This is a genomic window from Pasteurella oralis (assembly GCF_002850605.1).
GTDB classification, from domain to species: Bacteria; Pseudomonadota; Gammaproteobacteria; order Enterobacterales; family Pasteurellaceae; genus Pasteurella; species Pasteurella oralis.
In genome coordinates this window covers 115,343-173,013 of sequence record NZ_NXGB01000005.1, presented here as the reverse complement: position 1 = coordinate 173,013, position 57,671 = coordinate 115,343, and the positions used below count along the sequence as shown (strand labels likewise).

Annotated in this window: 48 protein-coding genes, 1 tRNA gene and 1 riboswitch (2 of these 50 running past the window's edge); of the genes, 22 read left to right on the top strand and 27 right to left on the bottom strand. The window is 36.8% G+C overall.

The genetic code is table 11. The features are described 5' to 3' along the window. The 3 genes in view from erpA to mrcB are tightly spaced (at most 27 nt apart) and all read left to right on the top strand, a layout consistent with a single transcriptional unit that may run on beyond the window. Positions 1-198, top strand: partial view of an iron-sulfur cluster insertion protein ErpA gene (gene erpA / locus C0975_RS08075; RefSeq protein ID WP_101775885.1) — the 3' portion only. The gene continues 144 nt to the left of window position 1, outside the view; the window shows 198 of its 342 coding nt (coding positions 145-342); its start codon lies off the left edge, out of view; its stop codon occupies positions 196-198. Between the two features lies 1 nt (position 199). Further along, the gene (locus C0975_RS08070; RefSeq protein ID WP_101775884.1) at positions 200-556 is read left to right on the top strand and encodes a YacL family protein; all 357 of its coding nucleotides are present in this window, start codon (positions 200-202) and stop codon (positions 554-556) included. A gap of 27 nt (positions 557-583) precedes the next feature. Beyond that, positions 584-2,914, top strand: coding sequence for a penicillin-binding protein 1B (gene mrcB / locus C0975_RS08065; RefSeq protein WP_101775883.1), 2,331 nt, complete (start codon positions 584-586; stop codon positions 2,912-2,914). 61 nt (positions 2,915-2,975) lie between these two features. On the opposite strand, the gene C0975_RS08060 is transcribed toward mrcB, so the two are convergent. Both C0975_RS08060 and pepE read right to left on the bottom strand, forming a co-directional pair. Next, positions 2,976-3,866: a Dyp-type peroxidase gene (locus tag C0975_RS08060; RefSeq protein ID WP_101775882.1), complete on the bottom strand. Its 891-nt coding sequence runs from the start codon at positions 3,864-3,866 to the stop codon at positions 2,976-2,978. 98 nt (positions 3,867-3,964) lie between these two features. Beyond that, positions 3,965-4,669 carry a dipeptidase PepE gene (gene pepE, locus C0975_RS08055; protein ID WP_101775881.1) on the bottom strand — a complete coding sequence of 235 codons (705 nt, stop codon included), beginning with the start codon at positions 4,667-4,669 and terminating at the stop codon, positions 3,965-3,967. A 287-nt stretch (positions 4,670-4,956) separates the two neighbouring features. On the opposite strand from pepE, the gene C0975_RS08050 reads away from it, so the two are divergent. From C0975_RS08050 to C0975_RS08010, 9 genes are all read left to right on the top strand, one after another. After that, positions 4,957-6,846, top strand: a complete 1,890-nt coding sequence (locus C0975_RS08050; RefSeq protein ID WP_425440171.1) for an FTR1 family iron permease — start codon at positions 4,957-4,959, stop codon at positions 6,844-6,846. 40 nt (positions 6,847-6,886) lie between these two features. Beyond that, positions 6,887-7,408: an iron transporter gene (locus tag C0975_RS08045; RefSeq protein WP_101775879.1), complete on the top strand. Its 522-nt coding sequence runs from the start codon at positions 6,887-6,889 to the stop codon at positions 7,406-7,408. A 151-nt stretch (positions 7,409-7,559) separates the two neighbouring features. Next, positions 7,560-8,957: a Fe-S-containing protein gene (locus tag C0975_RS08040; RefSeq protein ID WP_101775878.1), complete on the top strand. Its 1,398-nt coding sequence runs from the start codon at positions 7,560-7,562 to the stop codon at positions 8,955-8,957. Beyond that, positions 8,957-10,279 carry an ABC transporter permease gene (locus C0975_RS08035; protein ID WP_101775877.1) on the top strand — a complete coding sequence of 441 codons (1,323 nt, stop codon included), beginning with the start codon at positions 8,957-8,959 and terminating at the stop codon, positions 10,277-10,279. The genes C0975_RS08040 and C0975_RS08035 overlap by 1 nt, the downstream gene beginning before the upstream one ends. Beyond that, entirely contained in the window at positions 10,266-11,405 is a 1,140-nt protein-coding gene (locus tag C0975_RS08030; protein WP_101775876.1) for an ABC transporter permease, read from the top strand. Before C0975_RS08035 ends, C0975_RS08030 begins: the two co-directional genes overlap by 14 nt. Positions 11,406-11,493: 88 nt before the next feature. Continuing rightward, positions 11,494-12,165, top strand: a complete 672-nt coding sequence (locus tag C0975_RS08025; RefSeq protein ID WP_101775875.1) for an ABC transporter ATP-binding protein — start codon at positions 11,494-11,496, stop codon at positions 12,163-12,165. Further along, positions 12,155-12,655, top strand: coding sequence for a TlpA family protein disulfide reductase (locus C0975_RS08020; protein ID WP_101775874.1), 501 nt, complete (start codon positions 12,155-12,157; stop codon positions 12,653-12,655). Before C0975_RS08025 ends, C0975_RS08020 begins: the two co-directional genes overlap by 11 nt. Before the next feature lie 3 nt (positions 12,656-12,658). Further along, positions 12,659-12,961, top strand: coding sequence for a c-type cytochrome (locus C0975_RS08015; protein WP_101775873.1), 303 nt, complete (start codon positions 12,659-12,661; stop codon positions 12,959-12,961). Positions 12,962-13,021: 60 nt separating this feature from the next. After that, positions 13,022-13,411, top strand: a complete 390-nt coding sequence (locus C0975_RS08010) for a pyrimidine dimer DNA glycosylase/endonuclease V (protein WP_101775872.1) — start codon at positions 13,022-13,024, stop codon at positions 13,409-13,411. Here C0975_RS08010 and C0975_RS08005 read toward each other — a convergent pair. Continuing rightward, complete coding sequence (locus C0975_RS08005) at positions 13,401-13,652, bottom strand: YcgL domain-containing protein (protein ID WP_101775871.1); 252 nt, start codon at positions 13,650-13,652, stop codon at positions 13,401-13,403. The two genes, C0975_RS08010 and C0975_RS08005, sit on opposite strands and share 11 nt — an antisense overlap. Before the next feature lie 92 nt (positions 13,653-13,744). Between C0975_RS08005 and minC the strand changes: the two genes are divergently transcribed. Beyond that, positions 13,745-14,413 (top strand): septum site-determining protein MinC, encoded by a 669-nt coding sequence (gene minC / locus C0975_RS08000; protein ID WP_101775870.1) that lies wholly within the window; start codon positions 13,745-13,747, stop codon positions 14,411-14,413. Positions 14,414-14,467: 54 nt separating this feature from the next. Here the strand turns inward: minC and C0975_RS07995 are convergent, their stop codons facing one another. From C0975_RS07995 to rlmE, 6 genes are all read right to left on the bottom strand, one after another. Beyond that, positions 14,468-15,154, bottom strand: a complete 687-nt coding sequence (locus tag C0975_RS07995; RefSeq protein ID WP_101775869.1) for a hypothetical protein — start codon at positions 15,152-15,154, stop codon at positions 14,468-14,470. 306 nt (positions 15,155-15,460) lie between these two features. After that, a complete protein-coding gene (gene sixA, locus C0975_RS07990) occupies positions 15,461-15,919 on the bottom strand; it encodes a phosphohistidine phosphatase SixA (protein WP_101775868.1) in 459 nt (152 codons plus the stop codon). Between the two features lie 67 nt (positions 15,920-15,986). Continuing rightward, complete coding sequence (gene glmM / locus C0975_RS07985) at positions 15,987-17,321, bottom strand: phosphoglucosamine mutase (protein WP_101775867.1); 1,335 nt, start codon at positions 17,319-17,321, stop codon at positions 15,987-15,989. 17 nt (positions 17,322-17,338) lie between these two features. Continuing rightward, complete coding sequence (gene folP, locus C0975_RS07980; protein ID WP_101775866.1) at positions 17,339-18,166, bottom strand: dihydropteroate synthase; 828 nt, start codon at positions 18,164-18,166, stop codon at positions 17,339-17,341. A 139-nt stretch (positions 18,167-18,305) separates the two neighbouring features. After that, on the bottom strand, positions 18,306-20,216 hold the full coding sequence (gene ftsH, locus C0975_RS07975) for an ATP-dependent zinc metalloprotease FtsH (RefSeq protein ID WP_101775865.1): 1,911 nt from the start codon (positions 20,214-20,216) through the stop codon (positions 18,306-18,308). Between the two features lie 134 nt (positions 20,217-20,350). Next, positions 20,351-20,980: a 23S rRNA (uridine(2552)-2'-O)-methyltransferase RlmE gene (gene rlmE, locus C0975_RS07970; RefSeq protein WP_101775864.1), complete on the bottom strand. Its 630-nt coding sequence runs from the start codon at positions 20,978-20,980 to the stop codon at positions 20,351-20,353. A gap of 415 nt (positions 20,981-21,395) precedes the next feature. Between rlmE and C0975_RS07965 the strand changes: the two genes are divergently transcribed. Continuing rightward, entirely contained in the window at positions 21,396-23,234 is a 1,839-nt protein-coding gene (locus C0975_RS07965) for a glycine betaine ABC transporter substrate-binding protein (protein WP_101775863.1), read from the top strand. A gap of 18 nt (positions 23,235-23,252) precedes the next feature. After that, positions 23,253-24,074, top strand: coding sequence for a betaine/proline/choline family ABC transporter ATP-binding protein (locus C0975_RS07960; RefSeq protein WP_101775862.1), 822 nt, complete (start codon positions 23,253-23,255; stop codon positions 24,072-24,074). A gap of 251 nt (positions 24,075-24,325) precedes the next feature. Here the strand turns inward: C0975_RS07960 and C0975_RS07955 are convergent, their stop codons facing one another. From C0975_RS07955 to uvrB, 3 genes are all read right to left on the bottom strand, one after another. After that, entirely contained in the window at positions 24,326-26,077 is a 1,752-nt protein-coding gene (locus C0975_RS07955; RefSeq protein WP_101775861.1) for a TadE/TadG family type IV pilus assembly protein, read from the bottom strand. 719 nt (positions 26,078-26,796) lie between these two features. Next, entirely contained in the window at positions 26,797-27,576 is a 780-nt protein-coding gene (locus tag C0975_RS07950; RefSeq protein ID WP_101775860.1) for a hypothetical protein, read from the bottom strand. 15 nt (positions 27,577-27,591) lie between these two features. Beyond that, a complete protein-coding gene (gene uvrB, locus C0975_RS07945) occupies positions 27,592-29,625 on the bottom strand; it encodes an excinuclease ABC subunit UvrB (protein WP_101775859.1) in 2,034 nt (677 codons plus the stop codon). A gap of 397 nt (positions 29,626-30,022) precedes the next feature. Here uvrB and C0975_RS07940 point away from each other — a divergent pair. Both C0975_RS07940 and C0975_RS07935 read left to right on the top strand, forming a co-directional pair. Continuing rightward, positions 30,023-30,098: transfer RNA gene (locus C0975_RS07940), tRNA-Asn, on the top strand. 183 nt (positions 30,099-30,281) lie between these two features. Next, complete coding sequence (locus tag C0975_RS07935; RefSeq protein ID WP_101775858.1) at positions 30,282-31,247, top strand: calcium/sodium antiporter; 966 nt, start codon at positions 30,282-30,284, stop codon at positions 31,245-31,247. A 135-nt stretch (positions 31,248-31,382) separates the two neighbouring features. On the opposite strand, the gene zevB is transcribed toward C0975_RS07935, so the two are convergent. Next, positions 31,383-32,393 carry a zinc transporter permease subunit ZevB gene (gene zevB / locus C0975_RS07930; RefSeq protein ID WP_101775857.1) on the bottom strand — a complete coding sequence of 337 codons (1,011 nt, stop codon included), beginning with the start codon at positions 32,391-32,393 and terminating at the stop codon, positions 31,383-31,385. Continuing rightward, entirely contained in the window at positions 32,384-33,025 is a 642-nt protein-coding gene (zevA, locus tag C0975_RS07925; protein WP_101775856.1) for a zinc transporter binding subunit ZevA, read from the bottom strand. Before zevA ends, zevB begins: the two co-directional genes overlap by 10 nt. A gap of 379 nt (positions 33,026-33,404) precedes the next feature. On the opposite strand from zevA, the gene ettA reads away from it, so the two are divergent. After that, on the top strand, positions 33,405-35,075 hold the full coding sequence (ettA, locus tag C0975_RS07920; protein ID WP_101775855.1) for an energy-dependent translational throttle protein EttA: 1,671 nt from the start codon (positions 33,405-33,407) through the stop codon (positions 35,073-35,075). Between the two features lie 51 nt (positions 35,076-35,126). Here ettA and C0975_RS07915 read toward each other — a convergent pair whose 3' ends face one another. The 4 genes from C0975_RS07915 to C0975_RS07900 all read right to left on the bottom strand — a co-directional run bounded on the left by C0975_RS07915 (position 35,127) and on the right by C0975_RS07900 (position 37,497). Continuing rightward, on the bottom strand, positions 35,127-35,351 hold the full coding sequence (locus tag C0975_RS07915; RefSeq protein ID WP_101775854.1) for a YgjV family protein: 225 nt from the start codon (positions 35,349-35,351) through the stop codon (positions 35,127-35,129). Between the two features lie 159 nt (positions 35,352-35,510). Then, positions 35,511-35,840, bottom strand: a complete 330-nt coding sequence (locus tag C0975_RS07910; RefSeq protein WP_101775853.1) for a branched-chain amino acid transporter permease — start codon at positions 35,838-35,840, stop codon at positions 35,511-35,513. Positions 35,841-35,842: 2 nt separating this feature from the next. Then, a complete protein-coding gene (gene azlC / locus C0975_RS07905) occupies positions 35,843-36,565 on the bottom strand; it encodes an azaleucine resistance protein AzlC (protein WP_101775852.1) in 723 nt (240 codons plus the stop codon). A 5-nt stretch (positions 36,566-36,570) separates the two neighbouring features. Further along, positions 36,571-37,497, bottom strand: a complete 927-nt coding sequence (locus C0975_RS07900; RefSeq protein ID WP_101775851.1) for a LysR family transcriptional regulator — start codon at positions 37,495-37,497, stop codon at positions 36,571-36,573. 823 nt (positions 37,498-38,320) lie between these two features. Here C0975_RS07900 and metE point away from each other — a divergent pair. Both metE and C0975_RS07885 read left to right on the top strand, forming a co-directional pair. Next, entirely contained in the window at positions 38,321-40,594 is a 2,274-nt protein-coding gene (gene metE / locus C0975_RS07890) for a 5-methyltetrahydropteroyltriglutamate--homocysteine S-methyltransferase (protein WP_101775850.1), read from the top strand. A 148-nt stretch (positions 40,595-40,742) separates the two neighbouring features. Next, the gene (locus C0975_RS07885) at positions 40,743-41,780 is read left to right on the top strand and encodes a metal-dependent hydrolase (RefSeq protein WP_101775849.1); all 1,038 of its coding nucleotides are present in this window, start codon (positions 40,743-40,745) and stop codon (positions 41,778-41,780) included. Positions 41,781-41,917: 137 nt separating this feature from the next. On the opposite strand, the gene C0975_RS07880 is transcribed toward C0975_RS07885, so the two are convergent. Next, positions 41,918-44,950 (bottom strand): YadA-like family protein, encoded by a 3,033-nt coding sequence (locus C0975_RS07880; protein ID WP_101775848.1) that lies wholly within the window; start codon positions 44,948-44,950, stop codon positions 41,918-41,920. A 181-nt stretch (positions 44,951-45,131) separates the two neighbouring features. Next, complete coding sequence (locus C0975_RS07875; RefSeq protein ID WP_101775847.1) at positions 45,132-45,341, bottom strand: helix-turn-helix domain-containing protein; 210 nt, start codon at positions 45,339-45,341, stop codon at positions 45,132-45,134. Between the two features lie 196 nt (positions 45,342-45,537). Here C0975_RS07875 and C0975_RS07870 point away from each other — a divergent pair, with 196 nt between their 5' ends. Continuing rightward, positions 45,538-46,245, top strand: a complete 708-nt coding sequence (locus C0975_RS07870) for a helix-turn-helix domain-containing protein (protein ID WP_101775846.1) — start codon at positions 45,538-45,540, stop codon at positions 46,243-46,245. Positions 46,246-46,559: 314 nt separating this feature from the next. Here the strand turns inward: C0975_RS07870 and pgi are convergent, their stop codons facing one another. Then, entirely contained in the window at positions 46,560-48,209 is a 1,650-nt protein-coding gene (gene pgi, locus C0975_RS07865; RefSeq protein ID WP_101775845.1) for a glucose-6-phosphate isomerase, read from the bottom strand. 212 nt (positions 48,210-48,421) lie between these two features. Beyond that, a riboswitch (TPP riboswitch) is annotated at positions 48,422-48,516 on the top strand. Positions 48,517-48,635: 119 nt separating this feature from the next. Between pgi and C0975_RS11620 the strand changes: the two genes are divergently transcribed. Beyond that, complete coding sequence (locus tag C0975_RS11620) at positions 48,636-49,622, top strand: phosphomethylpyrimidine synthase ThiC (RefSeq protein WP_245853331.1); 987 nt, start codon at positions 48,636-48,638, stop codon at positions 49,620-49,622. A gap of 251 nt (positions 49,623-49,873) precedes the next feature. On the opposite strand, the gene C0975_RS07855 is transcribed toward C0975_RS11620, so the two are convergent. The 6 genes from C0975_RS07855 to uvrD form a co-directional block, all read right to left on the bottom strand. Next, on the bottom strand, positions 49,874-52,117 hold the full coding sequence (locus tag C0975_RS07855; RefSeq protein WP_101775844.1) for a DEAD/DEAH box helicase family protein: 2,244 nt from the start codon (positions 52,115-52,117) through the stop codon (positions 49,874-49,876). Continuing rightward, positions 52,118-53,479 carry a site-specific DNA-methyltransferase gene (locus C0975_RS07850; RefSeq protein WP_245853335.1) on the bottom strand — a complete coding sequence of 454 codons (1,362 nt, stop codon included), beginning with the start codon at positions 53,477-53,479 and terminating at the stop codon, positions 52,118-52,120. A gap of 19 nt (positions 53,480-53,498) precedes the next feature. Beyond that, positions 53,499-53,816, bottom strand: coding sequence for a methyltransferase (locus C0975_RS11615; protein ID WP_245853329.1), 318 nt, complete (start codon positions 53,814-53,816; stop codon positions 53,499-53,501). Positions 53,817-54,001: 185 nt separating this feature from the next. Continuing rightward, complete coding sequence (gene alr, locus C0975_RS07845) at positions 54,002-55,078, bottom strand: alanine racemase (RefSeq protein ID WP_174674050.1); 1,077 nt, start codon at positions 55,076-55,078, stop codon at positions 54,002-54,004. Positions 55,079-55,083: 5 nt separating this feature from the next. Then, entirely contained in the window at positions 55,084-56,487 is a 1,404-nt protein-coding gene (locus C0975_RS07840; protein WP_101775842.1) for a replicative DNA helicase, read from the bottom strand. 193 nt (positions 56,488-56,680) lie between these two features. Beyond that, a protein-coding gene (gene uvrD / locus C0975_RS07835; protein ID WP_101775841.1) for a DNA helicase II crosses the window boundary here: on the bottom strand, positions 56,681-57,671 show its end. Its footprint extends 1,190 nt past the window's final position; 991 of the gene's 2,181 nt are visible here — the last part of the coding sequence; its start codon lies off the right edge, out of view — the gene reads right to left on this strand; the stop codon is at positions 56,681-56,683.

The window sequence follows — 57,671 nt, the reverse complement described above, 5'->3', positions numbered from 1 at the left end:
ACTTTTGACGAAAAAGTCAACGAAGGAGATCTTACTATTGAGAAATCGGGTGTACAGTTAGTTATTGATCCAATGAGTCTACAATATCTTATTGGTGGTACTGTAGATTATACCGAAGGTTTAGAAGGATCGCGCTTTATCGTCAATAATCCCAATGCGTCCACAACCTGTGGCTGCGGTTCATCATTCAGTATTTAATATGGACTTTCAATTTACTTCTCAATTAGGCACCATTGTGGTTCAGTGTTCTATGGGACACGAAGCCGTTGCTAACTGGTTTAATAGTGAAGTGCGGTCAAATTCGGATAAAATTCAGTGCGCACTTCATCAAATCCAAACGCTCAAGCCGCAACAAGAACTCACTTTAATCGGTCACGAATATACGCTGTTTATTAATCAACAAGAAATCATGGTACGTGCCAATAATTTAGCTGTTGATAGCGATCAGCCTCTTGAAGATGACTTCCATTATTATGATGAAGAAAGTATTGCTTTTTGTGGCACTGATGATTTTATTCATTTCTTACAATCTTATTTAGATTTTATTCAGCAATAATTCATCGCCTCAACTCGAGAATGTCCTATGTCAAAAGCGAAAAAAACGAAACTAACACAAAGAAAACCTTGGTGTATTTTTTTCATTAAAGTCGCCTTCACTTTGACTTGCCTGCTGACCTTCTATGCGGTGTATTTGGACTGGCAGATTAGGACGAAAATGAATGGGCAAATTTGGCGACTTCCGGCAGAAGTATATAGTCGAATTGAAAGTATTCGTCTTGAAGATAACCTGGCATTTGAGCAAGTAAAACAACTATTATTAGATAATGAATACCGCCAAACTAAGCTCATTGCCGCACCTGGCGATTTTAAAATTGAAGACAATACTATTGTTTTATTACGCCGAGCTTTTCCCTTCCCAGTACAACCAGAGGCACAACGTGTTTTCCGTTTACGCTTTCAAAATGGACAATTAAATGTCATTGAAGATTTAATTAACCAGCGTACTATTTCAGAATTTCGTCTAGCCCCTAAATTGATTGCGATGTTGCAATCAGATAAAGAAGAACGTCTTGCTATTGCGCTACAAAATTATCCACGCTTACTCATTGACGCATTATTATTAACTGAAGATCGCCGCTTTTACCAGCATGAAGGCATTAGTTTGCTTGGCATCGCACGTGCGACAATTACCAATATCCAAGCAGGGCATACGGTACAAGGTGGTAGTACCTTAACACAACAGCTCGTCAAAAATCTTTTTCTGAGTAATGAACGCACCTTAACACGTAAAATCAATGAAGCCTTAATGGCGGTTATTCTTGATTGGCGTTATGACAAAAATCGGATTTTAGAAACTTATCTGAATGAAATTTATTTAGGGCAAAGTGGTGATACACAAATCCATGGTTTTGAGTTAGCCAGTCATTTTTACTTTGGACGCTCAACACGCGAAATTAGTCTTGACCAAATTGCTTTATTAGTCGGTATGGTAAAAGGGCCTTCTTTATATAATCCATGGCGTAATCCTAAAAATGCTTTAGAGCGTCGCAATGTGGTTTTGCGTTTGTTATTAGATCATAAAGTGATCGGCGAAGAACTTTACCAAATGCTAGTTCAGCGCCCATTAGGAGTGCAAGAACGCGGGCAAATAACACGTAAATACCCTGCCTTTATGCAAACACTGCAAGCAGAACTACGCGAGCAATTAGGTGAAAGTAAAGCCAGTAATTTATTAGGGGCACGTATTTTTTCGACTTTAGATAGCAAACAACAGACTCATGCTGAAAATGCCGTTGTCAGTGCGACTTCTACTTTGCAAGCGAAGCATAAAAATCCACATTTACAGGCAGCAATGGTTATTGCAGATTATCGTTTAGGTGAAGTCCGTGCATTAGTTGGTGGCTTACAAACACAATATGCGGGTTTTAACCGCGCATTAAGTGCTAAACGTCAAATTGGTTCATTAGTTAAACCTTCTATTTATTTAACCGCACTTGCACAACCAGATCGTTTTCGACTAAATACACCAATTCAAAATCAACCAATCACGATTAATATTAAAGGTAGCCCACCTTGGCAGCCGCGTAATTATGATCGCAAATATAGTGGCTCAGTCATGTTGATGGATGCTCTTGCTCGTTCATTAAATATTCCAACTGTGAATATTGGTATGCAAGTTGGTTTAACTAATGTTATTGAAACACAACAAAAAATGGGCTGGGATAAAATAAAAATTCCTAAAGTACCATCAACTTTATTAGGTGCTTATGCTATCTCACCTTATGAAGTCACACATTTATACCAAGTCATTGCGAACCAAGGGCAAAAAATCCCATTAGCGACTATTGATAGTATTACTGATCAACAAGGTAACTTATTATATCAACGTCGTTTAGAACCAGAACAAGTGGTCTCTGCAGAAGCCGCCTACCAAACATTATATGCCATGCAGCAAACCGTTGAACGTGGCACAGCACGTAGCTTACAAAATCAATTTGCTCATTTACATTTAGCGGGAAAAACCGGCACAACAAATGATGCAAGAGATACTTGGTTTGTAGGTATTGATGGTACACACGTCACTACGGTTTGGTTAGGGCGTGATGATAATGCAGAAACCAAACTGACAGGTGCTTCTGGTGCGTTACAAATCTATCGTGACTATGTACAACGTAACGTCACTCTCCCTCTTAGCTTAGCGCCATTAACAACAATCAAATGGGTCGGCATTAATGAACATGGGGGTTGGGATTGTACAAGCCCACGTAAAATTCCAGTGTGGATAAATAAGGAGCAATCTTTCTGTCAATCTACTGAGTCCGCACCACGTCAACCTAGTGTTTGGGATGTTCTCAGCCCTGAACATAATTCATTGGATCAGTTAGCGCCAGTAGAAGAAGCCACTGCAAACTAATACAAAAAGTGCGGTCAAAATTTTTAAAATTTCGACCGCACTTATGGTTATAATAGGTGAATTATAAATTTTTCAACTTATCTAAAGAAGGCGCAAAATAGTAACTGCCAGTCACTGCTTTCGTAAAACCTAACAAGCGATCGGTTTTACCATCTTTCTCACCAAACATATTCAATAATTGCTGTTCAATATTATATAAAGTGGCGCAATAGGCAATAAAGAACAAGCCATGTTTACCACTCGCTGTACCATAAGGTAAACTTTGACGTAAAATTTTCAGTCCCACGCCATTTTCTTTTAAATCGGTACGACCTACATGGGAAGTATCTAATTTATCTTCTAATTCAACACTATCTGGTTTAGTACGACCAATTACCGTTTCTTGTTTTGCTGTCGTTAACTTTTCCCATTTAGTTAAATTATGTTCATAACGCTGGGTAAATACATAGCTTCCACCTATATCATCCCCCTGCGCAATTAACGCTACTTCAGCACGTTTAGCATCTTGCGGATTTTCAGTACCATCAACAAAACCGGTAAAATCACGTTCTTCAATCCAACGAAAACCATGAATTTCCTGTTCAACATGAATAGCACCACCAAAAGCTGCTATCGCCGCTTGTGCAACAGAAAAGTTAACATCAGGACGTAATGACTGAATATGGACTAATAGATCATATTGTGTCGCTGGCGCAGAAGCATCACCCTTACCTAAAGTAACAAAAGGCTTTAATTCTTTTGCACTCTTTTCACCCGCTAATTGTTTCCAAACTTTATCGCCAAAAGCAACCACTGCACCTAATCTGGCATCAGGAAATTGTTGCTGTAATTGCACAAGTCTGTCGCAGAACTGGCGACTTGCCTCAGAGATCACAGATAAATCAGTGATATTCGCTTCTAAATAAATTGCTGCTTTACAATGTTCTAATAATACGCCACTTTGAGCTGTCATGTTGTTCTCTCTCTATAAAATCTAAAAAGCGACTTAGATTATAAGCGGTTATGATCTTTTCACCAAACAAAGTTAAACAAAAGATCACAAAATATCGACTAATAACGGATAGTCTCGCCACTAGGAATCGTTTCTAACTGCATATTTTCACTAAATAACAAAATATCATGCATGCCTAAAGTAGTCGCCGTATCCCCCTGTATAGATAACGCGGTTCCTTCTGGTAAGGCATACACTTTTGCGTTTGGATTAACAAGCAAAAACTCTGCGAGTCTTTCTTCACGACTCTCTCCGTTATGCCCTTGTGGCTTACCAGAAATAAAATGTGGATTTAATTGATGTGGAAATAAATTTAAAGCATGGAATGATGGAGGATAAGTAATCGGCATATCATTAGTCGTCATAATAGAATAACCAGCCACATTAGCACCTGCACTCCAACCAAAATAAGGTGTGCCTGATTCAACTTTAGCGCGAATGAGATCAATTAATTGATGTTCATACATGCCGTTTAACAAACAAAATGTATTCCCACCTCCAATTGCAATCACATCTGCTTGCTCAATGATATCCGCATGTCTTACTGCTCGATGCACAGACACAATATTTACTTTCAATTCAGCTAATGCCTTTTGAACTTTCGCCTCGTATTCGTCATAAGATTGGCGCACACCAGCATAAGGAATAAAAGCCACCATTTTACCTTGATAATCAGCTAAAAACCGTGTTAACCAAGGAATTGTATGGACTAAATAATCAGTTTGTTGATATTTAGAACCGCTCATCAATAACATTTTTTTCATCATTTGCCTCACTATGCTTTTAATTCACATTAATATATTAATTATGCAATGCCTCAAAAGAAAGATAAAAACAAAGTTATGTATTTCGTGAACAAAATCACAGAATGCATTTCTCGATGTTAAATTTTCGTTAAATCAAATAACGTTGCTAAAACTTGTGCTTTTAGTCACATTTTCAACACGATTTGTTTATTTTTGTTGCGAAAAAAATTCATAAGCGCATAATTGCACTAACGAAGATAATAATCACTATCATTTAGGTTAGTCATATGAATCGCTTTCATTGGATGCGATATATTTTTTTCATTATCGCAGTATTTTTCTTTTCTACTACACAAGCCAAAGATAACTATGCACAATGGGTACAAGATATTGAAAGCCGCCTTGATAAAACAGCAGTGTTGTATCAGCAAAATAATATTGAGGATGCTCGTACTGAAGTGCAAATGGCGTATTTTGAAGTATTTGAAAATTTAGAAGGTCCGATTCGAATTAATTTCTCAGCACAAAAAAGCTATCAAATGGAAGCGACATTCGGTGAAATTCGCAAAATGATTGGTGAGGGGAAACCACTCGTCGAAGTACAAAATAAAATTGATGGACTAAAAACAGCACTCCAAGAAGTTTTACCTGCACTTACCGAAGGGCACCAACTCAATGCCTCAGGACAACATGATGTTTATACTAATCAGCAAATCGCCCAACATTGGCAGCAGAGTTTTAAAATCATTGATGATCTGTTAGCCCAAGCAATCACGGCTTATGAAAATGGTGATTTTGCTCAAGCGAAACAACGAGTACAACAAGCGCAATACGACGGTTTTAAAAACTCTGAAATGGAGATGTCAATTCGCCAAAATCGTTCCGCCGCAATTTCCGCAGGGATAAATCAACAATTTTACGATTTGATCCGCTTAAGTGACAAACCCGATCAAATCAACCATCTAGGCTATCAAATTACTGTATTATTACAGGATATTGAAGAACAATTACCTGATTTACCTACTACACGTGAACATCAAGTGACTCAGTCAACTGAAGCACAATTGGCGGATAATACGCCAGATCAAGATTGGAACAAGGTCACCACAGAAATCAACCAACGTATCCAACAAGCCATTACGTTATACCAACAAGGTGACAACAAAAAAGCCATGCTTGCAGTACAAGATACTTACTTTGATGTGTTTGAAAGTAGTGGTATGGAAAATAAAGTTGGTTCGCGCGATAGCAATTTTAAAGCAGAACTTGAAGGTTACTTCACTCGCTTAGTCAGCTTAATTAAAGCTAATGCGAGCCCCGAACAATTACAACAGCAAGCATCAGGATTAGCACAAGGTTTAAATAATGCAGTTGAAATGTTACAAGGTGCAAATCAAAGCCATTGGTCAATGTTCCTCTATAGCTTACTGATTATTTTACGCGAAGGTTTAGAGGCTTTGCTAATTGTTGCCGCGATTGTGACTTATTTAATTAAAAATAATCATCAGGACAAATTACCTGTCATTCGCCAATCAGTTTATGTCGCATTAATAGGTAGTGTCATCACCGCTATTATTTTCCAATTAGTCTTCTCAAATGCAGGCGCAAGCCGTGAACTTTTGGAAGGTTTCACGATGATGATCGCTGTTGTTATGCTATTTATGATGAGTTATTGGTTATTATCTAAAATCGAAGCACAAAATTGGAAACGTTACTTAGAAGGTAAACTCTCTGCTGCCCTAACGACAGGTTCATTAGTTGGGCTATGGCTAACCAGCTTTTTAGCGGTTTACCGTGAAGGTGCTGAAACTGTGCTGTTTTATTATGCTTTAGTAGGCGATGCAACAAGTGCGGTCAGTTATTTCTATCTTTTAGCAGGTTTCGTCGTTGGCGTTGTTATTCTGGCAATTTGTTACCTCATCATGCGCTACACTGTAGTGAGATTACCATTAAAGCCATTCTTTATGTTCACTGGTATATTTATGTACCTTATGGCATTTGTATTTGCCGGAAAAAGTGTTCTAGAATTAATTGAAGGTAAATTATTTGAACCAACTTTGATTACAAGTGTACCTGAAATCAGCTGGTTAGGTATTTACCCTTATGTCGAAACATTACTACCACAAGTTGTTTTAATTTTTGCAGCAATTTTTGCTTTGTTCTATATGAAGTATCAAAGTAATAAAGCGATTTAATGTTATAAATCAATACTTAAATATTGAGAGGAGATTAAGTATGAAAAAAACACTTTTAACAACAACCTTATTAGCCAGTATTTTGGCTGCGCCATCTGCATTGGCATTCAAAGAATATCCAATCGGTGAGCCGGTCGAAATGAATGGTATGGAAATTGCTGCAGTATATCTACAGCCAGTCGATATGGAACCACGTGGTATGGGACTGCCAGCAGCTAAATCCGATATTCACTTAGAAGCAGATATTCATGCTATTAAAGGAAATGTAAACGGTTTTGGCGAAGGCGAATGGATGCCATATTTAACTATCAACTATACTTTAGTTAATACTGATACAGGTGAAAAGCAAGAAGGTACCTTTATGCCAATGGTTGCTGGTGACGGTCCTCATTATGGCTTAAACATTAAAATGATGGGTGTGGGTAATTACAAATTAACTTATCACATTGAGCCACCACCAAAAGCAGGTATGCACCGTCATACTGATGAAGAAACAGGTGTCGGTCGTTGGTGGAAGCCATTTGACGTAAGCTATGAATTTAAATATACCGGTTTAAATTGATAAAAGACAAGGTGCGTAATGAACGCACCTTCGCTATTTGTTCAGTGCGATTTGATATTTCCAATCACTATTTAAGCATCAAAATAGTGATTGGAAATATTAATATTTTAAGTGAAGTGTCTGCTCGGTCTAAATTTTACACGGATATCTTATGAATTATTTTTTTACTTTTTTACTACAAAATCTCTTCCCCTTTGCTCTACTTTTAGGCTGTGCTTGGTCATATTATCCACAAGTTAAAAGTAAACCGCTAATCTGCCTAACGCTCATCAGTTTTGCTGTAGGTGTGACGACAATTCTTCATTTGCCGAAAAGCCAAACAGTCAATTTGATCCTAACCAGCTTTATTCTAGCCAGCTTACTCTTGTTTTACTTCTGCCAGTTTTTTCGTTCCAACAAAATGGCTTATTTATGCCATATACTATTGACATTTATCGCAGGCATTTTTTGGGGCAAAGATCCTAATCTTGCAGCAATTACAAGTACAGATGTTATCAATACCGATTTTATTTTACATAGTAGTGCGATCATACTCGGCTTACTGCTATGCTTGTTCGTTGCAATATGGCTCAACATTTTATTAAGACAGTGCAAAACTCAACAAAAACTGACCGCACTTTCTTATCTGATTACGACATTGGTGATATTGTTCCTAATTACACCGCTACTTGGCGAGTTGCTGCTGACGTTAATGAAATTACAGATAATAGCACTGACAAAACCACGTCTTAGTTTCGTCGCCAAATCAGGTAACATCGCTAATTTCTTTAACTATATTCACAGTGTGATGCTATTTATTGTACTTGTTGTCTTCACAATCAAAATTCACTTAGTACGTAAATTTGCAATACAGCAAGAATCCCATCCTATCGAAAAACGTAAGAAACAAGCCGCACTTTTAGTATCACAGCGTTTAATTGTTTGGGGAATCGCAATCATTATCTTAACATTAGGTACACAACTGTATTGGGATAAGATAGCTTCTCAACCACCGCGTTTATCAGAAGCTACACCAGTTCAAATGGATGACAGTAATCAAGTTTATATTCCAATTGAACAAGTCAAAGATGGCAAGCTACATCGCTTTGTTTGGATTGCTGATGATGGTAAAGCGGTACGCTTCTTCTTAATTAATCGCTTGCCAGATCGTCTCAGTTTAGCTGCCGTATTTGATGCCTGTATTTTGTGTGGTGATCAAGGTTATGTCATGGAAGGCGATCAAGTTGTCTGTGTTGGCTGTGGAGTAAGAATGTTTATTCCTTCTATTGGTAAACCGGGGGGCTGTAATCCAGTGCCAATTGAAAATTGGCAACAAAATGACACCCACATCATTATTACGAAAAAAAGCTTAGAAGAAGGGCTAAACTATTTTTCTACAATAGTTGAAATTGATGTCATTGATCCTGTCGATCATACTCAGCTAAAAAACACTAAAACTGAACACAAATATAGCTATGAAGGCAAAACTTACTTCTTTGCTAGTGAAAAAAATCTTAATATATTCCGCGAGATGCCAGAACAATATATCAAGATTGAAGGAGGTCAATAATGCTTACTCGTATGCTGATTCAATCTTGGCGCTTCGGTTTGAAACGTAAATTATTAGCCATTGTCACTATCTTCCTTGCAGCAGGTTTAGTGTCTGCCTTGCTCGCTGTGTCTATTGATATTGGCGATAAGATGGCTCGTGAATTGAAATCTTATGGAGCAAACATTTTAGTTGAACCCGCTAGTAGTGCCATATTGCCACAAGATGTGAATGGCGCAAGCTCACTAGCGAGCCAAGACTTTCTCGACGAAAAAGAATTAGCGAATGTCAAAGATATTTTCTGGCGTAATAATATCGTTGGTTTCGCACCACTCTTAAGTGCGGATGTCCAAGCACAAAAAATCGATCAAAGTGCGGTCCAAACGGTTCAAATTTTAGGTACTTTCTTCGACCATCAGATTGCCATTCCCGATGAAGAAGATTACCACACAGGACAAAAGATCATTAGTCCATATTGGAAAGTGCAAGGTGAATGGGTTAACGATCGACAAGACAATTTCGCTGATGTCATTCCTGCTTTAATTGGTGAGCAATTGGCAAAAACATCACAATGGCAAATTGGTAATCAAATCCAGCTCAGTTACCAAGATACTGAATTTACCAATCAACTACGTATTGAAATTAAAGGTATTCTTGCCACAGGTGGACAAGAAGAACAGCAATTGATTCTGCCATTAAGTGCGGTACAAAATCTACTGGGTTTACAAGGTAAAGTGCAAGCAATCAAGGTGTCCGCTCTTACTGTGCCTGAAAATGCACTTTCACGTAAAGCACGTGCAAATGTAGATGGATTAGATGCTGAAGAATATGATCGTTGGTATTGTACTGCTTACGTTTCGTCTATTTCTCATCAACTTGAAGAAGCCATTTCAGGCGCAATTGTTCGCCCAATTTGGCAAGTTGCCGCTTCTGAAGGCGTTGTCATTGAAAAAATCCAACTCCTGCTCGTGGTAGTGACGATTGCAGCACTCATTGCCGCTGCGATGGGAATTGCTTCATTAATGACCACAACCATTATTGAACGAAGTAAAGAAATCGGTTTGATGAAAGCACTTGGTGCTTATCAATGGCAAATTGTACTACTATTTTATTGTGAAGCCATTATTAGTGGCTTATTTGGCGGTATAGCAGGTTGTATTGCAGGCTGGGGATTAGCTAAATTCATTGGTACGACTTTATTCGGCGCACCTCTGGATTTTGCTTGGATTGTTGTACCTTGCGTGTTAGTTCTGGCAATACTGATTGCCTTAATTGGCACGTGGTTTCCTGCGCACCGGATTGCACGTTTATATCCTGTAGAGGTACTTTATGGTCGCCAATAAACCACAATCTATGTTTTGGCGCTTGATTTTACGCGCTTTGCGCTTACGTTTACAGCGCGTCTTCATCATTTTTGCTGCTTTAACTGTCGGTGCAAGTATTGTCACCGCTATGGCTGCTGCCTATTTCGATATCAATACCAAAATGAGTCAAGAGTTACGCACTTTTGGTGCTAATTTCTATATTGGTTCAAATACCAGTGGTGTAATTCAAGAACAGCAATTACAACAAATTCTCACTCAAGCGCCACAAGGCTTAATCAGTGCAGCCAGTCCTTATTTATATGGTGTTACACGTAGCGAATTAGAAAAAATTGTGATGATGGGTGTGTGGTTTGAAGAGATGAAAACCTTAGCACCCTACTGGCAAATCACGGGATCACAAATCGGTGTCAATTTCGATAAGCGTAACGCTATGATTGGTAAAACCCTAGCTGAGCGCTTAAATTTAAAAGTTGGAGATAAAATCACACTCAGTAAAAATGCCGTAGAAAAACACAGTTTTAATATTAAGGCTATCATTGAATCTGGTGATGCTACCGACAATATGTTGATTGTCAATTTAGAATTTGCACAGAATTGGTTAGAAAAGGAAGGGCAAGCAACAAATGCTTTATTGAATGTCAAAAATGATCAAGGACAAGTCGATTCCTTTGCGGCACAATTACAACAAAGTTACCCTGACTTAGAAATTCGCCCTATTCGTAAAGTTTCCGCTTCTGAAGGACAAATTTTAGATAAAATTAAAGGCTTAATGAGTTTAATCTCAGGAGTGATCTTAATTCTCGCCACATTATGTGTGAATACCACTTTAATTGCGATTGTTGGTGAACGCGCTAAAGAATTTGCATTACAAAAAGCGCTTGGTGCTAGACAGCAAGATATTATCAAACAAATTGGTACAGAAACTTTAATTATTGCCTGCTGTGCTATTATTGCAGGTTTAATCATCGGCTATCTACTGGCACAAATTCTAGGACTTACTGTTTTTAAAGCCTACATTGATATGCGCTTACCAGTCATCCCCATTACTATTATTTTATCTTTATTAGTGGCGTTCATTGCAGTCATTGTGCCAACACGACGAGCCTTAGAAATCCAGACTGCCAATATCTTAAAAGGCGAGTAAGTATTTATAAAATAAAGGTTATTATACAAATACAAGATCACTCCACGAAAAACTTATATTGTAGTACAGAATTAACAAAAGGTAGACTATGTCAAACTATGTCATTGAAACACAACATTTATATAAACGATTTGACCAAGTGACCGCACTTGAAGATATCAATATTCAGATTCAACAAGGTGAATTTGTTGCCATTATGGGCGCTTCTGGCTCAGGCAAAACGACATTAATGAACATCCTCACTGGTTTAGATACGGCTTCTGAAGGTAAAGTCATATTAGATGGCATTGATGCGGCACAATTAGATGAAGTTGGTAGACAGCGTTTCCGCGCCGAAAAAATCGGTTTAGTCTTCCAGCAATTCCATTTAATTCCCTATCTCACTGCGCTTGAAAATGTCATGTTAGCCCAGCATTATCACAGTGTTATTGACGAAGAAGCCGCAAAAGCCGTATTAAAGCAAGTTGGCTTAGAACATCGTTTTGATCACCGTCCAAGTCAACTTTCTGGCGGAGAACAACAACGAGTATGTATCGCACGTGCATTAGTTAATCAACCCCCAGTTATTTTTGCAGACGAACCAACAGGAAATTTGGATGAAAAAAATGAACAGTTGGTGCTAGATTTACTTATTCAGCTAAATAAACAAGGCAGAACTATCGTCATGGTCACGCATAATCCCGAATTAGGCAAGCTAACAAACCGTACAATTTTCTTACAACATGGCAAATTTCTACGAGAAGAAATCAATGAAAATTAATTATCTTCTGACTGTACTAGCAAAGCTAATGCTATTAAGTGCAGTCGGTTTTTCACTTATTTCATGCAAAGATGAACATGCTGTTATTGGTCAATCGGCACCAGACATTGCTGCATTTGACTTACAAGGCAATAAAGTCAGTCTGGCTGATTGGAAAGGCAAAACGATTATTCTCAATTTTTGGTCAGAAACTTGTGGTATTTGTATTACTGAATTGAAAACTCTTGAACACTTTATGCAAAATTACCCTCACAATAATTTACATATTATTGCAATGAATATTGATGGTGAAAAAGCAGATACTCAAACTATTGTAACCAAAAGAGAAATTCAGCTTTCTGTTGTTAAAGATCAACTCAAAATCAGCGCAGAACGCTATCAATTAGTTGGCACCCCCACCTCTTTCGTTATTGACCCCGAAGGTAAAATCCTTTATAAATTCGAAGGCTTGATTCCTCATCAAGATTTACATTTACTCTTTAAAGGTTAAATAATGAAAAAAATTTATTCTATTCTATTGATTATGGCTTGTGCAATTTCAACAGCACAGGCAGAAGTGAGCGCTGAACGCGGAAAGCAATTATTCAAGCCTTGCTCATTTTGCCATGGTAATAATGCCGAAAAATCAGCCCTAAACCAATCACGTCCATTAAAAAACTTAGCAGCAGATGAAATTGTTAATGCGTTAAAAGCACGCAAAGAAGGGCAAGTGGTTGGCGCAGGAAACGCAGCAAAATCACGTTTGTCTGATGAAGATATGCAAAGTATCGCTAAATTTATTGAAACACTAAAATAAAAATCACTCTCATGGCGTAATATTACGCCATATTCCTTTCTTCAATTTAAGCTGTACAGTATGACTCGAATTAATCTAGTGCCACCTTCTGATCTTTGTGACCAACATTTACTTGCTGAGCACCGTGAATTAACACGTATTCCTAATGCGGTAGCAAAAGGCAAATATGATTTAACGGGACAACCTGACGATTATAAATTAGGCACTGGACATGTTCGCTTTTTCCTCAATAAGCTCACTTTTCTGAAAAAACGTTATGATTTATTGCACCAAGAATGTAAAGCGCGAGGTTTCAACGTGCAATACATTTGGCCACAAAATTTACCAATAGATAAGAAATTATGGCTAGATTATCAACCTAGCGAGCAGGCATTAAAAATAAATCAAGCTCGCATTTTAGAAAGAATGCCACAAAAAGCTCGATTTACACCAGCAAAAATTACAACTTAAATAACCAATCATCTTCCTTTGGCATTTGTAAATAAAAACCTTGTTGTTGAATTCGCTGTAATACTTGTGCTTTATCTGCATTAACCAAAGGTTTATTACCTGCCAGATTAAACATCATTACAAAAATAGGCACGCCAAACGCCTCTCTTAATGCTTCTGGTACATGTTCAAATTGATCTCGTTTAGCCACATATAAATATGTGCCAACTTTTCGCTGACTTTTATAAATTGCACATAACATTGATTTACTTCCAATTTCTGCAAAAAAGATTTGCCGATCCTAACACAATTATTTATGATTAAAACAGGCAATTCGTTTATTTGGACTTAATTATGGCACAGGATATTGTAGAATTTCGAACCGGGCAATTCTCATCAATTTTTATCACATTAAATAGCTCAAGTCTTACTGTCATCAAACGTTCATTAGCTAAAAAAGTCAAATCATCGCCATCTATTTTCCAAAATATTGCTGTTATTCTCCAATTTACGCCTGCATTGGAAAAAATTAATTTAACTGCCTTAAAAGCACTTTTTGAAGAATTTAATATCCAAATTATTGGTGTTTCTGACTGGAAAAACCATCTACAAAAAGAATTAATTCTCACAGCGGATCTTCCTTTATTAGGAAAAAGCGGCGAATTTTCTGACATTCTACCTGAGCCTCGTTATTTACCCGTCAAAATCATTAATCAACATGTTGAAAGTAAACAAGTTATTTATGCCAAAAATAGTGATTTAATTATTCATGGCAATGTTGAACAAGGAGCTGAGGTCGCAGCAGATGGTAATATCCATATTTATGGAAAATTATTAGGCAGAGCAATGGCGGGAGTTAATACCAATTCAGGTTCAGTTTATACACAATATTTGCATGCAGAATTTATTGCAGTTAGTAGTCGCTTCTTGTATCAAGAAAAAATACCCACAGAATATCTACATAAAGCTGTACGTATTTTTGCCGAAAAAGATAAATTGAGCTTTCAGTATTTGCTTAATTAATAGGGATAAAAATAGCGGATACTAAATCCACTATTTTTATATTATTACTCAGAATTATTGTTTAGGTAAAACAACTTCTTCCACTTTTTCTTTTGCGGCATCTTTCATTTCAGTTGCTTTTTCAACAGCAGAATCTTTTGCTTCTGTCATTGCTGCTTTCGCATCTTCCATTTTAGTTGCTGCCGTATCTTTCATTTCAGTTGCTTTTTCAGCTGCTGAATCTTTCGCCTCTGTCATCGCTGCTTTAACATCTTCTGTTTTAGTTGCTACAGCATCTTTCATTTCAGCCATTTTATCCGTTGCAGCATCTTTTACTTCTGCCATTTTTTCTTTTGCTACATCTTTCATTTCAGCTGCCTTTTCTACAGCTGAATCTTTTGCTTCTGTCATCGCCGCTTTAGCGTCTTCCATTTTTGCTGCCGCGGCATCTTTCATTTCTGTTGCTTTTTCAGCAGCTGCATCCTTTGCTTCCGCCATTGCTGCTTTCGCTTCTTCCATTTTTGCCGCTGCGCCATCTTTCATTTCAGCTGCTTTTTCTACTGCTGCATCTTTGACTTCTTTTGCTGCTTCAACCGCCGAGTTTTTCACTTCATCTGCTGCGCTGACTACGGCATCTTTTGCTTCAACAACGCTAGCCTTAGCTTTCTCAACTTCTTGACCAGCTTTGCTATCTTTATCAAAACAACCTGTTACAGTTAAACTCGCGCCTAATACTAATGCAGCTAATACTGATTTTTTCATCATTTCTCCTAAAATTTACGAGGTTTTAAAATAAAAAACTCACAAAGAATATCACTTTGCTCAGTATAGTGTGTATTAAATTACACAAAAAAGAAATCATTATTTACACTTTTTTACGAAATAAAAAATCACTTTTACAGCAATAAAATATTTACTTAAAGAAATAGCTAATTGAATTTATTAATAAAAAGAAATAAATTTATCGGTTTTCTGTGAATTAATGTAAATAATTGAACTTTTAAGATCGTTTAATTTCAACTCAAAAAACTTCAATCAAGGTTTATTTATCTTATAAAATTAATCCAATTACTCTGGATATTTTGCTTGTACTACCATGCCAATATGTCGACTCCATTCAACTTTCGCAATGGTAGAAGGATAAAAACTTACTGAATTACGTCCACACAGTGCAGCAACAATTTCTCCAACTAAAGGTAAATGTGAAACGATCAAAACAGATTCGATCCCTTGTTCTGCTAAAACATCAAGATAACTCACTACGGTATGTGCATTACCATAAGGCGTAATTGCATCCCAGATTTCAACTTTACTTAACAACTGATTATCATAAACTTGATTGATTTGCTCAAAAGTTTGTTGTGCGCGAATATAAGGACTAACGAGTACATGCGCTAAAAGTGCGGTCGATTTTAACCAAATTCCTTGTGCTGTTGCTTGCTGCCTCCCACGGCTATTCAAATGACGTTCTTTATCCGATTTCGCCATCAATTCAGCTTCACCATGGCGCATTACAAAAATATCCATAATTTATTCTCAATAAGACAAAAACAAACTGAGCACAATAAGGCTCAGTTTATAAACAGTAAAATAGCTAATTTGCTCGAACAGCATCAGCAATTTGTTCTGCACATTGCTGAGCAAGTTCCCCATCTTCACACTCAACCATTACTCGAATTAATGGTTCAGTACCTGATTTGCGTAGTAAAATACGTCCTTTACCAACAAGTCTTTTTTCAACATCAGCGGCAATCGCTTTCACTGCTTTACTCTCAAGTGGATTAGCACCACCAGTGAAGCGAACATTAATTAATACTTGTGGGAAAAGCGGCACAGCACTCGCTAATTCATTCAATGATAATTTATGTTGAACCATAGCTGTGAGTACAGCAAGTGAAGCAATAATTCCATCACCTGTGGTATTTTTATCTGCAATAATAATATGACCTGAATTTTCACCGCCATATAACCAACCTTTTTCTTGCATTTTCTCTAACACATAGCGATCACCTACATTAGCGCGCGCAAATGGAATAGCAAGTTGCTTAAGAGCTAACTCAAGACTCATATTACTCATTAATGTACCAACAACACCACCTTTCAAATTGCCAGCACGCAATGCTTCACGCGCAATAATAAATAAGATTTGATCACCATCTACTTTATTACCTAAATGATCAACCATAATTAAGCGGTCACCATCACCATCATAGGCTAAGCCAACATCTGCTTTCGCTTCTAATACTTTATCCTGTAACGCTTTAATATCGGTGGCACCACATTTTTCATTAATATTCATACCATTGGGTTTAGTCCCAATTTCGATCACTTCAGCGCCTAATTCACGCATGACATTAGGTGCAATGTGGTAAGTTGCCCCATTTGCGCAATCAACAACAATTTTATAATTTTCAAGGCTTAAATGTGCTGGGAATGTGCTTTTACAAAACTCAATATAACGCCCAGCAGCATCAGTGATACGGCTCGCTCGACCTAGATCAGCCGATTCCACACAATCCATAGGTTCATCAAGCATTGCTTCAATCGCCTCCTCCACATCGTCAGGCAATTTTGTCCCCTGTGCAGAGAAAAACTTAATTCCATTATCGTAATAAGGGTTATGTGATGCCGAAATCACGATCCCCGCTTCAGCACGAAAAGTTCGTGTTAAATAAGCAATTGCAGGAGTTGGCATTGGACCTGTAAACGCAGCCGAAAGCCCTGCGGCGGCAAGTCCTGCTTCTAATGCTGACTCTAGCATATAACCAGAAATACGCGTATCTTTACCAATTAATACTGTACGTGAACCTTGTGTCGCTAATACTTTACCCGCAGCCCAACCTAGTTTAAGAGCAAAATCGGGGGTAATTGGTGCTGAGCCAACTTTTCCACGTACTCCGTCTGTACCAAAATATTTACGTTCTGCCATTTGAATTGTCCCTTTATTTAAACTTGCAGCGTCGCTTGCCAAATTTTTAGTGCATCGGCGGTTTCTTCTACATCATGTACTCGCAAAATTTTTGCACCATTCATCGCAGCAATTAATGCACCAGCTACACTACCAACAATACGTTGTTCCACTGTTCTATCTAATACAGCACCGATCATTGACTTTCTTGATAGCCCAGCCAATACAGGAACGCCTGCTGCACAAAAGTGCGGTAAGTTTTGCAGTAATTTATAGTTATGTTCAACTGTTTTACCAAAACCAAATCCCATGTCCCAAATGATATTCTCTTTACGAACACCCGCTTGAATACATTGTGCAGTCCGTTGTTGTAAAAAAGAAAATACATCTGCCACAACATCATCATATTGTGGATTGTTCTGCATTGTGCGAGGTTGCCCTTGCATATGCATAAGACATACAGGTAAATCAAGCTTTACTGCTGTTTCCAATGCATTTGTTTCACGTAATGCCCGAATATCATTAATCAAATCCATTCCCACTTGCGCTGTAGCTTTCATGACTTCAGCTTTTGAAGTATCTACTGAAATCCAACAATCAAAATTATGATTTACCGCTTCAACAATAGGTAAAACACGTTCTAACTCTTGTTCCAGACTCACTTCATCAGCCATTGGTCGTGTTGATTCACCGCCGATATCAATAATTGTCGCTCCAGCTTTGAGCATTTTTTCTACATGAAAAAGTGCTTTGTCCAGAGCAAAGAATTGACCACTATCAGAAAAAGAATCAGGCGTAAAATTAAGAATCCCCATAATTTGAGGCGTTGATAAATCTAGGACTTTATTATTTGCGTATAGTTTCATTAATTGTTGCCATGAGAAAAAGTGCGGTTAATTATAGCGAAATATGAGAGGGGAAAAAATAACTTCTTATCAAAACGAGTAAATAAAGCTAACAAAAAACCTCTTTAATGTCAGTTAAAGAGGTTTTCTTTATCAACGTTTATCTATCCAGAGATTCATTATTTTCTACATCTTCTGATTTTTCAACTGGACTCTCTTGTTCAGTATTAGTCTTTGATTTTGTTTGTGAACGTTCAGTCTCTTCCCAGCCTGATGGTGGAGTGACTGGTTGACGCTGCATGAGCTGCTCGATTTGTGCTTCTTCGATGGTTTCATATTTTACTAACGCATCTTTCATCGCATGTAAAATATCCATATTATCAACTAATATTTGTCTTGCTCGCTCATAATTACGCGTCACGATCGCTCTTACTTCTTCATCAATCAGATGGGCGGTTTCATCAGACATATGCTTTGCTTTCGCCATTGAACGTCCTAAAAACACTTCACCATCGTCTTCTGAATACAGAATTGGACCTAGCTTGTCAGAAAATCCCCATTGCGTCACCATATTACGCGCAATATTAGTTGCCACTTTAATATCATTGGAAGCACCCGTTGAGATATTCTCTTCACCATAAATAAGATCTTCAGCTAAACGTCCAGCATAAAGTGTAGACAACTTACTTTCTAATTGTTTTTGGCTAATACTGACTTGATCGCCTTCCGGTAGGAAGAAAGTTACCCCTAATGCGCGTCCACGCGGAATAATCGTCACTTTATGCACAGGATCATGTTCAGGTACTAAATAACCTACGATAGCATGACCGGCTTCATGATAAGCAGTAGATTCTTTTTGCTTCTCTGTCATGATCATAGTACGACGTTCAGGTCCCATATTAATTTTGTCTTTTGCTTTTTCAAATTCAAGCATTGTGACTAAACGTTTATTAGTGCGCGCAGCAAACAAAGCTGCTTCATTGACTAAGTTAGCAAGATCAGCCCCTGAATAACCCGGTGTGCCACGTGCTAATGTCATCGCATCGACATCTGGCGCAATAGGCACTTTACGCATATGCACTTTTAAAATTTGCTCACGACCACGTACATCTGGTAAACCTACCACAACTTGACGGTCAAAACGACCTGGACGAGTCAACGCAGGATCAAGTACATCAGGACGGTTTGTCGCCGCAATTACAATGACTCCTTCATTACCTTCAAAGCCATCCATTTCCACTAACATTTGGTTTAGCGTTTGTTCACGTTCATCATGTCCACCGCCTAAACCCGCACCGCGTTGACGACCAACAGCATCAATTTCATCAATAAAGATCAAACAAGGTGCATTCTTCTTTGCTTGCTCAAACATATCACGTACACGAGAAGCCCCTACACCAACAAACATTTCGACGAAATCAGAGCCTGAAATGGTAAAGAATGGCACTTTTGCTTCACCCGCAATCGCTTTTGCTAATAAAGTTTTCCCCGTTCCCGGTGGACCAACCATTAAAATACCTTTAGGGATTTTACCGCCTAATTTTTGGAATTTGCTTGGATCACGTAAAAAATCTACAATTTCGCCCACTTCTTCTTTTGCTTCATCACAACCTGCGACATCTGCAAACGTAGTTTTGATTTGCTCTTGGGTCATCATACGGGCGCGGCTTTTACCAAAGCTCATCGCTTTACCACCACCACCTTGCATTTGACGCATAAAGAACAACCAAACCCCAATCAGTAGTAACATTGGGAACCAAGAGATTAAAATTTGTGAGAAGAAACCACGTTTTTCTGGCGGCGTACCCTCAACTTTTACTTTTTTATTTAATAAATCATTTAATAACTTATCATCATTTAATGGCATCACAGTGGTATACTTTGAACCATCCGCTTTGGTCACATAAATTTCATTGTAATCAAAACGAGCCTGACGTACCTGATCATTGCCTAAGTCCGTAATGAAAGTGGTATAGTCAGTGGCATTTCCTGACGAAGTTGAATTAAAGCCTTGGTATGCGGTCATCATTACTACCGCGACCACAATCCAAAGGACTAAATTTTTTACCATATCGTTCAAGGTTTAACCTCTTTTTGTTTAACGTTAATAATTTGTTGCAAAGATTACTATATTTGTTATGAAATTGGAAATTATCCTAGTCATAGCGTTTATTTACTGAAATAACTTTCAAAAATTTGGCTATTTTAATGTTTATAACCTGTCGCAACAATATACACCTCACGAGAACGGCCTCGAGAAGCCTCAGGTTTCCGTACTTTTACAACACTAAATAGAGAACGAATTTCTCTCAAGTATTCATCAAAACCTTCACCCTGAAAAACTTTTACGACAAAACTGCCTTTTGTCGCTAACACTTGCTTACACATATCTAAAGCAAGTTCAACTAAATACATTGCTCGTGGAATATCCACTGATGGCATACCACTAAAATTTGGTGCCATATCAGACATGACTACATCCACTTTGCTTTCTCCAACACGATCCAATAATGCGTTTAATATATTCTCATCACGAAAATCGCCTTGCAAAAAATCAACACCGACAATTGGATCCATTTCTAAAATATCACAAGCAATCACCCGACCTTTATCACCGATTTGACCTACTGCATATTGTGACCAACCACCAGGTGCTGCCCCGAGATCAACGACAGTCATTCCTGCTTTAAATAAACGATCTGTTTGTTGAATCTCATCCAATTTAAAATAAGCACGTGAACGCAACTTTTGTTTATGTGCTTTTTGCACAAACGGATCTTTAAAATGTTCATTTAACCAGCGTGAAGAACTTGCTGAACGTTTTTTCTTTCCCATAAACTGCTTCTATTTTTCAAACGTTTTCTCAATATGGGGCATTATACACAAGTTTCAAGGCTAAATTGGCAGAAAAAATAGATTGCTTCATATTTAATTAGTAATCTGTTCTTTGCGACTCTAGCCTGATAAAACTTTCCCAAAACAGACCGCACTTTTTCTTTTACAAGATAATTTGCTATCACTCTGCTTAAATGTTATAGCACAAATAATTTAGTTCAAAAGACTGATATCGAGCATAAATTAATCTTTGATATATTTGGAAAGCATTATTCATACTTAATAAAGAACATGAGTAGATGATCAGCGCAAAATACTCTGATATCGACATGGATTAATTCAAAAGAAGAATTCATTGCATCTGAGATGTATTTCATTACAATTTGTATACCTAATTCAGAGAAAGGAACTCAATATGAAAAGCTTAAGAAGCTTAGGTATCGTATTTTTACTCTTATTTAGTGGTTACACTTATGCTTGTGATAGCAATAAGCCGATCAAATTAGGTGCATTAGATTGGGAAAGTGGGCAATTTTCTACTGCCCTTTTAGAACTCATTTTGCGTGAAGGCTATGGATGCCAAACTGAAATTGTGCCCGGTGCAACAACAGCACTAGAAACGGCATTAACACAAGATGATATTCAAATTATTGCTGAACAATGGGTGGGGCGCTCACCTATTATTGAACAAGCTGTAGCAGAAAAACGCGTGCACATTATTGGTAATACTTTACGAGGTGGTGCAACACAAGGTTGGTACGTGCCTACTTACGTCAAAAAGAAGCATCCTAAACTACAAAAAGTCAGTGATTTACCTCAATTCGCCTATCTCTTTCCTGATCCTGAGCATCCCAATAAAGCGCGTTTTTTAAATTGTCCAACAGGCTGGGCTTGTGAAATTTTCAATACGCACCTATTAAAAAATACAGGTTTAAGCCAACAATTTAATAATGTTCACCCTGGCACAGGCGCAGCATTAGATGCCGAAATTGCTGCGGCGTATGAACAAAAGCAATCTATTCTTTTCTATTATTGGCAGCCGACAGGATTAATGGCGAAGTATCAATTTGAACCTATTATTTTTCCAACATACCAATCAAGTTGTTGGGAAAGTTTACTTCACCAAGATAGTATAACCACTTGTATTAGTGGATTCCCAAGTTCACGACTCGCTATGTCAGTATCAATGGCATTTGCCCAACAATATCCAACTTTAGTTGCACTTATCAATAGTATTCAATTCGAGCCGCAAATTTTAAATCAAGCCATTCTAGAAATGACAGAAAACAAACGTAATGGCAGTATACAGGCATTGTTTTTCTTACAACAATATCCAGAACTTTGGCAACAATGGCTTTCGCCTGCGGCAGCAATAAAACTACAACAATATTTACAACAAGGAGATATGGCTCATTCTTCTGTTTTCGCCTCATGGTCCATTGCAGACAAACTTAATCGCTACTTAGTCAATACAGTACAAGACTATGGCAGTCAATTTCGCCAAATAAGCCAATTTTCTCTTGATTATTTATTGATTCCTGTTGAAAAAGGGCTACAAGCCACACCAGCGTGGTTAATGTTAATCATTATTGGCTATATTGGTTGGCATGCGACAAGAAAATATTGGTTTGCTTTACTTTGTGTCACAGGCTTTTACCTCATTGGTACATTTGGATTATGGCTACCTTTAATGCAAACCCTCGCCTTACTCATTGTATCTGCACTATTTATTACGTTATTTGGCATTCCAATTGGGATCTTAATGGCCTCTAACAAAAAGTTACATCAGATTTTACAACCTGTCCTTGATGTCATCCAAACTATGCCAAGTTTTGTATATTTAATACCCGTACTTATGTTGTTTGGTATTGGTAAAGTGCCTGCTTTATTTGCTACTGTGGTTTATGCCATTGCACCATTAATTCGCCTAACTGCATTAGGTATCCGTCAAGTGAGTCCACAAATTATTGAAGCAGCCCAATCTTTTGGCAGCACAAGATGGCAACTCCTACTTTGGGTGTTATTACCTCAAGCAAAAGCCAGTATTATGGCAGGGATTAACCAAGCCGTCATGATGTCCTTAGGTATGGTAGTCCTAGCATCTATGATTGGCGCAAAAGGATTAGGTGAGCATGTATTACAAGCAATTCAAACGTTAAACATTGGGCAAGGTGTAGAAGCAGGGACTGCCATTGTTATTTTAGCAATCATTATCGATCGCATTACACAAGCGTATGGTCGTGGTCAAAAATAATAGAGCAAAGAAATAAACATGACACAAATTACTTTTAAAAATATCAGTAAAATCTATGGCGAAGCATGTCATCAAGCACTCGCTTTATTAAATGAAAATGCATCAAATTCAGATATTTTTCAAGCCACAGGTTGTCAAATTGGTTTACGTAATATCAATTTACAAATTAATGGCAATAGTATTTTTTGCATTATTGGTTTATCAGGTTCTGGGAAATCAACGCTAGTTCGCCATATCAATCGTTTAATTGAACCAAGTTGTGGTGAAGTGTGGGTGTGTGACACGAATGTGACAGCGCTAAATGCAAAAGATTTACGCAAATTCCGCCAAACACGTGTCAGTATGGTCTTTCAGCACTTTGGACTATTACCACACTTAACAGTACGACAAAATGTCGCTTATGCGCTAAAAGTACGAGGTGTGTCTAACAAAGAACGAAAAGAACAAGCAGAATATTGGCTAAATGAAGTTGGTTTAGCAGGCTATGAACAAGCCTATCCAGCTCAACTTTCTGGTGGAATGCGGCAACGTGTAGGATTGGCACGCGCTTTAACTGCTGATACCGATATTATTTTAATGGATGAAGCATTTTCTGCGTTAGATCCGCTTATCCGTATAAAATTGCAAGATCTAGTATTAAATTTACAACAACGTTTAAATAAATGTATTGTATTTATTACTCATGATATTGATGAAGCTATCAAAATGGGAAATCAAATTGCGATTTTAAATGCGGGTGAATTAATTCAAGTAGGAACACCACAAGAATTACTACAAAAACCCGCCAATAACTATGTGGCACAGTTTATGCAAACCGCAAAATGTCATAATCATTGCTAAAATTTTTCTAAAATAGACCGCACTTTGCTTAAGATAGGTTTCTCATGACTTATTTAAAGATAAGTTTAATCCCGTTAAGCAAAAAGCGGTACTCGCTGTATGGATAGCCCTAGACACTATTAATCATAAAAGAGCGATAAAAAAGTCCCAAATTTATTTTGATAAACTGGGACTTCTTGCTTACTGACAAAATGAATCAGTAGATAAGGTATTTATGAATGTAATCTATACTAAGAATATGTTATTTCACACTATCTTTTCAATGGCACTGAATGTCCAACTTCTTCATCTAGGCTAATAATTTGCTTAAAGCTATCTAATAACTCCTGCTTATTTCTTGCCTCATAATAATGAGAACCAACACATTTCTTCCAAGCAGAAACTTGATCTTTTGGTGGATTATAACCAAAAGCAACAAATGCAACTCTTGTTGGTAATATATGAAATTTTTTATCCTGTAAAGAATCTATTTTTTCTTTAACTTTACTACATAATCCTGCATTGAGTAATCTTACAAGTGTGTCTTTTGAAGGTTGATTATCTGTACCATCTGATAAAACTAAAATCACTCGTTGAGTATTAGTCTGTAGTTTTTCAGGTTTTGCTCCAGAGTCAGTGTTTTTATTCATCATCACATTAGCTCCGATAATGAACCCTGATGTTGCTGCTGTTCCACCTCTAGGAGTTATCTGTTGTAATGCAGAATAGATATTTGGGTTATTTTTATCGAACCACGCTTGGGTCGTTGCTTTTCCTTCGTTTCCACCTAAACAAAAACGTTCATCTTTAAATTCAAATTCATAATGACGATTTTGTCCATTAAACGTATTAATATCACTCAATGTTTTTGAAATATCTAAATAAGATTCAAAAAGACGATTAATTGTATCCCAGTCACCAATATTCAATGCCTCCTTTAAAAGTTTTTTGGGTTCTACTTCGACATTACACATTTTTATTGAAGGATAATAATTAGAATAATCTTCAAGGCAGCCTTGAGAATCTTGAATATTTGCTTTGTTATAAACTGTTCTAAAGTAATGAGCTTTATCATTTCTATCTAAAATAACATTCTTAACAGATAATCGTTTTCTACCTTCATTCAAATAATAAGGCAATACACATTTTTCAGTATTATCCTTCTGGCGAGCTCCCGCAGCAAAAGTAGTAAACCCTATTCTATTATATGAACTAATTCCTTCTACAGATTTAACTGGTAACAAAATTTCAGAAATATCTTTAACTACATCGCGTAAAATATCTATTTTTCGATGTGGATAACGCCCCTGAGGCAGCTCATTTCCTCTTTCATCTCTCTCCTTTTGTCCAACCTCCCACAGCATAGATTTTGAAAAGTCCGAGACTAGCATCAAATCGATTGGTGTAGTTAAACTATTTTCTTTAACCGCAGCAGATAAACCTGAATGTATAGGCAAACGTCCATTTTTTGCTTGTGACTTAACTAATTCTTCACTCAGTGGTAACCAAAATTGACGATGAACATTACCTTGAACAACACAGCTTACTGATTTTTTCGGTGCCATCTGCCCATCTTTAGCAGAAATAGTTTGTTTACATTCATACTCAAAATGCTCGGGAATCGTAACGGGCAGATCTTTATTTGAGTTGTCTTTATTGTGAGAACGTAAATAAGCTTTCACCATACCATGGATCATCTCTCGATTGCGCTTATCTTGCTGAGCACTTAATTTAGAACCATGCTTTCTTTCTTCTTCAGCCGTAACTTGTTGTTTCTTAACGCCATCATGCGGATTTTTTCTAAATTGATTATTTTCCGCGACTAACATCAACGCCGCTTGCTCTGTTGCTTGTGCTAGCCGCGCTTTATCTAACAAAATCCCTGTACCATCCACCGTGAATGCGATAACTACCAATAAGGGAAAGGTGAGTAATGCCGTCATGACGGCATAAACACCTGACTGATTTTGATAAAAAGATTTAACCCGCTGATAGCAGCAAGATATTGCATGATAATTTTTCATAATAGTTCCATTAAAATTATTTATTTCTCATCCAATGAGAAATACAGCAAAAGAAAAATAGGCAATAAGTTACATATTTTAAAAAAGCTATAGTTTATATAAAGCTTTTAAAATATAGGAAAGGAAACGATATAAGTTTTAAAATAAATAAAAAACTTAGAAAAGAAAAAATAATTATTTTTAAGATAAATATTTAGAGAAAATTGCTTAATCATCAAAATTAGTACCTCATAACCTAACATAGATTAGCATATATGATATGCAATAAACTAATACGAAATAACAAATTAAAAAATATTATAAGTTTTAATATTTCAATCTAACAAGAAGAAAAATAGGAGAAATGAATTAAAACATAAATAGCATAAACCTAAAAAATAATAAAAAGTAAATAAAAAATATAAATTTCCAAGTCCATTTATTCTATGCAATAAAAAATAAAAATAAAGAATAAAATTAAGTTACAATTATGTGGTCATACCAGAAAACAAAAATTAAACAAAATAAATATTAAAAAACAACAAAAATAGATTAAAATAAAAACACAACTAAAAAATCAATTATGACATCTCATAAAAAAGGAAGTCTAATTTAATATTCAGACTTCCTTTAACCAAATAAATATAAATCATTTAAAAGAGAAAAAATCACTTTTTTATTGATTATTTTTCTGTTTGAAAAAATTTCATGATTTCTTTTTATACAAAGTAAAAATAAAACTATGTCTTACCAAAAAATTCCAATATATTCTGCCGAATCGCTTTAACTGGGAATTTAATCAATAACTGCCACTTTGCTTCTGAATAGAATACATTATGAAACGGTTTCAAACGTCCATAGACCTCAAATGCTTCATCCCGACGTCCCAAGCGATATAATGCTTCTGCCCAAATTAACTGCGCTTTCGCATACATATTTATATCATCTTCAGCGGATACCATTGCACAAGCCGTAATGCATTCTGAATAACGCTTCAAATTCTTCAACATTAAAGCGGCATTTGTTTTCGCAATAGCATAAGTCGATGCATTATCACTACGCTTAATAGAAGCCAATATTTGTAAAAACTCATCAACTTTATTTAGGCTGAGCAATAAGGAACTAAGAAAAAGTTTATCGTCACTGTTAAGGGCAGGTTGTTGAGCAAAATCATTGTACAATTGCTCTAACTCATCAACTTTTTTCAAATGAATAAGCAGGTTTGCTAATTGCATTTGGGCAGAACGATAAACAGCCCTATTTTCATTAGGGATACTGCGATAAATATCAAATACATGCTCAAAATTACGCAACACTTTAACTGGCTTTTCTCTTTCTAACATCTCTAATAAAGCAGCCTTTTGAATTTGCAGTAAATGGTATAACTCAGGTTCTACCTGCTTATCAATATCCATTTTGTCCAATGCTAAGAGCGCAGCTTTGGTCTTTTTTTGTTTTGCTAGCTCAATAGCTGGTCCTGCGACACTTAAAAAACGTTGGGTTATTTTGTCATCTAACATAGTTAACTCGCTGTATTAAACCTCAAAAAAATGTTGTCGTAATTGTTGCAATTGATCTCGTATAGCTGCTGCTTTTTCAAATTCAAGATCTTGTGCATATTTATACATTTGTTGTTCTAACTTCTTAATCTGTTGCTGATATTCTTTTGGTGTTTGTGGTAGTTGATAAAGTGCGGTCGACTCTGCCACTTTTTTGCTTGCTCGACTCGCTTTTGCTTTATTATTTGCGCCTTGACCAATATCAAGCAACTCACCCACCTTTTTATTCAATGCTTGTGGAACAATACCTCGCTCCTGATTATATTTCATTTGTTTTTCACGACGGCGGTGAGTTTCACCAATCGCTTTTTCCATAGAATTAGTTATGCGATCTGCATATAAAATCGCTTTACCTTTAAGGTTTCGTGCTGCTCGTCCGATCGTTTGTATCAATGAACGTTCAGAACGCAGAAAACCTTCTTTATCTGCATCTAAAATTGCAACTAATGAAACTTCTGGAATATCTAACCCCTCTCTTAATAAGTTAATTCCAACTAACACATCAAATTCACCCAAACGTAAATCACGAATGATTTCAACACGCTCAACTGTATCAATATCTGAATGTAAATAACGCACTCGGATACCATGTTCATCAAGATAATCCGTAAGATCCTCTGCCATTTTTTTAGTCAGTGTTGTCACTAATACTCGCTCATTTTGATCTGCTCTTTGTCGAGCTTCTGAAAGCAAATCATCAACTTGAATTGCTACTGGACGAATCTCAATTTCGGGATCAAGTAAACCTGTTGGACGTACTACTTGATCAATGATTTCACCACCTGACTTTTCTAATTCGTAAGGTCCTGGTGTCGCTGAAACATAAATTGTTTGTGGGGCTAAACGTTCAAATTCCTCAAAACGTAATGGGCGATTATCCAATGCTGAAGGCAAGCGGAAACCATACTCCACTAATGTTTCTTTACGTGAACGGTCACCACGATACATCCCTCCAATTTGTGGTACAGTCACATGAGATTCATCAATAATCAACAGTGCATCGGATGGCATGTAATCGAATAATGTCGGTGGTGGCTCTCCCTCATTGCGCCCAGAAAGATAACGTGAGTAATTTTCAATTCCAGAACAATAACCTAATTCATTCATCATCTCGATATCAAATTGTGTACGCTGTGTAATACGTTGTTCTTCTAAAAGCTTATTATTTTCTAACAAAAATTTTTTACGCTCAGCCAATTCAGTTTTAATTTTTTCAATTGCATCTAAAATACGTTCACGCGGTGTCACATAATGGGTTTTCGGGTAAATGGTATAGCGCGGTACAATACCAAAACTGGTACCTGTTAACGGATCAAATAGACTTAAACGCTCAATTTCATCATCAAATAATTCAACCCGCACCGCTCTATCATCTGATTCAGCAGGAAAAATATCAATAATTTCGCCGCGTACACGAAATGTACCACGTTGAAATGCTTGATCATTACGTGTGTATTGCAGTTCCGCTAACTTTGCCAATATTTGTCGTTGGTTAACAATCGCCCCTGTTTGCAAATGCAACATCATTTTGAGATAAGAATCGGGATCACCCAAACCATAAATTGCAGACACAGAAGCCACTACGATAGTATCCCGGCGTTCTAAAAAAGATTTTGTCGCTGACAAACGCATTTGTTCAATTTGATCATTAATTGATGCATCTTTTTCAATAAATGTATCACTACTTGGTACATAAGCTTCTGGCTGATAATAATCATAATAGGAAACAAAATATTCCACGGCATTCTCAGGAAAAAATGCTTTCATTTCCGCATAAAGCTGTGCTGCTAATGTTTTATTTGGTGCGAGCAACATCGCAGGACGGTTTAAAGTAGCAATCACATTGGCAATTGTAAAAGTTTTACCCGACCCTGTTACACCTAACAAGGTTTGATGGGCTAATCCATTTTCTAACCCATCAATAAGTTGTTGAATCGCCTGTGGTTGATCACCAGAAGGTTGAAAATCAGAATGCAAAATAAAAGACTTTGTGTTAATTTTTTGTGCCATATCGCCTAAACGCGTCAGTTGAAAGTGCGGTCAATTTTAGCATAGTTTTACACTAAATTTTGATCTAAAAAAGCTAGGTTTTACACAGACTTATAATTGTCAAGATTCAAACCTCTCAAATTTCAAAAAAAATTTAAAAATATTTGTAGAGTTTTTATAACCAATTGATAAATAACAAAATGTTATTTTACAACCAATTATGTGATGAAAGTGAATAATACCAGTAATGGCTTAGCTTTAGCGATTTTTTTTAACAACAACTCACAGAGTTATCCACAACCTCTGTGGATATAAAAATCCTCTAAAAAAAGAGTTATTTTTTTCTTTTTCTAAGGTTGACAAGGGATAATAAGCACATTATCATACGCCACCTAAATTCTTTGTGATACAGAATTTTTCCTCCTTAGTTCAGTCGGTAGAACGGCGGACTGTTAATCCGTATGTCGCTGGTTCGAGTCCAGCAGGAGGAGCCAATTTTTCTTTTGGTAAGCTTTTATTTGTCTCCTTTTATAAAAGTTTATTTTTCACCAAAAGAGTTTAAGCCCATATCCTCCTTATGGGCTTTTATTTTTTCTTTAGCTTATTTTCTTCTCTTTCCCCATTTTTGCATATATTATACGCGTCCAAATTTCGCTATTTTTCCAATAGGATTTCAGATGTTATTAGAAGCTTCTTTTGCCATTATTGTCGGGTTAATTATTTTAGTTTGGAGTGCAGATCGTTTTATTGATGCTGCTGCTGCATTAGCACGCTATTTAGGCATGTCACCATTATTAATTGGTATTTTAATTATTGGTTTTGGTACCTCCATGCCAGAAATGGTCGTATCAGCACTCTCTGCATTTAATAGTAGTCCAGGCATTGCGCTAGGTAACGCCTATGGTTCAAATATCACCAATATTGCCTTAATTCTCGGTTTAACTGCATTAATCAAACCATTAGTAGTACATGGCAGTGTGATTAAAAAAGAGCTTCCAATCTTACTTAGCGTCACTTTTCTCTCTGCTTATTTTTTATTGGATATGAAAATCTCAAGTCTTGAAGCTTATAGCCTACTTGTTATTTTTATTGCCTATGTCTTCTGGACGATTTGGTCAAGTAAAAAGCAACGTCCCTCTGTTCAAGCTGCTTATGAAGAAGACACAAAACAGCAAATTTCATTCAAAGCCTCTGCCTTTTGGCTGATAGCAGGTCTTATATTACTGATGCTTAGCTCTCAATTACTTGTTTGGGGGGCAATAAAAGTCGCTAATTATTTAGGTGTAAGTGATCTTGTCATTGGGCTCACTGTTGTTGCAATTGGCACTTCATTACCTGAAGTCGCTGCATCTATTGTGGCTGCACGTAAAGGCGAAGTCGATCTTGCGGTAGGCAATATTATTGGTTCAAATTTATATAATACTTTAGCTGTTGTCGGTTTAGCAGGGGCGATTATGCCAATTGAAGCAGAAAGCAAAGTGCTCTCTCGCGATATGTTAATGATGTCTGCATTGACAATGACATTATTTATTTTTGGTTTGATTGCCTACAAAAAACAGCATACTCTAGGTCGTTTCAACGGTTTGTTCTTTTTCGCTAGTTATGTTGGTTATACAATTTTCTTAGTTCGAACCGCACTTTAACCTATTTTACAGCATACAAAAAAGCAGATCTTGTGATCTGCTTTTTTTCTCATTCTGGATATGCAACAAAATGAAATTTACCACTCTACTGCCTCCTCGAATCCTTATTTTGCGCCTAGTTTATCTGTTTTAACGTTAACGAGTGAATAAAGCCGCTCCACCAGTAGTAGACAATGTTGTGCCATACAACAAACTGGTTGCGAAAAAAATCAGTAAAATCCCCGCAAACAATTTAAGCAAACTCTCACTATTGAGTTGCAAGATTGGCGAAAATTGGTACCATTTGCCAATTTTTAATGCAGTATGTCTTGCATATAGCACTATTAAAGCAAAACAAGATAAAGTTAATCCAGTACCAATTGCCATAGCAAACGTCGCAACAATTCCCCACCAATAAAGATCAAGCATATAAGCTAAAAACAAAATAAAAATTGCACCTGAACATGGCCGCATACCAATGCTACAAATCACTAAAAGCTGTGATTTCCAATCCATTACCATAGCTAATTGCGTTTGATTAGGGACATGTTGATGACCACAACCACAACATAGGTGATGACTATGTGATGATGCCAGTTGCTGTCCAACTTTCATTGCACTTTGTGACTGTGTTTTAAGTGATAAAATTTGAGGTAATGGTTTTGTCTTCGCCTTTGCATAAGCTAAATAATACTTTTTCCCATATTGATAACACCAACTTAATCCCAGCAGAAGTAGCAATAGAAAAGCCGTACGCTCTAACCAAAGTTGAGTTAATTTAAAATAGCGAGAAGAAAGATTGAGTAACACGACGACAATAGAAGTGGCTGCAACAGCAACAGCTCCCTGCATTAAAGAAGACAGTAAGGTTAATTTCATACTAGTCTTCAGTTGAGTTTGATGAGTAGACAAATAAGTCGCAATAATAAATTTACCATGACCAGGTCCCAAAGCATGAAACACACCATAAAGAAAACTAATAACAATTAACCAGCCACCAGCATAGGTTTTATCTTCATTAATTTGATGTAAATAACCTGACATTAACTGATTAAAATCACGCTGCCAAATAGCCACTTTAAAAAATAGATAAGGAAATAAAAAATAAGCAGCTAAGCCTAACAATAGCAAAATAATACTATACTTAATTGGAAAATTTATTCGCATATTAACATCACTTTTTGCGCAAACAGTACACCTAAAGAATCATCTTCATCACGCTGAGTTTGATCTAATGAATTCGCATATTGCTTAATTTTCGCATCGACTTGTGGTTCAACAACTTCCCCATGGCAATGCATTGAAATTTGCGAAAAATCAACCGCACTTTGCTTGGTTTGATCATAATACATCGACACATAATAAGTAGGATCATATGTCAGTAAAGTGAATTGATTATTAGCTAATTCCCGAGGTTTAGATAACAAAAAATCAAAATAATACATCACTTGATTATTATTTGATCTCATGCCGTAATTTTGTGGCTTCGCACTATATTTCACTTTATTTCCTTGCTTATCAAATAAATAGCTGAAATAGTGTTCATTTATAATATTTCCCATGACTTCATCAATTAATTTCTGTAATGCTTTTTTATCACCGCGCGTTTGCCGGATGTCATATAACATTGTCGCAGAACTGGCTTCATCCAATATCCATTCCATCGAAAATCCGATCAATTTCTGCTCACTAGCTAATACTTTAGTTTTCATTTCAATAAATGCATGTGGATGTGCATAAAGATTGAATGAAAATAAACTCATAAAAAATAACAAAATACTAATAGAAAACGCTTTCATTTTATTTCACCCCGAAATGTAAATTTATTTAACAAATAGCTATAAATATTAACAAAATAATTCCTTTTGGTTATAAAAAAGCAATATTACGAATTAAGAAAATGAGAAAAAATACCAATTTATAGGTATTTTTGTGACAAACTTCAAAAATAATGTAAAAATTGTTTCACAAGACTGTAAATTTATGTAAAATAAAACTCGTCAAGTGATTGCTTGATATTCATAAAGTTCCTAAATAAAATAATCATAAATAGCTAAACTACTTTCCTACCCTCCTACTCGGAGGGTTTTTTTTATCTGCAATTGGCTAATCTAGCAAATTTCAAGTAAAATAGCCGCACTTTTTTCTATTTTATTAACATGCATAACGAGAGAAATTATGTCATCACAATTTGTTTATACAATGCATCGCGTCGGCAAGATAGTGCCACCGAAGCGCCACATTTTAAAAGATATCTCACTCAGTTTCTTCCCTGGCGCTAAAATCGGAGTATTGGGCTTAAATGGTGCGGGTAAATCAACATTACTACGTATTATGGCAGGTATTGATACCGAAATAGAAGGGGAAGCGCGCCCACAACCAGGCATTAAAATCGGCTATCTACCACAAGAACCTAAACTTGACCCTCAACAAACTGTACGTGACGCTATTGAGGAAGCGGTTGGTGAAGTAAAACAAGCATTAACTCGTTTGGATGAGGTCTATGCACTTTATGCTGATCCCGATGCCGATTTCGATAAGCTTGCCGCAGAACAAGCTGAGTTAGAAGCCATTATTCAAGCGCATGATGGGCACAATCTTGATAATCAATTAGAACGTGCTGCTGATGCATTACGTCTACCAGACTGGGATGCTAAAATCGAACATTTATCAGGTGGTGAGCGTCGTCGCGTAGCGCTTTGCCGTCTTTTACTTGAAAAACCAGACATGCTATTACTCGATGAACCAACCAACCATTTAGATGCAGAATCTGTCGCTTGGTTAGAGCGTTTCTTACATGATTATGAAGGTACAGTTGTCGCAATTACCCACGACCGTTACTTCTTAGATAATGTTGCAGGTTGGATCTTAGAGCTTGACCGCGGTGAAGGTATTCCTTGGGAAGGTAACTATTCTTCTTGGTTAGAACAAAAAGAAAAACGTTTAGCTCAAGAGCAAGCCGCCGAATCTGCACGCCAAAAATCAATCGAAAAAGAATTAGAATGGGTTCGCCAAAATCCAAAAGGTCGCCAAGCTAAAAGTAAAGCACGTATGGCACGCTTTGAAGAGCTGAATAGTGGTGAATATCAGAAACGTAATGAAACTAACGAGCTCTTTATTCCACCTGGTCCCCGTTTAGGTGATAAAGTTATCGAAGTACAGGGATTAACAAAATCTTATGGTGATCGTACCTTAATTGATAATCTTTCATTCAGTATTCCAAAAGGTGCAATTGTCGGTATTATCGGTCCTAATGGTGCAGGTAAATCTACTTTATTCCGTATACTTTCAGGACAAGAGCAACCTGATGCCGGCACTGTCACTTTAGGTGAAACGGTGGTACTGGCTTCTGTTGATCAATTCCGTGATGCAATGGATGATAAAAAAACAGTGTGGGAAGAAGTGTCTAATGGACAAGATATTTTACGTATCGGTAACTTTGAAATTCCAAGTCGAGCTTATGTGGGCCGCTTTAATTTTAAAGGCGTAGATCAGCAAAAACGTGTTGGCGAATTATCAGGCGGTGAACGTGGTCGTTTACATCTTGCTAAACTATTACAAGCGGGTGGTAACGTTCTTCTATTAGATGAACCAACCAACGATCTTGATGTTGAAACCTTACGTGCATTAGAAAATGCAATCTTAGAATTCCCAGGTTGTGCGATGGTAATCTCCCATGACCGTTGGTTCTTAGACCGTATAGCAACACATATCTTAGATTATGGCGATGAAGGTAAAGTCACGTTCTATGAAGGTAACTTCTCTGACTATGAAGAATGGAAGAAGAAAACCTTTGGGGCTGATGCGATCCAACCACATCGTATTAAATATAAACGTATCGCTAAATAAACTAAAAAACCGCACTTGAAGTGCGGTTTGTTTTTGTAAAATTTTGCGACATTATTTTGCTCGTTTTAAACGCCACAATTGATAAATATGAATAAGGACTAAGAATGCGTTTAATCCAGCGACGGGATAAGCTTGAATACGCAGCGCGTAAATTACAAATAAAATTGCACCAATCCCATTTATCACACGTATAAAAACGATATTTTTAAATAAAAAAGAAATCGCTACCAACAATCCAGCAGCATAGCCTAATAGCTCATTTACATTAAATTCCATATTGCCTCTTTAAAATAAACAAATTACCTATCTCATTGATAGCGCAATAATAAATTATTTTTTTATTCACTTAAAGAGTGCAATAATTAAGCAAACGGTTGCTAGAAAAGAAATGTATTTATTTTTTTCTCAAAATAAATCTAAATGCCTTTTTGCTATTTAAACAAACACAAATTGAACTAAAAACATATATAATCCTGTTCCTGCAGCAATAGAAAGAAACATGTTTTTCTGCCAAAAATGTAGCCCTAATACTACAGCCCCAGCAATAAAATCAGGGATACCATGATTACCATTGAATACATCCACATTTTTATAACAATAAACGACTAGCATACCAAACATCGCTGCAGGTAATACTTTACCTAAATATTGAATATAGGCAGGAATAGGACGATTAGCAGGAAATATCCAAAAAGGTAGCCAGCGAAAAAGCTGCACACCGAATATCCCCATTACAATAGTAATAATTTGTTTAATTAACGTCATACCTACTCCACACTATTTAATTTCGCGGTTAATTTCACACGACGTAAAGTTAATGCAAGCCAAATCCCAATCAGTGTTGGTAGTAAAAAATGCGCTTCCCCAACGATTAATAATGCAGTAAATGCAATACCTAATCCCAATAGAGAACTTTCATGTGAACTTTCTTTACTCCATTGCTCTGCAAAAATAACTAAAAAAAGCGCAGTCATAGCAAATTCAATACCAGTTAAATCAAAAGGTAAGATTGAACCAAATAATGCGCCTATCGCGGTCCCTACCACCCAATATAGTTGCAGATATAAGCTAATGAAGAAAAAATACCAACCACGATCAATATTTGTTGGCACTTTTGCCATATAATTCAATGAAAAAGCTTCATCAACTAATGTGCTAATCAAATACCAACGTTTCTTTCCTAAATAAGCTCCATATTTTTCTAACATGGAAATGCCATAGAAAATTTGACGTCCACTGACCATTAAAGTGATCAATAACACATTAAGTGGTGCAAATGGCGCAACGAGTAAACCTGCAACAATAAATTCAACAGAGCCTGCATAAATAAGTAATGCCATTAAAATTGGGTAGATGGCTTCAAAACCCAGAGCCTTCATATAGACACCATAAGCAATGCCTAAAAATAGAAAACCAGATAAAATAGGTAAACTATAAGGAAATGCCGCCTTAGCAGCCGCTAAAATTGGGCGTTTATTTACATCTAACATACAACTTATTCCAACACAGACAGACCAAGTAAAGTAGAAAAACTTTGTGCTTTTATGGTTTCATAAAAATCATCAACAAATGCAATTTTTGCATCAAGCTCACGAATAGCTGCATACAAGTTACTATACAAGCCCGCTTCTGTAATTTTACGTGCGACTAAATAACCTCGATCTAAATAAGGTTTTGCTGCCCAAAATGGTAATGCAGCAATCCCTCGTTTACTCGCAACTAATTGGATAATTGCAATAGTGAGTTCACTTGTACGACGAATAGGATTAATCCCCTTAGGATGTAATACTTTACGTAATAAATCTAACATATCATCTGGTACAGGGTAAGTGATCAAAGTTTGATCTATAAAATCTTCTGCTTGCCATACTGCTTTATGAGCTAAAGGGTGATCCTTTGCGCACAGTCCAACCATTTCGTAAGAAAATAACGGCTTATGTACAACGCCTGCTGTTTCTTCAATTTCAGAAACCACTGCCCAGTCTGCACGATGAGTTAATAACAAGCCAATTGCGTCAGTATGAAAACCTGACACAATATCTAATTCAACTAACGGCCAATTTTGACGAAACGAGTCCATTGCAGGCATCAACCAATCAAAACAAGTATGACATTCCACAGCAATACGCAACTCTCCAGCTTCGCCTTGTTTAACACGAGAAAGATCACGTTCTGCTTCTATCACTTTAGGTAAAATTTCATTAGCAAGCTGAATTAAACGCTCACCTGCTGGAGTAAAACGTAAAGGTTGTGTTTTGCGTTCAAACAGTGGTAAACCATATTGTTCTTCAAGTAATTTTAATTGATGTGAAAGTGCAGATTGGGTTAAATACACACGTTTAGCGGCTAAAGATACACTACCAGTTTCTTTAAGTGCAAGTAACGTTTTAAGATGGCGTAATTCTAAAAATATCGGTTTCATTAAAATAATTCATAAAAAAGAAGACACAGAACGATTTCTATCATATATCAAAATTAACAAAATGGGATCAAGAGCGGTCAGTTTTTAACAAATTTTACCTTTTACGATCTAGATCGAAAAATCCTATGACTTATCTTTACAGGCAAAGCTCATCTTTTATCCTCATGCCTTACTTACATAGAACAAATCAACTTACTAGTTGTGTGGAATATCTTTAAACAACCTATTGAAACTGAAACTTTAGATGACTAGGCAAAAATCGCACTAGATATTGCTAAAGTTGCTATTCTGGCTTGTCCAGTTATACTTTATGGCGAATATCCCCTTATTTTTAAAATAGTTAATATTACTCTGTTATTCTTCGTTAGTTATACCGCACTTGGAGGAAGTCGTTTCCTTCGACGTTATAAAGCAACAATGAAAAATGACATTTATGGAGAAAAAACAAATGTCTAATATCACAATCGGCTTATTAATCCTTGCTATATTTTCATTCGTTTTTTTCCTCTTTGCTAAAAATCTATTACAAGAGTAAGAAAAAGAACAAAAACAAAAGAATCGCCAATGAAACAATAACTATTGTTACGTTTTAAACTCATTAAGAGTAATAACGAAAAGGCTCAATAGCGCCTTTTTACATAACCTAATTCTGTCAAAACTAACCATACTTCTCCAACCTTCCCCTAACTTTATTATTAAAATTTTTCATAAACTTTGTGAAAATTATTATATTGCATAATACAAAAAAATACTTCACTCTATATCCATCAAGACGTTTAGACGTCCAAAACAAAGCAATACTAATTTTGAGTGAGGTAATACTATGACTATATTCCATCTAGCAGGCTTTCCACGTGTCGGTGCCAAACGTGAACTAAAATTTGCCCAAGAACGTTATTGGCGTGGTGAAATCGCAGAACAAGATTTATTAGAAATTGCACAAAAATTACGTGCAATTAACTGGCAACATCAAGCCGATGCCAATGCCGATTATGTTGCTGTTGCTGATTTCACATTCTATGATCATATTTTAGACTTACAAGTTGCCACAGGTGCAATTCCTGCACGTTTTGGTTTTGATAACCAAAATTTAAGTTTAAATGAATATTTTCAACTTGCACGTGGTAATAAAACCCAATTTGCGATTGAAATGACAAAATGGTTTGATACCAACTATCATTATTTAGTGCCTGAATTTAATAAATACACTGAATTTAAAGCAAACCCAACACATTATGTGCAACAAATCCGTGAAGCAAAAGCGTTAGGTTTGAAATCCAAACCAACTATTGTTGGACCACTTACATTTCTATGGCTCGGTAAAGAAAAAGGCGAAACATTCAATCGTTTTGAACTATTAGCAAAACTTGTTCCTGTTTATGTAGATATTCTGAATGCGCTAGTCGCTGAAGGTGCTGAGTGGATTCAAATTGATGAACCTGCCTTAGCAGTGGATTTACCCGTAGAATGGCTTGATGCCTACAAAGCGGTATACACAACACTAAGTGAACAAGTCAAGGCGAAGCTACTCCTCGCGACTTACTTCGGTTCAGTTGCCGAACATGCAGAATTGCTCAAAACATTGCCTGTCGCTGGACTGCATATTGATTTAGTACGAGCGCCAGAACAACTCGTCGCATTTCAAAACTACAATAAAGTGCTTTCTGTCGGTGTGATTGATGGACGTAATATTTGGCGAGCCAACTTAAATCAAGTCTTAGATATCCTTGAACCATTAAAAACAAAATTAGGTGAAAACCTTTGGATTGCACCAAGTTGCTCATTACTTCATACGCCTTATGATCTTGAAGTCGAAACACAACTAAAAGCAAATAAACCCGAACTTTACAATTGGCTAGCTTTTACGTTACAAAAAGTGCAAGAATTACGTATTATTAAGATCGCACTTGAACAGGGTCGTCATGTCGTTCAAACTGAACTTGATGCAAGCCAAGCAGCAGCAAATGCTCGTGCATATAGTACCGAAATTCACCGTACCGAAGTAGCTGAACGTTTAGCCAACTTACCTGCCAATGCGGATCAACGTCAATCACCATTTGCACAACGTATTGTAAAGCAAAATGCGTGGTTAAATTTACCCAAACTCCCAACAACTAACATTGGCTCATTCCCACAAACTGTTGAAATTCGTCAAGCGCGTGCCAAATTCAAAAAAGGTGAGCTCAGTCTAGCAGATTATGAAATGGCGATGAAAAAAGAAATTGAGTTTGTTGTACGTCGCCAAGAAGAACTTGATCTTGATGTATTAGTGCATGGTGAAGCAGAGCGTAACGACATGGTGGAATATTTTGGTGAATTATTGGATGGGTTTGCATTTACAAAATTTGGCTGGGTACAAAGTTATGGTTCACGTTGTGTCAAACCACCCGTCATTTATGGCGATGTTGTACGTCCACAACCTATGACAGTACGCTGGTCTAAATATGCACAAAGTCTGACAAACCGCATCATGAAAGGTATGTTAACTGGACCAGTGACGATTCTACAATGGTCATTTGTACGTAACGATATTCCACGTTCTACAGTGTGTAAACAAATTGCCGTCGCGCTTTCTGATGAAGTATTAGATTTAGAAGCAGCAGGTATTAAAGTGATTCAAATTGATGAACCCGCTATCCGAGAAGGTTTACCGTTAAAACGCGCAGATTGGGAGGCTTACTTACAATGGGCAAGTGAAGCATTCCGTTTAAGTGCAATGGGATGTCAAGATGATACCCAAATTCACACACATATGTGCTACTCCGAATTTAATGATATTTTACCTGCGATCGCCAGTTTAGATGCTGATGTGATTACGATCGAAACGTCACGTTCGGACATGGAACTATTAACTGCATTTGGCGATTTCAAATATCCAAATGATATCGGTCCAGGCGTGTACGATATTCATAGCCCACGAGTACCCGAAGCAAACGAAATTGAACACCTATTACGTAAAGCGCTCAATGTGATTCCAGCAGAACGTTTATGGGTCAATCCAGATTGTGGCTTAAAAACACGTGCTTGGCCAGAAACTATTGCGGCATTAAAAGTCATGGTTGAAGTCACTAAGAAATTACGTGCTGAACTTGCCTAAATTTAACAATTTTTTCTAATTAATTGCTCCCAATAGCTTCAAGTATTGGGAGCTTTTTTATACTTTGATTGAGTCAAAAAGATTGACGAAGTGGATATTCCTACTCAAAATATCACATTATTTATCGTCCACGGAGTAAGGTGTAATAATGGATTCGCTTACACAATTTGTTTTAGGTTCTGCCATACAAGGCGTTGGAATGGGCAAATATCAAGGTCGCAAAGCACTCCTTTACGGTGGATTGCTAGGCACGCTGCCTGATCTAGATGTTTTTATTCGTTATGCTGATCCAATTTCATCAATGACTTATCATCGCGGTTTTAGCCATTCTATTTTTTTACTAACCGCACTTGCTTTCTTGATAACATGGGTAACATTTAAACGAAAAAGCCATTTACCTTTTACATTTCGAAGGCTGTTTTTGACTCTGACACTAGCCCTTGTGACGCACCCAATTATTGATGCAATGACGGTTTATGGTACCCAACTTTTTTGGCCCCTGCCATTTGAACCCATCACTTTTTCAACAGTTTTTGTAATCGATCCGATTTATACATTGCCACTAGTCTTTACTTGTATTTGGGCATATTGGAAAAAAATGGATAGCCGTTCTGTACGTGCTATGTCTATTGCACTCATATTTGGTTGTATGTATTTCGTCATCGGTTTCGTTGGACGCAGTTACCATGAACAACGCATTGAAAATATGCTGACTCAAAAAGGAATTGAAGTAGACAAAGTGTTAGCAACACCAACCCCATTTAATACCATACTTTGGCGTGTACTTGCGATTGATAAGCAAGGTAATCTATATGATGCGATGAGTGGCTGGTTAGATAATGGCTCACCCGAATTTATTAAAATTCCACTTAATCTTGAATTAAAAGCAAAAATTATTGCTGATTCACCCCAATTACAACGCTTCGAATGGTTTACTGATCATTGGATTCATTACGAACAAATTGGTAATCAGCTTGTGGCAAGTGATACTCGAATGGGTTTAGCAGGTCAATTTAACTTCCGTTTTGTTGTTGCGGAAAAACATAATCAAGAATGGAAAGCTATTCTACCAACAGAATATCCAGCTGCCACTCATAATCTAAACAAAGCAATACTGGCGAAATTCTGGCAACGGATTTGGTCAGATGATAAACCTCTCCCTTTAGAGGAATGGGCAAGGTTATAACTTTCAACAAAAGCAACTCCGACAAAACAATCAAGTGCGGTCAAAATTTTTAAAATTTTGACCGCACTTTTCTAAAGTAAAAAAATAGAAAGGTGTCTTTCTACTTTTTTATATTACTTGATGAAGCTTTAAATCAGTTACCACTGATAACCCAAACCAACACCGCCAGAATACTGACCTACGCTATTTGCTGTTCCCGTTAGTTTCAAGATCAACTTGCCATTATCACTCGCCCGAGAATAGCCTACTGCAAGGGCTGAGGCACCGCTATAACCACCAGCTGCTGCAGACAACATCGACTTACCAGCACGATACACTTGAGGTAATGAAGCTGCTGCCGCAGAGTTCGCACCAACACCTCGAACTTGTTTATCTAAGCGGTTGACACGACTATTTACCTTGTCAATTTTATGATGAAGCGCATTAGTCACATGTTTTAAGTCGCCTACATTAACTGCATTATACAAAGTATTGCCAGAAGCTTGTCTGACATCAATAGGTTGCCCATGATTATCCACTAAACCACTCGCAACATGACTAATTTGCTTATGACCTGCATTAATTCCTTGTGATGTCACATGAATATCCCCCACTCGCAAGCCTTGTTGGTTTAATTCAACAGTATCCCCAACTTTCACACCATCATTACTCACTTTTGTAGAGCCTGTCTTGAGGCTACCTTCCTCACTTAAATCAATTTGTTTAGCAAGCGCAATTTTTACCTTACCATCTTCTACTTTCGTCTTGATATTACTATCTGCGCCGACAATATCGACTTTTTCACCAAGTCGTTTTTTGACAGCATTACCATCCTCAGCTTGAATCGCAAATCCTTTTTCAGTCAATTCTTCTTTCGCTTTTTCTAACTGCCCTAAATTGACAGCGTCCTTACTGTCCTTACCATCCATGAGATTTGTAATTCTGCCATCTTGATTAAATGTCACACCGTCCTTATCATTAGGTCCACGCAATACTAAATTTTGCTCTCCATTACTTCCCGGTTTGCCGACAATAGACATACTTTCTTGACCATCCTTATTCTTAAATTTAATTTCAGCGTCTTTTCCATCTTTGCCGTTCAAAACAATACCAGCAAATTTAGGACGTCTTTTCATGACAATTTCTAATGAGTGATTATCTTTATAACGCACACCTAAATTAGCCGATGTGACAAATGTTGAATCAGACAACTTGGATGAATCCGCAATACCACCTAGAATACCTAACTTTTGATTAAGTTTACGCTTTACCACTTTATTATTGTCATTGCCATCATTACCTACAAACATTAAACCATCATTTAATGTCGCAACTTCTTCTTGTTGATCATTAGGTCGTGTATAAACAAGACGTGCTTTGTGTGCGCCTTCTTGTCCTTTCAATCCCTTGCTGCCTTTTGCCACACTGACTGTGACTTTAGTTATTGAACCATTTGTATTATTTGGACTAGCAATTTCAATTGCCCCTTCTTTTCCCTTTAAAGTGACACCCGATTTACCGTCTTTTCCTTTAGCACTAATCACGCCATCTACGTTTTTTTGACCACTTTTTCCGCCTGCGATCAATTTATTCACAGTTAAATTATCTCGCGTTGCGATAGTCACATTGGCACCATCTTGCTTAATCTTAATATTTTTTCCTGCTTTAATAGTTACGGTATCACCTAGTTTAACTTTACTCGCTCCATTTGCATTAACGACTTTGCCACCAGCTTCCTCAACTTTAAGCATCCAACCTTTCTCAACTTCTTGCTGTAAAGCATATAGTTGACTTCCATTTATCGCATCAGTTGATTTATCTGAAATACGTCCAGCAGCTAGATTAGTCAATGTCCGCTCTTGATTTGTTGAACCAATACTCACTGTGCCAATCGGTTTTTCACCTGCAAATTTATGCTCATTACCATTAATCGTTGTTTTTTCTGTAGCTACTTTCTCTGTTGTTACTGAACTTGCCCCTAACGCCACACTATTTTTATGCTTCGCTTGCGCAGCAAAGCCCAATGCGGTAGCATTTTTGGCTTTACTTTGTGCACTTGTCCCTAACACAGTAGCTCGATCTTGAGTTGCTTTTGCTCCAGTACCAATCGCAACTGCTTTTTTACCATGTGCTTCTGCTTGATACCCAAACGCAATTGTCTTTTCTTTTTTGGCTTTTGATTCTACACCAAATGCAATAGCACCTTCGGCTTTATTGTTAGGATCAGCTTTCATCACATTTGCATTTAAATATGTATCTTTCACTTTGTTAAACTGTCCCGTTTCAGCATTTGAACCAAAAGCGAGAGAATTACGCCCATTAGTCTTAGCCGCTGACCCTATAGCAATAGAATGATGACCATTTGTTTGCGTACGATTCATACCATCATATTTGGTTTTCTTTGCACCATTCTGATTTTCTCCATTCAGTGTTCTTGGTGAAACACTCCCAATTGCGATAGATTGATCACCTAATGCCGTCGCCGAAGCACCTAACGCAAAACTGGCATTGCCTTTTGCCCAAGCGACAGAACCAATAGCAGTAGAATAATCACCAATTGCAGCAGACTGACGCATCATAGATAATGAATTAAAACCATGAGCACGAGCCGCAGTCCCTACTGCGACAGAACCTGTTTTTTCAGCTTGAGCAAATGCACCAAGTGCTACTGCAACACCACCTGTTGCTTTGGAATAATCACCAATTGCAATACCATCATACTGTGGATTAGCTTTATCTGCTGTAGATTTAATATCAGTTTCACGACCTAACTTGATCCCTTGTGCTGTTTTAGGATCAAAATAATTCTCAGCAGATTGCTTTTCATTTAGTCCTTGTGGATCTATATTTTTTCGCCCTTTATCTGCATAAGATCTATTACCAGGATTCCAATAATTGTAAGGTCTCGAGCCAGTTTTATCTTTATAATCTGAATCAACTTGATTATTATCAATTTGACCATTTTGAATAGAACCATTTACAGTTTGTTGAATATCAATATAAGCTTGGGAGGGTAACGTGATAAAGAATAATGAAGACAATATTGTTAATTTAAAATTAAACTGCGTTTCAGTTGAATGGAGATGTTTATGTAAAGTAGAAGATAATTTACTACGGTCTTTTGCTAATTCAGAAACAACCACTAAAGATTGAGTCATTATATTCCAAATGACTTTATAGATGCGATTCATAAAATTCCTTTTATATAAAAATAAATTACGGCTTAAAAATTTAATTAACTCTGTACTTTCCCCAAATACGGGGCGGCTATTCTACTTACCGATCAATATAATGTCCAAAATTAAATATAACATTTAATTTAAAAAATATTCAAAAGACGAATTTACATACAAAACTTGTTATAATTATAATCTAATAACGTTCTGGCCATATTTCTTGTACTGGAATACCAATAAAATCAGCGATTATTTTTTCACCTTTAGGGTATTTTCGATCTAATGCATTATTAAGCGTTCTGGGATGTAAACCAGCTTGAACAGAAAGTTGAGCAAGCGAACTGCCTTTTTCCTTAATTGCAGCAATAATATATGCGCGATGCATATTCTTTTTACTCTTTTTCATTATGTGATATCCTTATGACTTAAATTAATACATGCTTCAGCACACATGTGAGTAACTGATAAGAACTATACAACCATTTTCAAAGGAACTCAATAGTTCTTTTTCAAAAAATTTATCTTCTTGATTTAATTTCAAACAGATCAATAGGTTAAATTCTCACAAAGTCAACATCAGTAGAGTTCCTAAAAAGGTTTTTATGCAGAACTATCAAGAGTGGTTTTCAATTAAAGAGCTTATGGGAAAAGGATTGTATTTACCTTCATCAGATAAAGGTATTGTGAAAAAAGCAGCTCGTGAGGGATGGATAAAGCGCCAAAGAGAAGGAGTTAAAGGAAGAACATTTGAATATCATTACTCTTCATTTCCAGTTGCTGTACAAAAACAACTTGGATTATATGATGAAAATAATCCTGTGAGTAACTCTTCTTTTAGTAAAAATATCGATGAACGAACCCATCATTATTCAACGCAACTACAAGTCAGTAAAGCAGGAAATAGCGAAGATCAGGTACAAATTCCCGTTTATCAAGATATTACCCTCAATCATTTTAACATACCACCTGATGATTACATTGGATTAAGTGCCCAATGGTTAAGTTTAAGAGGAATAGTTCCTAATAAACTTGCTTTTATCGTTGCTTCTGGAGATAGTATGCAGCCGACGATTCACAGCGGTGATCTTCTGCTAATTAATCGCGCGGTAATAACACCTAAAGATGGTGAAATTTATCTTATGCGTTTCGGCAAACAGCTATGGATAAAAAGAATTCAAGGGCTACCAAATGGTATTCGATTAATTAGTGATAATCAGCTGATTTATCCACCGATTGAATTAGATATGGGAAAAGATAAAAATGTTGAAATTATTGGTCGAGTTGTGTTTATAGGTCATCATTTAATTTAATTGCTCAAAAAATAATTGATATTAGTTTAATTTTTATATTTCATTTATTGCTTAGTTTAAATTTTATTCAGCCATATAAAAATAAGCTATTATTAAAATGTTTTTTATCTACGAATAAAATCGGGTTAATTAAAAATGATCACTCCCTTAATTTATTTTTAATGATGGTATTAAAATAAATACCAATTTGTGTTTATTTTAATCTATAAAAAGAAATTATTCTCCCTTCAGTAATAAAAAAATCTGCACTTCAATTGGATAATCAATCCCATCTTAAAGTGCAGATCTGCTATTAAATCTTATCGTTATTTAACTTAACGCCAAGATTTATATTGATTGATCAACCCATTAGTCGAACTATCATGGCTTTCAATTTTGTCATCATTAGCTAATTCTGGCAAAATGCGATTTGCCAATTGTTTGCCTAATTCAACTCCCCATTGATCGAAGCTATAAATATTAAAAATCACACCTTGTACAAAAATTTTATGCTCATACATTGCAATTAATGCGCCTAAGCTAAATGGTGTCATTTTTTGTACTAAAATAGAGTTAGTTGGTTTATTACCCGTAAAGACTTTGAATGGCACAATGTCTTTCACTTCATCTAGTGACTTACCTGCATTGATAAATTCAGCTTCAACCTCTTGCTTACTTTTACCAAAAGCCAGAGCTTCAGTTTGCGCAAAGAAATTTGATAATAATTTCTCATGATGATCAGCAAGTGGATTGTGTGTTTGCGCTGGCGCAATAAAGTCACAAGGGATTAGAGTCGTGCCTTGATGGATAAGTTGATAGAAAGCATGCTGACCATTAGTACCAGGTTCCCCCCAAATGATTGGTCCCGTTTGATAATTATTAATCTCCTTCCCATCACGATCAATGTATTTTCCATTTGATTCCATATTACCTTGTTGGAAATACGCCGCAAAACGATGTAAGTATTGATCATAAGGTAAGATAGCTTCTGTTTGCGCCCCTAAAAAATTCGTATTCCATAAGCCAACGAGCGCTAAAGTAGTTGGAATATTTTGTTCGATTGGCGCGGTACGGAAATGTTGATCCATCGCGTGCGCCCCTGCTAAAAGAGCTTCAAAATGCTCAAAACCAATTGATAATGCAATAGATAATCCAATCGCTGACCATAATGAATAACGACCACCAACCCAATCCCAGAATTCAAACATATTATGAGTATCAATACCAAATTCAGCTACAGCTTTAGCATTGGTTGAAAGGGCAGCAAAGTGTTTCGCCACATGCTGCTGTTCTTTAGCACTTGCTAAGAACCAATCACATGCAGAAAGCGCATTTGTCATAGTTTCTTGAGTGGTAAAAGTTTTCGAAGCCACTAAAAACAAGGTCGTTTCTGGATTCACTTTCTTCAACACTTCTGCGATATGTGTTCCATCAACATTCGATACAAAATGTAAATTCAAATGATTTTTATAAGGACGTAGTGCTTCAGTAACCATATAAGGCCCTAAGTCTGAACCACCAATACCAATATTAATCACATCAGTAATTGCTTTACCTGTATAACCTTTCCATTCACCTGAAATGACACGTTGACAAAACGCTTTCATTTTTGCTAATACCGCATTTACCTCTGGCATCACATCCTGCCCATCAACTAACACTGCTGTATTTGCTCGATTACGTAATGCCGTATGTAAGACAGCACGATCTTCGGTTCTATTGATTTTTTCACCTGTAAACATTGCTTCAATAGCATCAGATAATGCACATTCATTTGCTAATTGACGTAACAACGCTAATGTTTCTTTAGTCACATTATTTTTCGAAAAATCCACCAAAATCTCGTTATTAAACATCAATGAATAATCTGCAAAACGATCTTTTTCTTGAGCAAAAAGTTGCTGAATTGTCACCGCACTTTGTTGTTGGTTATGCTGTTCTAAGGCTTTCCATGCAGCAGTAGATGTTGGGTTAATGTTTTTCATAGCTTTTCCTTTTTTATGTCATATCAAATGAATGAAATAATATACTAAATTAGTTTTTTGGTTAAGAGGCAAAGGTTGAGTAAAAGCAAAGTTAAGTTTTATAAATCAATTAATTGTCTTATTTCTCTCCAAAGTCACAACTATTTTGTGATATAGCTCACATTTCTCAGTTTCTTTCTTGTTTTTTTTTGTTTCTTTACTTTTATACTCTTGTCCACTTGTCGGAGTGCTTTCGAGCTGAGACCATATTGGGATCCGTCGAACCTGTTAGGTTAATACCTGCGTAGGGAACAAGTTAAAATTCATCAAAATTAGACCGCTCTTTAGTGATAAGGGAAACCTTATTTAACTGAAGCGATGAGTTCACCCCTCCCTCACTTCAACAAGCAATTTACTTTATTACACATTAAAAAGGTATATTTGCTTATGTCAAAACTTACAACTCGCCGTGAAAAACGTGCTTCAGCCCAAAGTTTCATTCAAACATTAAAAGGTTATCAGCATCCCAGCTCTTCGCGCATTTACCTGCAAGGCTCACGAGCTGATATCCAAGTACCTATGCGTGAAATTCATTTAAGTCCGACATTAGTTGGTGGTGATAAAGATAACCCGCAATATGAAGCTAATGAGTCCATTCCTATTTATGACACGTCGGGCATTTATGGCGATGAAAATCAACACATTGATGTTACTAAAGGTATCCCTGCTTATCGTGATGCTTGGATCTTAGAACGTAGTGACACTGAATACCTCACAGGATTAAGCTCAGAATATGCTAATCAACGCTTGCAAGATAACACATTAGATGAATTGCGTTTTCAGCTTAAATGTCAAGTCAAACAAGGCAAAATAGGAAAACGAGTAACGCAATTACACTATGCACGTCAAGGCATTATTACGCCAGAAATGGAATTTATCGCGCTTCGTGAAAATATGGGACGAGACAGAATTAAAAGCGGAATACTATTACAACAACATCAAGGACAGAATTTTGGTGCTCAAATTCCTCCCCATATTACACCTGAATTCGTACGCCAAGAAGTCGCCGCAGGTCGTGCCATTATTCCTTGTAACATCAATCACCCTGAATTAGAACCAATGATTACTGATTTATATTTTGTTGCTGAGCATTTAAATTATCTACAACAACGTTATTGGAAAAACCGTTATTCCATATCATTTCCACGATTACGCCCTTGTGCAGGCGGCATGCAACCTACTGTAGAAATAAGTGACAAGCAATTACTCCAAGCTATTTGTGCATTCCGCTTGTTTATGCCAGAGATAGAACTTTCCCTATCGACCAGAGAGTCACCTTATTTCCGTGATAATGTTGTTCCTATTGCAATTAATACGATAAGTGCTGGTTCTAAACGCAGCCCGGTGGTTATGCTAATCGCAATACTGAATTAGATCAATTTTCACCTTATGATGAGCGTTCAGTATCTGAAGTAGCGCAAGCCTTAATCCAACGTGGATTACAACCAGTTTGGAAAGATTGGGATGACTATTTAGGGCGTTAATAACAAAAAATTAACAAAAACAATCTAGTCAGTAAAAAGGAGGGGCACAATCCCCCAGATTAAAGAGCAGATTTTTTATGACTAAATATCATAGAGTCTTCGAGAAGCAAGAAGTCAGTGCCTATCTCACATCTAAAAAATCTACAATGTGAGTTGTACCCAGTTTGGATGAGCCATGTCATCCACATACTCCTGATTATTTAAGTAAAGATCTAAATCCTTATCTCGCACAAAACCAAATTGATAACCATGTTTTTTTGCGAAAGCTTTTAATGCATTAAATTTTAATGCTGCAAAAGGATCAATGTTTTTATCCCGCCCTGTTGCATCTTCGCCTCCTTTGGTTTCGATTAACCAAATCTCACCACTGGTAGTCTTCACAATGTAGTCAGGATAGAATAACCGCTGCTTATCCACGCCTGTGTAATACACGATAGAAAGATAATCCTGCCCTGTATCACCATTTTTATACACAAACGCCACATTAGGGTTACATTCACAATATTTCTCAAACAAACGTTCACAAATAGAACGGTAGGTACCAGCAGTAATTTGACTTGAGTAATTTTTATATGCATTGCGTTCAAAAATAGTTGCTACACTGGTTGGATCGTAGGGATAAAGCGCCTGTAAAGGTATCTTAAACACATCTTCTCTTAGTGGATTTGTGCCAAAATCCAGTGAATGCTGTTGCTTCGCTGAAGCAAATTGTATAAACAATATGTTAAATTTATCGATATTATTGATCACAAAAGCATAAAAGCCCTTCAAATTTAATTTAAGCAATTTGTATTTCGACAAACCAAAATCTGCCAAAAATAGAAACTGTAACATCTGGCGCGTACGTTCATAGCTCAACCCCAAATGTTTTTTCAGACTATCAATATGCTGACGTAAATCAATGCCATGTTCGTGTGTATTCACCAGATAATGTAGAGCATGATATTGATTTGGTTCTTCCTTAATTTGGTGCAATGTTCGATAACGCCCTGTCAAATATTGACGATATAAATGTTCGCCAAACACAAAACCCGCATTTTCTAAACAACGTTGATTTTCTACTACATTGGAAGTGAGTTTAAATTCTGTCTTGAAAAACTCGTACAATCTCGACCGCACTTCCACATCATTTTCAAAATCTGCATCCTTATTGCGCAGTTCCTTTTTCAACTCGACGCGCTTCGGTTCATCTTTTAAAAAGAGGCGTAAATACTCATTACCGCCACTCTTTCTTGCTGCTTCTTTATATTTCTCATCAAAAGTATAAAGATAGGAACAGTCCAAAATATCTTTACCATAATGTCTTGCCATTGGCATTCGGCGAAGTCGTCCAAGCGTTTGAATTTCAAAACTTTCGGACATATTTTCCCGTAGTTTCACTAATACCTTAGCTCTTGGGCAATCCCAACCTGTCGCCAATGCTTGCTTAAACAGTAAAAAGACTGGCTCCGCATTATGATGTGTAATGCTGTCAGGCTGGTCGATTTCACCAATATTAATTTTGCCAATCTTGTGTGATTTCTTATCTTGACTGTTTTCTGGACTTAACCACTTCGCCACCATTTTATTTTCATAAGAGTACCCCATTTCCGCTAATTTCGTTTCCACAAAATCAATCAGCTCATCATTCATGTTTGGGAATTGTACCAACACAAGTGGTCGAATTGCTTCATTCTCTTGCAAATAAGCCGCAGCAATTTGTTGGCGGATGCTATCGGCTTTTTGCAGCAAAAGAGCGGTTTCATTTTGAATGTTTTCCATTTGCTCAGTATTAAGATCCTTATTGATATACATTGCTCTGGTAATCAAACCTTCGTTGATCACATCCACTTCCTTGATTTCGTAAAAAGTCGCCTGTGGATTAGGTTGTGGCGTAGCTGACACACGAATTTCCATATCTGCATTGAGTGTATCAATAATATCTCTTGCTTTCGCTGTATCGTTTTGGTGTTCTTCATCAATAATCACAATAAACTTTTTATTAGCACGATGAGCATCCGCAATATGTTGCTTGAGATTTTTTCGCTCACTCTCTTTCAATGCGATATTACCTTTTTTAGTGATAGTTTCCCAGTTGATAAAATAACTCGTGCCTTGCTCAAAACCACCATTGAGAATATCCGATAAAGTTGCTGTTCTTGAAGTTGGTGAAAAACGTTCCATTCTCTCTTTTGATTGCTGTTCTAAATCACCTTTGCCTACCGTAAACCAGCAAAAAATTGCATTGGGATAATCCATCCAAAAGGTTTCAATAAATCGAATTAAAATAATAGTTTTACCACTGCCAGTCGGACTTTTCATCACAATTTGTGCTTTTTTATTGGAAGAACTCATTAAAAAATCCACTGCTTGTTGTTGAAAATCTTTTAATTTTAAACCGATCATTTATAGTTCCCCCATTTCAACTAATTCTTGGCGAAAATAATATTCTGGAATTTCAATCACACGAATTTTTTTTGCAGCTACCAACGCATTTTGGCGCCTTGAAAATAAGATATCTGACGTAATAAATAGTGTGGATTTTTCCGTGATGTTTTCTGTTAAGATTTCAGCTAATTGTTCTTCATTCTCAAGTAAAAACACTGTTTGATGATCAATTTCACAACCAAAATCTAATTCAATTAAGGGACGAATATAAGGCAGTAATTGATTACGTAAAGTGCGGTCGTTTTCAGCAAATTTTTGAATAAAATCGGTTTTTAAATACTTCAAATTATGTGGCAAATCCGTTTGAATATTTTTAAGGCGCTGATAAGTCACTTCTTCGCAAATATTATTTTCATTATTGGTACACAGAATATAAGTACGATTACCACCATCTTCTTTATTCAGTTGAGCTACAGCGTGACCAGTAGTACCAGAACCAGCGAAGAAGTCGAGGATGATAGAATTAGATTGTGAATAAAGTGAAATACACTGTTTAATTAATTTCACTGGTTTTGGATAAGTAAATAAAGCCTGACCACCAAAAATCTCTTTTAATTCTTTTGTTGCTGTTTGAGAATGATCAACTTCACTGTATTTCCAAATTGTCATTGGCACAACCGATTGATTTACTTCTGATAAAAAACGCTTTGTTTGAGGAATACTGTTATTTTTTGAACCAAACCAAATTCTTTTATCCTCTAACATTTCATAAAACCTTTCTTGAGAATAAACCCAGCTTCTACCTTGCGGTGGATACACAATTTTTCCTGTGGGTGTTGTAATAGGGTAAATATTACTTTCAACAGCTGGTCCAACAGATAAATCACTTGTTTTCCAAACTCCTCTAGGATCATTATCTGGATTTTTATAACGATTATTAGCTTCCTCTGAACGTTTTAATTTATTACTTATCGTTAATTCTTTATTTTTTGCATAAACTAAAATGAAATCGTGGCTTTCAGAAAAATGTTTCTTTAAGTTAACTGGTGAATATGCTCTTTCCCATACAATTTGAGCAAGAAAATTTTGCTCACCAAAAATCTCATCACATAATAACTTCAATTGAGCCTGCTCATTATCATCAATAGAAATAAAAATCACGCCCTGTGGGCTTAATAAATTTTTTGCTACGGCTAACCGCTTGTTCATAAAAGAGAGCCATTTAGAGTGGGAATAACCGTCGGTTTTATCTACAATATGATCATCGTAAATAAAGTCTTTATTACCTGTATTATAAGGTGGATCAATATAGATCAGATCGATCTGGCTACGGTGTGTTTTTTCGAGAAGTTTAAGAGAATGGAGATTATCGCCTTCGATTAAAAAATTAATAGACTGCTCACCTACTGTTCGCTCGCTGTTCGCTCGCTGTTCGCTCGCTGTTCGCTCGCTGTTCGCTCGCTGTTCGCTCGCTGTTCGCTCGCTGTTCGCCAGCGATTATCTGGCGGTCTTTTAACTCTGTCAATACTGGAATATGCTTTTTGAGCATTTCCTCAACATTTTCACTATGTTCTTCCCAAACTAAACCATATTTCTTGCTAACTAAAGCATTTTCAATTTCATTAAATGCTTGAAGGTGAACATCATCATTGTGTGCTGCTTTTAACTCTGCCAAAAAAGCGAGCATTTTCTCTCGTTTCTGTTGGGATAGATTCATTTTTTCTCCTTAACAATATATGAAGTAAAACTTTGCCTTCTTTAAACATTTCATGTTATCAAAAAAATTTTAGAATGCTTTTTTAAACATTCTAATTTTAATTGAGTTATGATAATCAATGCGTTGAACAACATTGATTATACTAAAAAATGCGGTAAAACTGACCGCACTTTCTTTATCTACTATTAATCCACATATTCTGTTAATACACGTGGCGTTAACTTTGTAATAAGTTCATAGCTGATTACGCCACTAATTTTGGCAATTTCTTCAATGGGAAGCTCTTTACCCCATAAAATTACTTCATCACCAACACTATCTTGGCTTTCTTGACCTAAATCTACCGTCAGCATATCCATAGATACCTTACCTACTATTGGTACACGGCGACCATTTAAATACACAGGCGTTCCTGTCGGCACATCTCGAGGATAGCCATCACCATAACCAATCGCGACCACACCAATTTTAGTTTCTTTATCGCTCACCCATACTCCACCATAACCAACAGGTTCACCTTCTTTATGATTTTTAATAGCAATTAACGAGGAGGTTAACATCATAACTGGTGTAAGATCATATTCTTGTGCAGGGATGTTGACTGGTGAAATGCCATACATAATAATGCCTGGTCGAATCCAATCTAAATGCGATTCTGACCAAAACAAAATGCCGCCTGAAGCAGCAATACTGCGCTGTCCATTTTTATCTTTTGTACAATGCAAGAAACGACTTAATTGCATCGACGTATAATCACAGTCTAGCTCATCTGCACGACTAAAATGGCTAATAAAACAAATATCAGGATCGACATTAGGTGAGCTTTTAAGTGTGTGATAAAAGTCATCAACTTGATCTAAATCTACGCCTAAACGGTGCATGCCCGTATCAATTTTAAGCCAAACTTTAATTGGTGTTGGCACTTTTGCTGCTTGCAATGCCCGTAATTGCTCCACATTATGTACAACGGTTTGAATATTATTGATCGCAATAACAGGCAAATCTTTATCACAAAAAAAGCCTTCAAGTAACAAAATAGGTTTCGTAATCCCATTTGAGCGTAAACTTAAGGCTTCTTCTAAACGAGCAACACCAAAGCAATCAACCATGTCTTCTACGGCGGATGATACAAACACGACTCCGTGCCCATAAGCATTTGCTTTGACGACTGCAATAATTTTACTGTTTGGTGCTTTCTGCTTAATAGTTTGGATATTATGTTTTAGCGCAACAGAACTAATTTTGGCTGTTGCAGGTTTCATATTCATTAATAATCGTCTCTCATATCTCGTTGTTCAGCTAAATTATCAAAGCGAGAATATTGTCCTCTAAAGGCAAGTCTGACACGTCCAATTGGACCGTTACGCTGTTTACCAATAATAATCTCTGCGACCCCTTTATCTTCGGAGTTTTCGTTATACACTTCATCACGATAAATAAACATGATCAAGTCAGCATCTTGCTCAATAGAGCCAGACTCACGTAAATCTGAATTGACAGGACGTTTATCTGCGCGATTTTCTAACGTACGGTTAAGCTGTGACAATGCAATGACCGGCACTTCCAATTCTTTTGCCAGTGCTTTTAAAGAACGAGAAATTTCTGCAATTTCTAAAGTACGGTTATCGGCAAACCCTGGCGCACGCATTAATTGTAAATAGTCCACCATAATTAGGCTTAACCCACCATTTTCCCGATATACGCGTCTTGCTCTTGAACGCAATTCTGTCGGTGTTAAACCAGAAGAATCATCAATATATAAATTTGGTTTATTTGCAAAAAGTCCCATTGTACTACCAATTTTTGACCAGTCGCTTTGATCTAACCCCTGCCCAGTACGAATTTTTGTTTGATCCACACGCGATAAAGAAGCTAATGAACGCATCATAATCTGTTCTGCTGGCATCTCTAAACTGAATACAAGCACAGGTTTCTCACTTTTCAATGCCGCATTTTCACACAGGTTCATCGCAAAAGTGGTTTTCCCCATTGATGGACGCGCGGCAACAATAATCAAATCTGAAGGCTGTAAGCCCGCTGTTTTTTTATCAAGCGCATCAAAGCCCGTACTGACCCCAGTGATACCGTTATGCCCTTCCGCTTTACTTAATAACTCAATACGATCAATAGTCTTTTCAAGAATAGCGCAGATATTTTGTGGACCATCATTTGAAGTCGTCCTTTTTTCAGAAATCGCAAATACTTTTCGTTCTGCCTCATCTAAAATATCTTTTACTTCCATACCTTTAGTGCTGTAACAACTTTGTGCCACATCATTACTCACACTGATTAAATCACGTAAGATCGCACGATCACGTACAATCGCTGCATAAGAAACAATATTAGAAACACTTGGTGTATTTTTCGAAAGCTCAGCTAAATAAGCAAATCCACCGACATCTTCACTTAAATTTTTCTCTTTCAGAAATTCATAAATATTAATTAAATCAATTGGTTTACCTTGGCGTACCAAGTTTTCCATCTCTTGAAAAATGACACGATGAGCGGCTAAATAAAAATCATCAGGAATTAACATATCACTAATGCTATCCCAATGTGCAGGATGAATAAGAATGCCCCCTAAAACAGACTGTTCCGCCTCTAAGGAATGAGGCGGCACAATGCCTTGTTCAAGTGGTTTAGTTGAAATCTGGGAGGTCTTTTTTGCCATAAGAGTTGGTTTTTTATTAGAATCAAAATTAGCCTATATCATATACTAATTCTTTTTTTTATTTAAGTAAGAATTGGGAGTAAAACACGAAGTCAACACATCAATTCAGCACAAATTTTCTAAAAACAGACCGCACTTAAACAGTTAAAGTGCAATCTATTCTGACAAAATTAAACGCTATGTTTGGGCTATATTAACGTAGCTTTTCTAATTTTGCCAAATGTGCGATAAGCCATTTAATTCCTTGATTTTGAAAAGCAATTTGTAAACGTGTGTTGTTATCAGTACCTTCAACATTAATGATTGTACCTTGTCCAAATTTCGCATGTAATACTTTTTGCCCCATTTTCCATTCACTCTCGTTCAGAGTTGGCGCAACAGATCCCACTTTTTGTTGATTCATCGCGCGCGTGACTGTACCACGTAAACGTACCTCTTGAATGCATTTTGATGGTAATTCAGCGATAAAACGTGAAGGCAAATGACGTTCTTCTTTAGCATATAAACGACGACTTTCCGCATAACAAATCGTTAACTTTTGTTTAGCTCGAGTAATTCCTACATAAGCTAATCGGCGTTCTTCTTCTAAGCGTCCTGGCTCTTCAAAAGAACGGAAACTTGGAAATAAGCCTTCTTCAACACCAACCATAAACACACGTGGAAATTCTAAGCCTTTAGCAGAATGTAAGGTCATCATTTCTACATAATCTTGATGTGGAGAAGCCTGTTCTTCACCCGCTTCTAATGAAGCATGTGTTAAGAATGCAGTTAAATCAGAAAGCTCCTCCGCTTCATCAGGCTTAATAAACTCTTTGGTTGCTGTCACTAACTCTTCTAAGTTTTCAATCCGAACTTCGCCTTTTTCGCCCTTTTCTTGCTTATACATTTCATATAAACCAGAATGTTTGATGACAAAATCAGTTTGGGCAAATAATGGCATTTCGGCACTGTCTTGGTGTAACGAGTTAATTAACTCGATAAAACGCTGTAACGCAATAGCTGCTCGTCCAGTCAGTAAGTTCTCATCAATCGCTAAGTGAGTAGCTTGCCATAACGTCACCGCACGTTCACGAGTTAAGCGACGTAAAATATCCAAGGTTCGATCTCCAATCCCACGTGCTGGCGTATTGATTACTCGCTCAAAAGCTGCATCATCCTGACGATTGGCAATTAAACGTAAATAA

Bases quoted from the DNA above. Each gene is read 5' to 3' on its own strand.
- C0975_RS07855 (WP_101775844.1), bottom strand. From the start codon at position 52,117: ATGATCGGTTTAAAATTAAAAGATTTTCAACAACAAGCAGTGGATTTT.
- C0975_RS08015 (WP_101775873.1), top strand. From the start codon at position 12,659: ATGAAAAAAATTTATTCTATTCTATTGATTATGGCTTGTGCAATTTCA.
- C0975_RS08050 (WP_425440171.1), top strand. From the start codon at position 4,957: ATGCGATATATTTTTTTCATTATCGCAGTATTTTTCTTTTCTACTACA.
- C0975_RS07875 (WP_101775847.1), bottom strand. From the start codon at position 45,341: ATGAAAAAGAGTAAAAAGAATATGCATCGCGCATATATTATTGCTGCA.
- C0975_RS08035 (WP_101775877.1), top strand. From the start codon at position 8,957: ATGCTTACTCGTATGCTGATTCAATCTTGGCGCTTCGGTTTGAAACGT.
- C0975_RS08060 (WP_101775882.1), bottom strand. From the start codon at position 3,866: ATGACAGCTCAAAGTGGCGTATTATTAGAACATTGTAAAGCAGCAATT.
- folP (WP_101775866.1), bottom strand. From the start codon at position 18,166: ATGAAACTATACGCAAATAATAAAGTCCTAGATTTATCAACGCCTCAA.
- C0975_RS07965 (WP_101775863.1), top strand. From the start codon at position 21,396: ATGAAAAGCTTAAGAAGCTTAGGTATCGTATTTTTACTCTTATTTAGT.
- ftsH (WP_101775865.1), bottom strand. From the start codon at position 20,216: ATGGTAAAAAATTTAGTCCTTTGGATTGTGGTCGCGGTAGTAATGATG.
- glmM (WP_101775867.1), bottom strand. From the start codon at position 17,321: ATGGCAGAACGTAAATATTTTGGTACAGACGGAGTACGTGGAAAAGTT.
- C0975_RS07900 (WP_101775851.1), bottom strand. From the start codon at position 37,497: ATGAAACCGATATTTTTAGAATTACGCCATCTTAAAACGTTACTTGCA.
- C0975_RS08020 (WP_101775874.1), top strand. From the start codon at position 12,155: ATGAAAATTAATTATCTTCTGACTGTACTAGCAAAGCTAATGCTATTA.
- ettA (WP_101775855.1), top strand. From the start codon at position 33,405: ATGTCATCACAATTTGTTTATACAATGCATCGCGTCGGCAAGATAGTG.
- C0975_RS08070 (WP_101775884.1), top strand. From the start codon at position 200: ATGGACTTTCAATTTACTTCTCAATTAGGCACCATTGTGGTTCAGTGT.
- C0975_RS08005 (WP_101775871.1), bottom strand. From the start codon at position 13,652: ATGTTATGTGCAATTTATAAAAGTCAGCGAAAAGTTGGCACATATTTA.
- C0975_RS08040 (WP_101775878.1), top strand. From the start codon at position 7,560: ATGAATTATTTTTTTACTTTTTTACTACAAAATCTCTTCCCCTTTGCT.
- C0975_RS07870 (WP_101775846.1), top strand. From the start codon at position 45,538: ATGCAGAACTATCAAGAGTGGTTTTCAATTAAAGAGCTTATGGGAAAA.
- C0975_RS07910 (WP_101775853.1), bottom strand. From the start codon at position 35,840: ATGACGTTAATTAAACAAATTATTACTATTGTAATGGGGATATTCGGT.
- C0975_RS07880 (WP_101775848.1), bottom strand. From the start codon at position 44,950: ATGAATCGCATCTATAAAGTCATTTGGAATATAATGACTCAATCTTTA.
- rlmE (WP_101775864.1), bottom strand. From the start codon at position 20,980: ATGGGAAAGAAAAAACGTTCAGCAAGTTCTTCACGCTGGTTAAATGAA.
- C0975_RS08010 (WP_101775872.1), top strand. From the start codon at position 13,022: ATGACTCGAATTAATCTAGTGCCACCTTCTGATCTTTGTGACCAACAT.
- alr (WP_174674050.1), bottom strand. From the start codon at position 55,078: ATGAAACCTGCAACAGCCAAAATTAGTTCTGTTGCGCTAAAACATAAT.
- sixA (WP_101775868.1), bottom strand. From the start codon at position 15,919: ATGGATATTTTTGTAATGCGCCATGGTGAAGCTGAATTGATGGCGAAA.
- zevA (WP_101775856.1), bottom strand. From the start codon at position 33,025: ATGAAAGCGTTTTCTATTAGTATTTTGTTATTTTTTATGAGTTTATTT.
- C0975_RS11620 (WP_245853331.1), top strand. From the start codon at position 48,636: ATGTCAAAACTTACAACTCGCCGTGAAAAACGTGCTTCAGCCCAAAGT.
- C0975_RS07915 (WP_101775854.1), bottom strand. From the start codon at position 35,351: ATGGAATTTAATGTAAATGAGCTATTAGGCTATGCTGCTGGATTGTTG.
- C0975_RS11615 (WP_245853329.1), bottom strand. From the start codon at position 53,816: ATGAATCTATCCCAACAGAAACGAGAGAAAATGCTCGCTTTTTTGGCA.
- pgi (WP_101775845.1), bottom strand. From the start codon at position 48,209: ATGAAAAACATTAACCCAACATCTACTGCTGCATGGAAAGCCTTAGAA.
- mrcB (WP_101775883.1), top strand. From the start codon at position 584: ATGTCAAAAGCGAAAAAAACGAAACTAACACAAAGAAAACCTTGGTGT.
- metE (WP_101775850.1), top strand. From the start codon at position 38,321: ATGACTATATTCCATCTAGCAGGCTTTCCACGTGTCGGTGCCAAACGT.
- uvrB (WP_101775859.1), bottom strand. From the start codon at position 29,625: ATGGCACAAAAAATTAACACAAAGTCTTTTATTTTGCATTCTGATTTT.
- C0975_RS07950 (WP_101775860.1), bottom strand. From the start codon at position 27,576: ATGTTAGATGACAAAATAACCCAACGTTTTTTAAGTGTCGCAGGACCA.
- zevB (WP_101775857.1), bottom strand. From the start codon at position 32,393: ATGCGAATAAATTTTCCAATTAAGTATAGTATTATTTTGCTATTGTTA.
- C0975_RS08025 (WP_101775875.1), top strand. From the start codon at position 11,494: ATGTCAAACTATGTCATTGAAACACAACATTTATATAAACGATTTGAC.
- C0975_RS08030 (WP_101775876.1), top strand. From the start codon at position 10,266: ATGGTCGCCAATAAACCACAATCTATGTTTTGGCGCTTGATTTTACGC.
- C0975_RS08045 (WP_101775879.1), top strand. From the start codon at position 6,887: ATGAAAAAAACACTTTTAACAACAACCTTATTAGCCAGTATTTTGGCT.
- C0975_RS07955 (WP_101775861.1), bottom strand. From the start codon at position 26,077: ATGAAAAATTATCATGCAATATCTTGCTGCTATCAGCGGGTTAAATCT.
- pepE (WP_101775881.1), bottom strand. From the start codon at position 4,669: ATGAAAAAAATGTTATTGATGAGCGGTTCTAAATATCAACAAACTGAT.
- C0975_RS07935 (WP_101775858.1), top strand. From the start codon at position 30,282: ATGTTATTAGAAGCTTCTTTTGCCATTATTGTCGGGTTAATTATTTTA.
- C0975_RS07885 (WP_101775849.1), top strand. From the start codon at position 40,743: ATGGATTCGCTTACACAATTTGTTTTAGGTTCTGCCATACAAGGCGTT.
- azlC (WP_101775852.1), bottom strand. From the start codon at position 36,565: ATGTTAGATGTAAATAAACGCCCAATTTTAGCGGCTGCTAAGGCGGCA.
- C0975_RS07960 (WP_101775862.1), top strand. From the start codon at position 23,253: ATGACACAAATTACTTTTAAAAATATCAGTAAAATCTATGGCGAAGCA.
- C0975_RS07995 (WP_101775869.1), bottom strand. From the start codon at position 15,154: ATGAAAAAATCAGTATTAGCTGCATTAGTATTAGGCGCGAGTTTAACT.
- C0975_RS07840 (WP_101775842.1), bottom strand. From the start codon at position 56,487: ATGGCAAAAAAGACCTCCCAGATTTCAACTAAACCACTTGAACAAGGC.
- minC (WP_101775870.1), top strand. From the start codon at position 13,745: ATGGCACAGGATATTGTAGAATTTCGAACCGGGCAATTCTCATCAATT.